The following is a 55772-nucleotide window of genomic DNA, read 5'->3' as shown; positions in this document are numbered from 1 at the left end:
CAGAACGAAGGCCCAGGCGCCGGTGACCGCCGACAGTGAGGCCAAGGTGAACCTGGCCGCCACCTGCCCGCGCCGCCGCCACAGCTGCGTCACCGCGACCGCCGCGACACCGGCGACGCCGGGCGCCAGCGCCACCGTGTAATACGGGTGGATGATCCCGCTCATGGAGCTGAACACCAGGCCGGTGCCGAGCACCCAACCGCCCCACAGGATCATCGCCGCCCGCAGCCGGTCGGTGCGCGGTGCGCGGCCACTCAGCCATAGCCCGGCGACCAAGCCGATCAGCGCGACCGGAAGCAGCCAGGACACCTCGGTCGCCATGGAGCCGCTGAACAGCCGGGCCGGTCCGGTCTCGCCGCCGAACGCGCCGCCCATGCCGCCGCCACCGCCTGGACCGCCGGAGCCCCCTCCGCCGGGATTGCCGCTGCCGCCCAGCAACCGGCCCATTCCGTTGTAGCCGAGGGCCAGTTCCCACAGGCTGTTGTCGGTCGACCCGCCGATGTACGGGCGCGACTGCGCGGGCCACAGTTCGACCAGCAGCACATACCAGCCGCCCGAGACCACCACGGCCGCGCACGCGGTGATCAATTTGCCGATGCGAGAGAAGAATCCGCCCGCCCCCGCGACCAGGAACACCAGTCCCAGTGCGGGCAGGACCAGGAATGCCTGCATCATCTTGGTCAGGAACGCGAAACCGATGGCGGCACCGGCCAGCGTGAGCCACCCGGTGCTCGCCGAACGCCAGCGCGGGTCGTGCGCGTCGATCGCCCGCACCGTGCAGTAGGCCGCCGCGATCAGCAGCAGTGTCAGCAGCGCGTCCGGGTTGTCGAAGCGGAACATCAACGCCGCGACCGGAGTCGCCGCCAACGCCGCACCCGCCAGCAGGCCCGCGCCTGGCCCGCTCCACCGCCGCACCGCGGCGTACAGCAGGGCCACCGAACCGACGCCCATCAACGCCTGCGGCGCCAGCAGCGACCACGAGCTGAAACCGAACAGCCGCCCCGACAGCCCCATCACCCACAGCGCCGCGGGCGGCTTGTCCACCGTGATCGCGTTGCCCGCGTCGTGCGAGCCGAACAGCAGCGCCTTCCAGCTCTGCGTACCCGCCTGCGCCGCGGCGGCGTAGTACTCGTTGGCCCACCCGGATACCGTCAGATTCCACAGATACAGCACCGCGGTGGCGGCGAGCAGCGCGAACAACGCCGGGCGCGCCCACCGCGGTCGGGTCGCGGGCCCGAAGAACACGCGTTCCGCCCGGGACCGTGCGGCCGGGGCGCGATGGGCGCCGACAGGTCTCTCGTCGGCCGCAACGCCCGGCGGGACGCTCGTGATCGACGCCATGATCGTGCCTTCCTCTCGTCTGAACCTCTGCACGAAAGGCTAGGAAGGCAGCCTGCCCGCAAGCTGGGGCAAACCTGGGAGTGCGCTGTGGGGCCGAGCGGCCCTCGTCACCCGCTCGGCCGGGTCACACGGTGCTGACCACCTCCTCGTACTCCAGCCGCGGCGAACGCGGGAACCATGCGTTCGGGCCGGGTTTGCCGATATTGACCACGACCAGGCCGGTGTGTTCGCCGCCGGGGAAGAAGTCCTCGTCCAGGCCCGCACCGTCGAAGCCGTTCATCGGGCCCGCCGCCAGTCCGGCCGCACGGACGCCGAGGATGAAGTAGCCGATCTGGATCAGCGCATTGAAGCGCGCGGACTCGGCACGGTGGTCGGCGTCGGCGAAGTAATCCTTGGCCTGCGGCGCGTGCGGGAACACCTTGGGCAGGTGCTCGTGGAAATTCAGGTCGGCGGCCAGGATCGCCGACAGCGGCGCGGCCGCCGTCTTCGGCTTGTTGTTGTCGATCATGTGGGTGACCAGCCGGGCCCTGGCCTCGGGGGTGCGCACCAGAACGATCCGCAGCGGTTGCTGGTTCATCGACGTCGGTCCGTATTTGACCAGCTCGTAGATCTCGCGGATCTGCTCGTCGGTGACCGGCTCGTCGGTGAAGGTGTTCGCCGTGCGGGCCTGCAGGAACAACAGGTCCTTGGCGTCGGCGGCGAGCGTGAGCAGGGCCGGCTGAACGGAGTTCACAGGGTTTCTCCTCGAAGGGTGGTCGGATCAGTCGTGGACGACACGCCGCGACCGGGTCAGCAGCGCGCCGTCGACGCGGACGAGCACGTCGTGCACGACGCAGCTCGGCGCGATCTCCGGCTTGCTGTTCGGGCGGATCTTCACCACCAGGCAGTAGGCGGTGGACACGATGGTCCCGTCGTCCTGCGGCTGCAGATTGATCATGTTGAACCAATGCCTGCGCTGCATCGGGTCGGTCTCGAAGCGCTTGTGGAATTCGACCAGGTCGGCGACGATCCCCGCCCTGGTCCGGGCGGCGGTATGCCCGGCGTGTGCTCGAATTCCGCGTCCTCGGTGAAGGTCGCGGCATAGCCGGGGATGTCGCGGTTGTCCAGCCGCTGCATCTGCTCGGCGTAGAACTGCTGGACCTCGGCGTACAACTCGGTGCGGCTGGCGACGGTGGTCATGGTGGCTCCTGTGGTCGCGGCGGGGCTCGGCTGCACGCCAGCGTGGTCCACGCCGCTAGAGCCTCGGTTGAGCCGAAGCCCGCGCGCGGTTGACCGGATCTATAGGACGCGGGTCGACCCTGGTGGTCGAGAAGCCCGGCGAGTTCGGAAGTTCGACCGATGGAGGAGTCATGGCGGAAAATCGGCGCGTCGCGCTGGTCACCGGAGCGACCAGCGGAATGGGTCTGGAGATCACCAAAAGCCTGGCGGCCCAGGGCATTGCGGTGTTCCTCTGCGCTCGGGATCAGCAGCGGGTGACCGACACGGTGAAGAGCATGCAGGACGACGGTCTCGAGGTGGACGGCACCGTCTGCGACGTCGCCGACGCCGCGCAGGTCCGCGAGTACGTCGACGCGGGGGTGCGGCGCTACGGCCCGATCGACATCCTGATCAACAACGCGGGCCGCAGCGGCGGCGGTGTCACCGCGCAGGTGCCCGACGAACTGTGGTTCGACGTGATCAACACGAACCTCAACAGCGTCTTCCTGATGACGAAGGCGGTGCTGAACGCGGGCGGCATGCTCGAACGCGGCAGCGGCCGCATCGTCAACATCGCATCCACCGGCGGCAAGCAGGGCGTGGTGCACGGCGCTCCGTACTCCGCGTCCAAGCACGGCGTGGTCGGGTTCACCAAGGCGCTCGGCCTCGAATTGGCCAAGACCGGCATCACCGTGAACGCCGTGTGCCCGGGATTCGTGGAGACGCCGATGGCCGAGCGGGTGCGTGAGGTGTACTCGGGGCTGTGGGGCGTGGACACCGACGAGGTGCACGCCAGAGTCAGCGCGCGGGTGCCCATCGGCCGCTACGTGCAGCCGTTCGAGGTGGCGGCGATGGTCGACTATCTGATCGGTCCCGGGGCGGGGGCCGTCACCGCGCAGGCGCTGAACGTCTGCGGCGGCCTGGGCAATTACTGACAAGGAGTGAGGGCAATGACCGCAGTGGAGGAGAACGTCCCCACCACCGGACACGAGGACTATCTGCGGGTGCTGGAGGCCATCCAGGCCGGCGCGTTGCAGTTGCTCGCGGGTTTTCCGCAGCAGCCGAGCGCGCTGCGCTTCCAGGTGGGGGAGGTGACCGTCGAGGCGGAGTGGCCGACCGCGGGCCCGGCCGCGCCCGCCCCGCTCGCGGTGGCTGAGGTGGAACCCGCCGCGGCGCCGGCGGCGCTCGGCGCGGTCGTGCGCGCCCCCAGCGTCGGCGTGTTCTATCGATGCCCTGAGCCGGGTGCGGATCCGTTCGTCGAGATCGGCGACCGGGTCAGCGCCGGGCAGCAGGTCGGCATCGTGGAGGCGATGAAGTTGATGATCCCGGTGACGGCGCAGGCAGGCGTGATCACCGGGATCCTCAAGGAAGACGGCGAACCGGTTCAATTCGACGAGCCCTTGTTCTCGTATTCACCGGAATGACGATGTGTTCCGGGCGGGCGGCTGCGGCGCCAGGTGAGCACGCGGCGTTGTGTCCGCCCGCCCACCTGTGCGGCGCCGATCAGCGTCAGCACGTCTCCGTTCAGCGACATCTGCCGCACCTGCTCGGTCTGCGCCCACGCCGGGTTGGAGCACACGCTGATCGCGTGCACCACCTCCGTGCCGGTGCGCCGCCAGGTGCCCGCGTACCCCATGAACGGGGTGGCTCCCGGCGCGGCGTCCGTGCGCATCATGCTCACCGACATGTAGCCGTGCGCGCCGTAGATCAGCAGGCCGCGCGGTGCGTCGCCGAGTGGCCCCTCGCTGGTGACGTCCTGCTCGTCGATGTCGTAGTAGGACAGCAGTTCCCAGGTGCCGATGAGATCGGTTGCGTTCATGACACCGACGATGGCGGCCGCCGCTCTAATCACGCTGTAGCCGGTCGGCCCGCGAAGCGGTGACTGATCCGCACCAGCTGCCAGACGATGTGCAGCTCCTCGCGATCGCGCGGCCCGTACACCATGACCAGGGTCCTGGGCAGATATCCCTGCCGGGCCATCGGATGCGGCTCCGCCCACCCCTGCCGAATCGCTTGCACCACCACGTCTTTCGGCAGGCACATGTGCAGGCTGCCGTCTCCGTGCCCGTGCAGGTGGGCGAATTCGGTGCCCGCGAGGTAGGCCTCGCCGGGCCCTTGGGCGATCGTCGGCCGCAGGTGCAGTGCCCTGGTGTCGGGCAGGGAGACTCCGCTGCGTCCGGGCAGAACGCCGTCGAGCGTGGTCATCCGCGACCACAGCTGCTCCTGCAGCTCGGGCGGCGCGATCTGGTCGAGCTGCTGGTGCGGATTGTGTGCACGGGTACGCGGGCGGTCGCCGGAGCGCCGCGGCAGATCCAGGCGGCCGTCCACTGTTGTCGTCGTCATGACTGTGCTCCCTTCGGATTTCGCATGTGCGCGACCCTTGGAACCACAGTACTTTCCAAAGTATAGTAGTAACCAAGAGGAAAGTGACTTACCAGGAGGACGTATGACCGGTGCGCCCGGAACGGCCGTCGATCCTTGTCCGATCACGCCGGTCATCGACCTGGTCTTCGGCCGCTGGTCCACCCAGGTGCTGTGGGTGCTCACCCATGACGGCAAGCTGCGCTTCACCGAACTGCAACAGCGCATCCCCGGGTTGACTCCCAAGGTCCTCACCCAGCGCCTGCGTCAGCTCGAACGCGACGGCCTGGTCGCGCGCACCTACCACCCCGAGGTGCCGCCGCGCGTCGAATACGAGGCCACCCCGCTGGCCAGAACGCTCACCCCGGTGTTCGGCAGCATCGTGGCCTGGTCTTCCCGGCACCTCGGCGAGGTCCTCGCGGCGCGCGCCGCCTTCGACGCCGGTGAGCGTCCGAGCTGATCCGCGGCCCCGGCCCCGTCCGCCGAAGTTGTTGCGGCTCGGGTTTTTCCGAGTACGACGATGTGCTTCGATGGAACCGTGCCCGTGCCGGATGCGTCCAAGTCTGTGATGACTTCGACGTGGAGGGGAGCCGCAGTGGTGATGATCAGTCCGTTACTCGCCCCGACCGCGAGGGGTGGCGATCAGCCGGACCGGGGAGCAGGGGGTGCTGCCTGAATGGGTGGGGCCGCCGACAGAGTGACGCCGACACCGCGGCGCGCCGGGCCACGAAACTGCAACTCCACCGCGCGACGGTAGAGATACGCGATGCCATGCTCCAGCTACGCCCGTACTGCCGAGAGGTGGACCCGACCGAGCTGGCGGAATTCGCGGCCGTCCACGACGTACCCGATCGCGAGCGGGATACGGCCGAGTTCGCACTGCAACTGGCCCGTGCGGCTGCGGACAGGTCGAACGGTGCCGCACCGACCGGCGAGATCGTCCGCATGCGGGCGCCTTCCTCGTCTGCCACCCTGGACGACGAGGTGGCCGAGCTTCTCGAACTGGCCGAATGGTGGCCGCGAGCACGGCGATTCGCCGCCGGTCGACAGGGCCGCGCAGGCGCCGGAGCCGATTCCGAGTCGAATCGATGAGCAGGGGAGATACATGACCGACGCACCGTCCACCACGATGGCGACGGAGCCCGCGGCGTTGCCGCATCCGCGTTTCCGGCTGCCGATCCTCGGTGACGTCCTGACCACCGACTTCGCCAAGCCCTGCCAACGGCTGGCCGAGCAGGCGCGGGAACTCGGTCCCGTTTTCGAACAGAAACTCTTCGGGTTCCCGGCCGTCATCGTCACCGGGACCGAGGCGGTGGAGGAGGTCAACAACGAGGCGCTGTGGGAGAAGCACATCGGCCACTCGCTGATGAAGCTACGGCCGCTTGCCGGAGACGGCTTGTTCACCGCTTTCAACCGGGAACCGAACTGGGAGAAGGCGCACAACATCCTCATGCCCGCGTTCACCCGGGCCGCGATGGCCGACTATCACGCCACGATCACCGGCACGGTGCGCGAGTTGACCGACTTCTGGGCGGCGCGTGCCTCCGGATCGTGGATCGACGTTCCGGCGCACGCAAATACGCTGACCTTCGAGATCGTCTCGCGGGCCGGGTTCTCGCACTCGTTCAGCTCGATGTCCGATCCCCGGGGCAACCCGTTCGTCGAAGCCATGGTCCGCGAACTCACCTATGCCAACCGCCGTACCGATGTGCTTCCTCTGTTCGAGAAGATCTTCCGCCGTGGCCGGGCACGTCAGCATCGCGCGGACCTGGCGCACGCGCACGCCGTCGTCGACGGCATCGTCGAAAACCGCCGGGCCCGATCCGGCTCCGGGCGCGGCGACATCCTCGATCTGATGCTCGCCACCGGCGACCACGAAGCCGGTGACGCTCTTGACCCCACCAACATCCGCAACCAGATCCTGACCTTCCTGGTCGCCGGTAGCGAAACATCGGCGAACGTCATTTCCTTCGCCTTGCACTACTTGTCGATCCGGCCCGACATCGCCGACAGCGTTCGAGCCGAACTCGACGAGCGATGGCCTGCCGGTGTGGTCCCCGACATCGCATTCGACGATGTGGCGCGGCTGCGCCGCCTGCGGCGGGTGGTGGACGAGACGCTGCGGCTGTGGCCCACCGGTCCCGGCTATTTCCGCCGCGCGCGCCGGGACACGACCCTGTGCGACGGCAGATATCAGTTCAAGGAGAAGGACTGGGTGCTGGTGCTGCTGCTCGCGGCCCATCGGGATCCGGCGTGGGGACCGGACGCGGACGAGTTCGATCCCGATCGGTTTCTGCCGGAGAATCTTCGCAAGCTACCGCCGCGCGTCTACAAGCCCTTCGGCACCGGTCCCCGCGCCTGCATCGGGCGGCAGTTCGCCCAGCACGAGATCATGGTGGCGCTGGCCGCCATCCTGCATCGGTTCGAGTTGGAACCCGACCCGGACTATCGGCTCGATGTCCGGGAGACCCTGACACTCAAACCGGCGGGCCTGCGGCTGCGACTGCACCCCCGCTCGAGTTCGTGACCGCCCGCGGTCATCGGGCGGATGCCGGGCGCGGCGCCACCGTGAGCAGGTACCCGGCCAGTTCGCGGGGCATCGTGATCATGCAGTCGTGCCCGGTGGGGAGTACGTGGAGCCGGTCGGCAGGTAGATCGGCCGGCGGCAGGGTGCGCGGCATGGCGGCGCGCATCGCTTTGAAGTCGTCGCCGCCTTCGCTGCAATAGACGTGCCGCACCGGAATCGACGCCAGCGCAGCGGGATTCGTCAGTTTCATCGGCTGCTGGAAGGTCTTCAGCGATTGCGGCGTCTGCATGGAGGCCAGCCAAGTGAGATCGGGTTCCTCCGTGACGCCGTACAGGCCGCCGTCGCCGGTCGGTTCGGTTTGCGGCGGCACCAGCCAGCCGTCGCCGGTGGCGGCCGCCGCGGCGGCGAACGCGTCCACCATGCCCGGCATGATGTCGGCCACCGCCTCGCCGTCGCGGGGCACGAAGGTGTCGATGTAGACGAGTTCGGCGATGCGGTTCGGCACGGCGTCGGCGAGCGCGGTGACGACGATGCCGCCGTAGCTGTGCCCCACCAGGACGATGTCGGTCAGATCCTCGGCGGTGACCAGGTCGATCAGATCCTGGACGTGGGTGTCGAGCCCGACGTCCGCGGTGAGCAGGTCCGCGCGGTCGCCGAGACCGACCAGCGAGGGGGCCAGGACGCGGTGGCCCGAGTCCTCGAGCAGCGGGGCCACCCGCTGCCAGGCCCACCCGCCGTGGAAGGCGCCGTGAATGAGCAGGTAGGTCGACACGATCAGTTCTCCCTGAGTTTCGTGAGGGTCGTGACGGTTCCGGTCGCGGGCGGCACCGGCTCCGGCCGGATGCCGAGGCCGATCACCCGGGCCACCAGCCGGGGCAGGCGCGGGAAACGGCGTAGCAAGCGGACCAGCAGCGGTTTGTCGGTCCCCGGCCGTCCCGCGCTGGGGTAGAGGTCGGCCAGCATGTGCAACTGCGCGAATTGCACCACGCGCATGGGGAATTCGCGGCGGCGCTGAATGGCGCGCAGCTGAGCCGTGGACGCGGTCGCGCCCGCGGCGAGGATCGGCGCCAGCAGCCGGGCGGTCGCGATGGCGTCCTGCACCGCCAGATTGATGCCCACCCCGCCCGCCGGGGACATCGCGTGCGCCGCGTCCCCGATCGCCAGCAGCCCGGGGCGGTACCAGCGGCGCAGCCGATCCACCCGGACGTCGAGCGGTTTGACGTCGTCCCAGTCCAGGATCTCCGCGTCCAGACGCGGCGCGAGCACCGGATAGATGGCGGCCAGTTCCGCACGGAACCGCGCCAGCCCCGCCGCCCGGATCGTCGCGAAGCCGCCCTTCGGGATCATGTACGCGACCTGCAGATAGTCGCCGCGATCGATGCAGACGATGAAGAATCCCTTCCCGCTGCGCACGGTGGGCAGACGCTCGCCCTCCGGTTTGCCGACGCGGAACCAGAGCACGTCCATGGGCGCCGCGCTGGCGGCGACCTCGAGCAGCCCCGAGCGGCGCACGATCGAATGCCGCCCGTCGGCCGCGATCACCAGGTCGGCGGTGACTTCCAGCGGACCACCGGCCGTCCGGGCGCGTACGCCCGCCACCGCGCCGTCACGCTGGATCAGCTCGGTGACCTCCGCTTCCTGCACCAGCCGGAAGCCGGGGTAGCGGCGGCCCGCTTCGGCGAGGAAATTCAGCACGTCCCACTGCGGCATGAACGCCACGAACGGGAACGGGCCAGGCAGCGCGCTGAAATCGGCGAACACCACCGGACCGGTGGCGGTCGCCATCGGCAGCTGGGGCAGTTCGACGTGCGGCAGCGCGAGGAACTCCTCGGCCAAGCCGAGTTCGCGCATCGCGAGCAGGGTCGAGGTGTGGACGGTGTCGCCCCGGAAATCCCGCAGGAAGTCCGGATGCTTCTCCAGCACGAGCACCTCCACGCCGGAACGTGCCAGCAGCAGGCCGGTCATCAGTCCGGCGGGGCCGCCGCCGATCACGCAGACCCGCACGGATTCGGTGTTCACGCCAGGCATGCCGGCACCTGCCCGCCGTTGTAGAGCACCATTTCGTCGAAGATCGCCAGCACGTCCAGCGGTTCGCCGAGTTCGCCGCCGGACAGTTCCGCGTCCGCCCGATACAGGTTGCCGACCAACCGCTCCTGATCGACCAGGTCGGCGAACTCACCGTGGTCGGCCTCCAGCGCGATCGCCAGCGGAGTCAGCCCGAGTGCGCGTCCCTCCGCCGCCAGGTCCTGCACCCAGCGCAGGTAGCGCAGCGTCTGGTCGAAGATCTCCGGCCCGGTCACCGGGCCGTGCCCGGCGACGACCGTCTCCGCCCCCAGCTCGGCCAGCCGCCGCACTGCGGTGATCGCACCGCTGACCGACCCCATCAGGCAGAACGGCGCCGCGCCCGCCATCACCAGGTCCCCGGCGAACAGCACGCGCTCCTCGGGCAGCCACGCCACCACATCGTTGGTGGTGTGCGCGGCGGTGCCGAAGTGGATGAGCTCCACCCGGCGCTCGCCCTGGTGCAAGGTCAGGCGATAGCTGAACGTGATGCTCGGCAGCGTGACCCGCACATCGCCCCATTCGACATCCGGCCACAGCTTCGTCAGCGCCAGGCCGGTCTCGATCATCTCCGGCCGGATCCGGTCGTGGCCGACGACGATGGCGGCCGGGCCGAACAGATGGTTGCCGAAGTTGTGGTCGCCGTGATGATGGGTGTTCACGATGGTGCGGGCCGGGCCGGTACCCAGCCCGTCGACGAACTCGACGAGCGCTCGGGTACGGCCCTCCGTCGCGAGCGTGTCGATCACCACCGCGCCGTCCGGCCCGGTCAGCACACCGGCGTTGCTGACGCACCAGCCGCCGCGGCTGTGCGTGTAGGCGTAGACGCCGTCGGCGATCTCCTGCACGCGCGGCGTCGCGGTCGTCTCGGTGGCGGTCATGTCGGCGACTTCGTCGTCGCGGCATACCGTTCCGCGCACCGCAGCGTGTTGCGGCTGTTATCGGACAGCGCCTCGGTGAGGTAGGCGCGGGCGTCGGCGAGATCGGTGTTCGCGCCGAGGATCTCGCGCGCGGCCGGAGGGTTGATCGCGACGGTGTGCCGTGCGGTCACCACCGCGCCATCCGGTCCGTCGGCGAACTCCCATGCGCCGCTGTGGCCGAACAGTATCGCGGGCGGCACCAGCTGCTTGTAATCGATCCGTTCGCCGGGAACGCACACTCGGATCGACTTGGTGGTGTGCGGGATACCACCTGCCGTCACCGTGTCCATCTCCATCAGCTGCACGCCGTCGGCGTCCTCGGTGAGCTCGATGCGGCCGACGTGCGGGACCTGCTCGGGCCAGCGTTCGCTGTGGTAGACGAAGTCGTAGACCTCGGAGGCCGAGCAGTCCAGCCGCACGGTGTCCTCGAAGGTGTGGACCACCTCGTCCACCGGGTGGCCGAGTTCGGCGATGCGAGCCAGCGCCGCGAGCTCGGACACGCTGTTGCGATCCACCGCCGCGTCGACCTGCGCGGCATCGGCCCCGTCCGCCACCGTGTAGTGGTGATCCAGGGTGACCTTCGTCGTGCCGGGCCCGACCTCGTGGAACGACCAGCCGCCGCCCATCGAGGCGAACGGCGCCTGGCTGCGTTCCTGCTCGAAGGCGATGCGGCGCTGCTCGGCGTCCAGCACCCGCCGCGACGTCCAGTTCCGCACCGCGCCGCCGACGGTCGCCCACAGCCGGAAGCGCTCCTCGTCCGGCCCGCGGTGCAGATGCCGCACCAGCACGCTCGGCTCGAAGATCACCGGCCACCTGGTGACGTCGGCGACCAGCCCGTAGACGACATCCGGGGCGGCCTGCACCACCCTGGTGTGGGACATCACTCGGTCGCTCATGCTCTGTCCTTTCCGGCACGAGCGGGGCCCTGCGTGGTCACGCTGCGCTGCCTCCTCCGGGCCTGACCGCTCATGCCGCACCTTGCAATTGGGCGTTCACGATGTCGACCAGCTCTTGCGGCGTCTTGACCTCGATGAGCTGGTCCTCGGGGATCATCACGCCGAAGTCGCGCTGGATCCGCGCCGCGGTCTCGATGAGGGCGAGCGAGTCGTAACCCAGCTCCTCGAATTCCACGGCGGCGATGTCGCCGCCGAGTTCGGCGAGGTCCTCGCCGCCCGCGCAGTCCACCAGAATGCGGCGTAGTTCGGTGATGGTCATGGTCATGATTCGCTCCTCGGCAGATCTCGGTCGGACACGGCGCGCACGACGACCGCGGAGTTGAAACCCCAGCGTCCGCGTGCCAGGACGAGCGCGCCGCCGACGGTGGCGGTGCGCGGGGCGCCGAGGACCAGGTCGATCCGGTAGTCCTCGGCGAGCGTGCGGGTGTGGGCGGTCGGCGGGATCACCGAGTCGCGCATGGCCAGCAGCGCGGTGACGACATCGATCGGGCCCGCGCCGGAGAACAGGCGTCCGGTCAGCGGTTTCGACGCGGTGACCGGAACGCCGCAGGGCCCGAATATCGCCTCGATGGCGGCGGCCTCGTCGCGGTCACGCTCGGGGATGCCGAGGGCGTCGGCGAACACCACATCGATGTCACCCGGCGTCATCCCGGCGTCGGCCAGCGCGAGCTCGGCGGCGCGGCGCAGGCCCGGCGGACGGCCGGAACCGGGCGGCGGGTCGAAGGTCGAGGCGTAGCCGGCGATCTGGCCGTGCACCTTGGGCACGCCGCGGGCCCGCGCGGCGGTGGCGTCCTCGACGACCAGCATCGCGCCGCCCTCACCGGGCACGTAGCCCGCGGCACGGACGTCGAAGGGCAGATAGGCGTGCTCGGGATCGGTCGCGGTGCTCACCGCTCCGCTGGACAGGTGCGAGGCCCACCCCCACGGATCCAGCGCCGAGTCGACGCCGCCGGTCACCACCAGCGGCGTCCCGCGCCGCACGGTCCGTCGCGCGTGGCCGATCGCGTCCAGCCCGCCCGCCTGCTCGGCGACCAAGGCGCTGCTCGGCCCGCGCATACCGTGCCGGATGGAGATCTGGCCGGTGTTGACCGCGTAGAACCACGCGAACGACTCGTACACGCTGACGTGCTCGGAGCCGAGCGACCACAGCTTGTTGAACTCCCGATGGGTGAATTCGAAGCCGCCGGAGGCATTTCCGGTGACCACGCCCATGTCGTAGTCGGTCATCGTCGCGGTGTCGACCTTGGCGTCGTCCAGCGCCCACTGCGCGGCGACCAGCGCCATCCTGGTCGAGACGTCGGTCTGCGGCAGCAGCCTGCTGGGCAGGTGCTCACCGGCGTCGAAATCGGCCACCTGTCCGGCCAGGCGCGCCGACGAGCCGCTGGTGTCGAACCGGGTGAGCGGTGCGATGCCGCCGCGCCCGGCCAGCACGGCGTCCCAGAAGCGCTCTACGCCCATACCGTTCGGCGCGAGCACCCCCATTCCGGTCACGAGGATCATGCCGCCACCGCCTCCGCCTTGCGCAGCACCATCGCGCTCTGGAAGCCGCCGAACCCGCTGCCCACGGTGAGCACGGTGTCCATCCGGTGGTCGCGCGCGACCAGCGGCACGTAGTCCAGATCGCATTCGGGGTCCGGTTCGTGCAGGTTCGCCGTCGGCGGCACCACCTGGTATTCCAGCGCCAGCAGCGAGGCGGCGATCTCCACCGAACCGATCGCGCCGAGCGAGTGCCCCACCATGGACTTGATCGAACTCATCGGCGTGGCGTAGGCGTGCGCACCGAGACTGCGCTTGACCGCGGCGGTTTCGTGCCGGTCGTTCTGCCTGGTGCCGGAGCCGTGGGCGTTGATGTAGTGCACGCCGGTCGGGTCGATCCTGGATTCGTCGAGCGCGACCCGGATCGCCTCGGCCATCTCCCGGCCGTCGGCCTTGAGGCCCGTCATGTGGTAGGCGTTGCACCTGGTGGCGTACCCGGAGATCTCGGCGTAGATGTGCGCACCGCGCTTGCGCGCGCTCTCGTATTCCTCCAGCACGAACATGGCGGCGCCCTCGGCGAGCACGAATCCGTTACGCGAGTTGTCGAACGGCCGCGAGGCCACCTCGGCCTCGTCGTTGCGCGGGGTGGTCGCCTTGATCGCGTCGAAGCAGGCGACCACGATCGGTGTGATGGGCGTGTCCGACGCGCCCGCCAGCATGACGTCGGCGGAGCCCTCGCGGATGAGCTGCACCGCGTGGCCCACCGAATCCAGTCCCGAGGTGCAGCCGTTGGAGACCATCGCCACCGGTCCCTCCGCGCCGACGGCCCAGGCCACTTCCGCGGGCATCACGCTGGGAATCATGTAGTCGAACATGTGCGGGGAGAGGTACGTCTCGTCGACCAGCCAGTTCTTCCCGGAGTCCGACAGCACCAGGTACTCCCGCTCCAGGCTGGTGGCCGCGGCGACCGCACTGCCGAGGCTCACGCCGAGCCGGTGCGGGTCGACCGCCGCGAGGTCGAGCCCGCTGTCGGCCACCGCCTCCCGCGCGCAGACCACGGCGAACTGCACGGCCCGGTCCATGCGCCGGATCTCGCGCGGTGACAGGCCTTCTCGCGCCGGATCGAAGTCCGCTTCGCCGGCCACCTGGGACCGGTACGGCGAGGCGTCGAAGAACGAGATCCGGCGCGTCGCGGTGCGGCCTTCGGACAGCAGCTTCCAGAACTCGTCCTTGCCCGACCCGCCGGGCGCGCGGACGCCGAGCCCGGTGACGACGACGCGGCGGCTCATCGCGGACCACCGGATGCATTGGTGTTCATGGCGTTCTCCCTTCGATGGTGCGATCGAGCATCGGGGACGGCCCTCGAACCTCGCTCGAGCGAGCGAGTCGAGTTGTTCTCGAGCGGGAGGGCGCAGGCTGTCGCTGTGATCGCCGGTCGGCGCCGCCCGGTTCGATCACCCGTTCCCGAGCACAGGAGACACGCGTGATGAAGTCAGCACACGGCCAGGACGGCGCCGCGGACTGGGTGCTCTGCCCGGCATGCCTGATCCCGCTGTACGGCAAGCGGTTCGCCCGCGACCTCGGCGTCTGCGGCGAATGCGGAAGGCACACTCCGATCACAGCGCAGCAGCGCATCGGGCAGCTCGCCGACGAGGGGCGCTTCGAGCCGCTGCCGATCGCCGCCACCGACGAAGACCCGCTGACCTTCACCGACACCAAGCCCTACCCGGACCGGCTGACCGCCGCGCGCGCCCGCACCGGCCTGCACGACGCGGTGCTGTGCGCGCTGGCCACGATCGAGGGCATGCCAGTGGTGATCGCCGCCATGGACTTCCGTTTTCTGGGCGGCAGCCTGGGCACCGCGGTCGGCGAGATGATCACCGCGGCCGCCGAAACCGCGCTGGCACGGCGTCTTCCGCTGATCATCGTCACCGCGTCGGGCGGAGCCAGGATGCAGGAGGGCCCGCTGTCGCTGATGCAAATGGCCAAGACCAGCGCGGCGCTGGAGCAACTGGACCGGGCGGGCATCCTCACCGTCACCTTGATCACCGATCCCACCTACGGCGGCGTCGCGGCTTCCTTCGCCACCCTTTCCGACGTGCTGATCGCCGAACCGGGCGCGCGCCTCGGGTTCGCCGGGCGGCGCGTGATCGAGCAGACCATCCGCCAGGAACTTCCGCCGAAGTTCCAGACCGCCGAATTCCTGCTGGACCGGGGACTCATCGACATGATCGTGCCGCGCGCGGGCCTGCGCCAAGCGCTCGGCGCACTGCTGCGGGCCGCGGGGCCGGTCGATCCCGCCGAGACCTTCGTCCCCGCGGACGCGGGTGCGATCACCGATCCGGCCCGCATTCCCGAGACCGATCCCTGGACGCAAGTGCGCCGGGCCCGGTCCCCGCAGCGGCCGACCGCGCTGGACTACTTCGCACTCGCCTTCGACGAGTTCCGCGAGCTGCGCGGCGACCGGATCTCCGGCGATTGCGCCGCGGTGGTCGGCGGAACGGCCTGGCTCGGCGGGCGGCCGGTCATGGTGATCGGCCACCAGAAGGGACACGATCCCAAGGAGTTGATGGAACGCAACTTCGGCATGCCGACCCCGGCCGGCTATCGCAAAGCGGCTCGGCTGATGCGGCTGGCCGAGAAGCTGGGGCTGCCCGTCGTCACCTTGATCGACACGCCCGGCGCGTATCCCGGCGCGACCGCCGAGGAGCAGGGGCAGGCGATCGTCATCGCGGAGAACATCCGGTTGATGTCCGCGCTGCGGGTGCCGGTGATCAGCGTGGTGATCGGCGAGGGCGGCAGCGGCGGGGCCCTGGCGCTCGGCGTCGCGAACCGGGTGCTGATGTTCGCCAACGGCACGTATTCGGTGATCAGCCCGGAGGGCTGCGCGGCGATCGTGTGGAACGATCCAGCCGCCGCGCCCGCGGCCGCGGCCGCGCTGGCGCTGACCGCCCGGGACCTGCTGCGTCTCGGTGTGGTCGACGCGGTGCTGCCCGAGCCGGGCGACGACGTGGGCGCGTCCCCCGTCGCCGCGGCCGAACAGCTGCACCGCGCACTGGCCGCGACCCTCGGCGAACTCGCCGGTCGCAGCGGTGCGGAGCTGGCCGACGAGCGCCGCGCCCGGTTCCGGCGCTTCGGCGCCCGGCAGCCGGTCCTGGTCCGGTCGGTCGCGTAGGAGTGGCGACATGTTCGAGAAGGTCCTGATCGCCAACCGCGGTGAGATCGCGCTGCGCGTCGCGCGCACCTGCCGCGAACTCGGCGTGCGCACCGTGGCGGTGCACTCGGTCGCCGACGCCGAGTCGGCGGTGGTGCGTTTCGCCGACGAGGCGGTGCAGATCGGCCCGTCCGCGGCCAAGCGCAGCTATCTGAACGCCGCGGCGATCCTCGCCGCCGCCGAGCTCACCGGCGCGGACGCGATCCATCCCGGATACGGATTCCTTTCCGAGTCACCGGATTTCGCCGACGCCTGCCGAGCGGCGGGCATTACGCTGATCGGGCCGCCCGCCGATGTGATGGCCCAGCTCGGCGACAAGCAGTCGGCGCGCACGCTGATGGCGAAGGCGGGACTGCCGCTACTGCCGGGCAGCCTCGATCCACTCGAGCTCGACGAGGCGCACGCGCTCGCGGATTCGATCGGCTACCCGGTGATCGTCAAAGCCGCCGCGGGCGGCGGCGGACGCGGCATGCAGGTGGTGCACGAGAGCGCGGCCTTCCCGCGCGCCTATCAGGAGACCAGGGCGACAGCGCGAATGCTGTTCGGCGACAGCCGGGTATACCTCGAGAAGTACCTCGCCGCGGCCAGGCACGTGGAGATCCAGGTCTTGTGCGACGGCTACGGAAACGGCGTGCACCTGGGTGAACGCGACTGCTCGGTGCAGCGCAGGCATCAGAAATTGATCGAGGAATCCCCGGCGCCGCTGCTGCCGGACGGTCTGGCCGAGCGAATGGGCGCCTCCGCCGTGCACGGTGTGCTGGAGGCCGGGTATACCGGCGCGGGAACGGTCGAATTCCTGGTGGATCGGGACGGCAATTACTATTTCATGGAAGTGAACTGCCGTATTCAGGTGGAACATCCGGTCACCGAGATGGTGACGGGTATAGATCTCATCGCCGAACAGATCAGAGTCGCGGCCGGGCAAACGCTCGGCATAGCGCAGGACGATATCGTTTTGCGTGGTGCGGCGATCGAATGCCGGATCAATGCCGAAGACCCTGCCGCCCAATTCGCGCCCGCCCCGGGAATCCTGGCGGAATTCATCCCGCCCGGCGGTCCCTTCGTCCGTGTCGACACGCATGCGTACGCCGGTTATTCGATACCTCCGCACTATGATTCGCTGCTGGCCAAACTGGTGGTGTGGGCGCCGGACCGCGACCGGGCGCTGGCCCGGATGCGGCGCGCGCTGGCGGAGTTCCGGATCTCCGGCGCCCGCGTCGCGACCACCCGGGATTTCCTGTACGAGGTGCTGGACCATCCGGCCATGCGCGCCGCCACGCACACCACCGGGTTGGTGGACGAACTGCTCGGGCGAGGATGAGCGCGCCGCGACGACGCCCGGCCCCGCATCGATCGCGGCCGGGCGTCGTCGCGGCGTCGTCAGGCGGTTTCGGCGGCGGCGCGGGACTCGGGGGAGTACCAGCCGATCAGGTAACCGGCATGGCGGCTGTTGAGCATCGCGCTCACCGAGTCGTCGGAGGCGGCCAGGATGTCCCGGTGCAGCTTCTGCAGCTTCTGACAGGGGTCGAGCCCCAACTCCTCCTGCATGGACCTGCTGAACTGCTGATAGGAGGCCAAGGCGCGGGCGCGCTGTCCCGACCGGCACAGGGCGAACATGTAGTACGCCTGGAGCCGCTCGTGCAGCGGATGCTGCATGGTCAGCCGGGCCAGGTCCGGGCAGACCTCGCGATGCCTGCCCAGGCGCAATTCCGCCTCGACGCGCAACTCGATGTTGGTCAGCCGCAGGTGGTCCAGATGCGAGATCTCGGCGGCGAGCGGGATGCCGCCCTCCACATCCACCAGCGCCGGACCGCTCCACAGCGCTTCCGCGGCGCTGAACAGGTCCACCGCGCGCTGGTCGTCGCCGGTCTTGGCGGCGCATCGGGCGGCCTCCGACATGGACTGATAGTCGCGCAGGTCGAACACGCAGTCCTGCACGTCGAAGGAATAGCCCTTGCTGCGCGTGCGCAGAAAGCGTTCGGCCACCTCCGCCTGCCCCACCCCCAACTGTTCCGCCATCTTCTTACGAATTCCGAGCACATATGTTTGCACGACCGTCACCGCGCTGCGCGGCGGATCATCGTTCCACAGTTCTTCGATCAGGGCCGTCACCGGGACTACGGTGTCGTGCCGAACCAAGAGTAATGCCAGCAACTGCCGCTGCTTCTGCGCAGTCGGCGTCGCGTTGCGATTGTTCAGGGCGAGTGTCAACGGACCTAGCACGCGAGCGCATACTGGATACTTCACTGGGAGCTCTCCTACGGGCGAATTTCCCCCCGACCGACGTGAGAATTCTCGATTCCCACCGCGTTGTAGGCTCCGTCCACAGTAGCGAGAAAGCCGTATCGGCACCATGAATCCTGAGTAATATCGGAGTTAATTCCCCGCGCAGTCTACGCGAATTGTCCTCGGCGACAAGGAGATTCGCCCGTTATTCGCTCAGTCGGTCAGGCGCGGCGAATTCGTAGGATGTTGTCTTTTCGCGTGCCAGGCTGACCCTCCGGGCCCGGGTGCTCGCGCTCGACCACCTCGTCCACTTCCACCTGCCATTCGGCCGGGTCCAGCGCGAGACCGGCACGCACCTCGGCCGTGGTCGGAAAATGCAGGTCGGCGGGTGGTTCCAGCACCCAGGACGGCCATTGCGCGTGCCCGACGATCAGCAGCAGCCCGCCCGGCGCCACCGCCGCGGCGGCGCGGCCCAGGATTCGGGTCCTCTCGCCATCCCGTGCCGCCGGTGAGTGCAGATACTGCGCCGTGACGAGGTCGAAACTCCCAGCGGGGAAGGTGTGGTCCAGATCGTGCCGCTGCCAATCGATTTCGCCGTCGAGGCGCTGTCGGGCAGCGTTGGTCCTGGCGCGGGCCAGCGCGGTCTCCGACACGTCGACGGCCGTGACCCGCCAGCCGCGCTCGGCCAGCCAGATCGCGTCGGCGCCCTCGGCGCAGCCCAGATCCAGCGCGGTGCCCGGAGGCAGGGCTTCGGCCTCGCGCACCAGCAGGAAGTTCGGCCGTCCCGACCAGATCTGCTCGCGCTCCTGGTAGAAGGCCTCCCAGTACTCGACTGTCGTCGGCGTCGTCCGGTCGGCGTGGTGATGGTGTGTCGCACTCATGCGTCCCACCATCCGTCGGCCCGACCGGAACGGCAAATATTGTTGCCGGATCGGCAACCGGTCACCGCCGGTTGCCCGCGGCCGGGAGCCCCGGCCGCGACCGCGCGGAGGTCAGCAGTCGTCGAGCGGGTCGCGCAGGATCATGCCCTCGGCCGCACGCAGACGCGTGGTCATGGTGGTCAGCAGGTCGATGGAATCCTCGGACAGGCCGATGGCCGTGTGCAGCAGCCTGCGCAACCGCGGGCCGGCGAGCCGGTCGGCAAGGGTGTTGTCGTGGTCGGTCGGTTCGGCGTCGAGCTGTCGGTCGAGATTCACGGGCAGGTACTCACAATCGGTCATCGGGCCCCCAGGAAACCATGCGGATGCGACGCTTGTGCCCGAAACGACGCGTGGGCACGGGCGGGATCGTTCCGGGGCGCAGCGTACATCGCACACGGTCGGTCGTTGAACCGGGTCGAAATGGGTGCATGTGGTCTCCGTGCCGCAGTGGGGTCGGCTCGTCCGTGCCGTGGCCGTGCCCGCCGCGGTGCCGAGATCGTGCCCATTGTCCCACTCGCCCTGAGCAATTCGGCGAATCGACCCCCATGTGCGCAGGTTGCGGACGTGCTGCGGCACGCGAAGGCGCACGTCGTGCCCGGCACCGGATCTCGCCCGTTCCCAGTTCTGGTAAATCAGCCCTCGGACGCGCACCCGCCGGAAAATCGAATGTTCGGCCCGTTCGCACATGACACGATGGGTGGCGGCCGAAGCAGGTACCGACCGACGAAGGGCCGGCAATGGGGAATCTCGACGACCGGGTGGCGGTGGTCACCGGCGGAGCCCGCGGGCAGGGACGCGCGCACGCCTTGGCGCTGGCGAACGCTGGCGCGGACATCGTGGTGTGCGATATCGCCGCCCCGCTGCCCGGCCTGCCCTACCCGTTGAGCACTCCCGGTGACCTGGCCGAGACCGCCGCGCTGGTCGAGCGCACCGGCCGCCGCTGTGTCGCCGTCCAGGCCGACGTGCGCAGCCTGGAGCAGATGCGGGCGGTGGCCGAGCGCGCGCTCGCGGAGTTCGACCGCATCGACATCCTCGTCGCCAACGCGGGCATCGCGTCCCACTCGCCCGTCGCCGAGATGGACGAGCAGTTGTGGCGCGACATGATCGACACCAACCTGACGGGCGTGTTCCACAGCTTCCGCGCGGTCGTCCCGCACATGATCGAGCGGCGCTGGGGGCGTGTGGTGGCCACCTCCTCCATCGTGGCGAAGATGGGCGCGCGCAACGCGGCGCACTACGCCGCGAGCAAATGGGGCGTGCTCGGCTTGGTGAAGTCGCTGTCGCTGGAGGTGGCGGAGTACGGCATCACGGTGAACGCGCTGCTGCCCTCGGGCGTGGACACCGACATGATCCAGAACCCCGCGACCTGGCGGCTGATGGTGCCGGACAAGGAGAACCCCACCAGGGAGGACTGGATGGCGATCATCGAATCCGGGCCGCCCAACGGCGATTTGATCCAGCCCGCCGAAGTGGCCGAGGCCATGCTGCTGCTGGTCTCCGAGTCCGGCCGCCACTTCAACGGGGAAGCCGTCACCATTTCCTGCGGCGGGAGCGCGAGCACCTCTTAGGCTCCCGGTCGGAAAGCGCGTTGCGCGAATGGCGCTCGTCGGCCTCGCGCTCGGTTGAACCGCCTGACCGCGCGCGGGCGGACCGGTAGCGCGCCGAACGCGTCATTCGGCGCGCTACCGGTCCGAGCGTCAGTGGCGACGCGAGTCGATCGCCTCGCGGGCCGCGTGCGCGGTCTGGGCTCCTCGCTCGCGGGCCAGGTGCGCCGCGTGCACACTGCGCTCCTTGGCGGCGTCGGCCAGCTCCGGTCCGCGTTCTTTCGCGATCTCGGCCCATTCGCTGCCGCGCTGCTTCGCCAGATCCGCGAGGTGAACGCCCTGCTCCTTGGCGATCTCAGCCCATTCGGCGCCGCGTTCTTTGGCGATCTCGGCCCACTCCGCTCCGCGTTCTTTCGCGATTTCCGCCCAGTCGGCTCCGCGTTCTTTGGCGATCTCCGCCCAGTCCGCGCCGCGTTCTTTGGCGATCTCGGCCCATTCGGCACCATGCTCTTTGGCGGTCTCGGCCCACTCCTGCCCGTGCGTCTTGGCGGTCTCGGCCCAGTCGCTACCGTGTTCCTTGGCCGAATCCGCCCACCCGGGCCGGTGCCGCTGGGCCGACTCGGCGAGTCCCGCCCCCTTGCTCGCGGCCACCGTGCCGAGCGCCCGCGCCTTGTCCGCGGCCTCGTGCGCGGTTTTGCGCAGTGCCGCGCCGGTGGGGGTGTCCGAGGCCGCGCCGAACGGCAGCGCCGCGGTCACCGCGGCGGCGGCGTCGCGCGCGGCTCGGCGGCCGCGCCAGCCCAGCGAGGGCTTGCCCTCGGTGTCGGCGGCGGCGATCATCAGTCCGCCGAGCAGCCCGAGATCCTTGAGGAACGTGGTCCGCTTCGCCGACTTGCGGGCGGGATCCTGCTCGTTCCAGAAGTCCTGCTCGGTGACGGCGGCGGGCACGACGGTCGCGGCGAGCACCAGAGCGGCCAGTCGCGGCGCCTTGCCGAGTGCCAGCAGGACGCCGCCGCCCACCTGAGCGAAGGCATTGATCTGCACGACGGTCGATGGATTCGATGGCAACTTCGCGGCGATCTCTTCGGGGAGCTGTCGGTGCCCCCGCTCCAGCAGTGCGTTCGCGGACTTCACCCGTTCGTCCGGGTGCCGCAGCGTATCGACCCCGTCGACCACGAACGCGGTGGCCAGTAGCGGCCGGGCGAGTCGGCGCAACAACATGACAGAACCCCTTCCCTAGATGGCGTCACGATTCGGATTCCCGCACGCCGAGTGGCCAAACAAGCCGGTCCGCCCGCGTGTGAAGGCCGACTCATCCGGGTAACAGCTACTCGAGAGAGATCGATCCAGGGGGTGAAGGCGCCGCCGCACCGCTCGTTCTCCCACCCTGCTCCGCCGGAAGGTATCTGCTGTGATCACCCGTACGGTCACAACGGCTTTCGATGCCGTCGTCGCCGAGTTGCCCGCCGCGCCGAAATGCACGTTCCGCTTCGATTCCGTGCCCTGCCGTCATCGCGCGGAATGGTTCATCCGTAAACGGTCCTGCTGCCACCAGGCCGGTGTGGACTTCCTGTGCGAGACCTGCCATACCCGCATCCACTGGATGCTGGACATGGGCGTGGTATTCGAGTGCGCCGGTTGCGGGGTGCATTCGGCCAGTTTCGCCGAACTGTTCCCGACCGCGGCTCCGCTCTGAGCGCGGCTCAGCCGCCCGCTTGCCTTCGCACGGGCGCGTGGGCGAGGAATCGGGTGATGATCGAAGTGACCCGCTCCGGGGCCTCCACCATCGGAAGATGACCGCAGTCCGGTAGTTCCACCGCCGTATGCGGGCGCAATCTGCGGTTCAGTCGCCCACCCGCCTTCGCGGACAGGATGCGGTTGCGCCGTCCCCAGATCGTGCAGATCGGCGGGAAACCGGCGGGCGGGTCGAAGGTGTCCAACGCGCGGTAGGACGGGAAATCCTGCACCAAGCCGTGCAGGGCTTGCAGCCTGCCCCGATCGGTCCAGTGCGCCCGCACGCGCGGCTCGTGCTGTTTGCGTCGGTCCCGGCCGCGGGGGCCGAGCTGATTGCCGACGATCAGCGAGACCGCCGGGTTCGGCAGGCTGATCCGGCGGGCCAGCGGCGCCAGCGGCAGTCGCGCGTCCAGCCAGGCCAGACCCGCCGACTGCCCCGAACTGACGGTGTCCAAGGTGAGCGGATTCATCAGCACGAGCGCGCGCACCCGGTCCGGATGCCCCATGGCGTAGCGCAGCGAGGTGGCGCTGCCGAGACAGTTGCCGATCAGCACCACATCGGTGCGCTGGTGGGCGTCCAGGAACGCCGTGAGCATGTCGACGTAATCGGTGAGGCGGTAGCCGGTCGCGGGCTGGTCGGACTGCCCGTAGCCGGGCAGATCGAGCGCGAAGACCTCGTGCTCGTCCCGCAGCGCCGCGACCTGGTCGTCCCAGATGTGGCGCTGCGTGCCCGCGTTGTGCAGGAACACGACCGCAGGCCCGCTGCCCGTGCGGTCGAAGACCACCGACCTGCCCCGATGTTCGAAAACGTCCACGTCGACTCCCTGCGAACCACCGGCGAGCGAACCGCCGGGTAGCAGCGATTTTACGTGGGCGAACCCGGCCGAGCGGGTGGTTGGACTATCCGGCGGCGGTCGACGCCCGGAGGAACCGGCCGGTCCGCCGGGCGCCGAGCGCCGGCGCGGGCGCCCCGTCGCCGAATACCGGTACGCCGCCGACGAAGACCGCGGTGACGGTCTGGTCGTTGCGGTTCACCATGCGCGACAGATTGTCGAAGGGGGCGATCGGGGACTCGTTGTAGGTGTCGAGCGAATCGTCCAGCCGAGCTGGATCGAGCACGACGACATCGGCTCGGTCGCCCACCCGCAGGTGCCCGGCGTCCAAGCCGTACCAGTCCGCGAGTTCGCCCGTGAGCCGGTGCACCGCCTGTTCGACGGAAAGGAACGGCCGACCCGCGTTCGCGGCGTCGCGCACGCGGCGCAGGAAACGGAGCCCGAAGTTGTAGAACGCCATGTTGCGTAGATGCGCCCCCGCGTCGGAGAAGCCCAATTGCACGCCGGGGTCGGCGGCGAGCCGATCGAGCACTTCGGGTCGATGGTTGGAGATCGTCGTGCGCCAGCGCACCTTGGCGCCGTGCTCCACCACGAGGTCGAGGAACGCGTCCACCGGATGCGTGCCGCCGCGCTCCGCGCCCACCTCGCCGAAGGTCTTGCCGATCACGCTCGCGTCCGGGCATTCCACGATCTGCGCATCGAAGAAATCCCGGTGCCACACGCGCGGACCGAATTTCTTGTCGTAGTCCTTGCGGAAGCGGCGCCGGTACTGCTCGTCGCGCAGCAGTTCCCGGCGCTTGTCCACCTGGTCGGCGAGGTGCAGCGCTTCGGCGCCGGAACCGAACTCCTCGAACACCACCAGGTCGATGCCGTCGGCGTAGACCTCGAACGGCACCGGAAGGTGCTGCCAGCGGAAATCGCCGCCCAGCGTGTTCATCACGCGCGCGATCAGCGGGAAGAGATACGCGATACCGGGGATGGCCTTGAGATCGGCGGCGGAGAGCAGGCTGACCTTCAGCGGCCTGCGGAACAGGCCGATGCTGCCGGCCGCCATCGCGACCAGGCTCTGCGGCCGGGACACGTCGGGTCCGCCCTGTAGCGCCCGTCCGCGCCGGCGCAGAATCGCGTTGAGCCTGCGCCGTTCCCGGGTGGTCGCGTAGGTGGACGGCAGGGTGCGCGACCGGCACACCGCACCGTCGAGCTTGTCGAAAAGCAGCTGCTGGGAGGACATGCCGACGAACCCGGCGTCCAGCGCCTCGGTCAGCTTCGCCGCCATCCCCGCCAGTTCGGCGGCATCGGGCCGGACGTCCTTGCGGGTCGCGCGGTCCAGACCCAATTCGGCGGCCCGGATGTCCGAATGCCCGATGAACGCGGCGACATTCGGGCCCAACGGCAGCTCCTCCAGAGCGGCCGCGTATTCGTGCGCCGAGCGCCAGGTCTTGTGCTCGCCGACCGCGGCGAGGACGTGCTTGCGCGGAATCGCCTCGACCCGTGCGAACAGATCGCCCGCGTCGGAGGCGTCGACGTGGACGGTCGACAGCGAGCACGAGCCCAGCAGGACCGTGGTGATGCCGTGCCGCACCGACTCGGTCAGCGCCGGATGCTGGAGCACCTCCACGTCGTAGTGGGTGTGGATGTCGAGCATCCCCGGGATCACCCATTTCCCGGTGGCGTCCACGATGTTCGGACAGTCGGGGTCGTCGATCGGGTCGGCCGAGACGGTCGCGACGCGCCCGTCGCGGATGCCGAGGTGCCGGATCGCCGACGGCGCGCCGGTGCCGTCGAACCACTGGCCGTTCGCGATGATGGTGTCGTACATGGTTCACACCTCGAGATCGGCGCGTACGACCTTGCCGGTCGCGTTGCGCGGGAGTGCGGCGGTGGTGAGCCGCCAGCGGGCGGGCACCTTGTAGTAGGCGAGCCGCTCGGCGGTGAACGCGCGCAACTCGTCTTCGCTTGTCGCCGTGTCGCTTTCGACCACGACCAAGGCGGCGACCTGCTGTCCCAGGTCGGCGTCGGGCACCCCGAGCACCGCGCATTCGCGCACCGCGGGATGCTCCTCGAGACATTGCTCGATCTCCGTGGGATAGACGTTCTCCCCGCCGCGCAGGATGAGATCCGAACGGCGCCCGGACAATCGCAGCCTGCCGTCCTCCAGCACCCCGATATCGCCGGTGCGCAGCCAGCGGTCGGAGGTGAGCGCCGCGGCGGTCGCGGCGTCGTCCTGCCAGTAGCCCAGCATCACATAGGGGCTGCGCACCCAGATCTCACCCTCGGCGCCGTCGGGGACGGGGTTGCCCGCGCTGTCGCGGATCTCCAGCGTGACTCCGACGACCGGCCGGCCCACGGTGTCCGGGTGCGCGGCCAGCTCGGCGGGGCTCGCCAGTGTCGCGGCGGTGCTGCACTCGGTCATCCCGTAGCTGGTCACCAGCGCGTTACGAGCGACGGGCAGCTGCTCGCGCAGCTTCTCCTGCAGCGCGGCCGAGGACGGCGCCGAGTTCAGCGAGAACGCGGCCAGCGAGGACAGGTCGTAGGCGGACAGGTCGAGTTCGAGCATCCTGGTGGCCATGGTCGGCATGGCGCCCCAGTTGGTGACCTTTTCCGCCTCGATCAGCCGCAACACCCGATCGGCGTCGAACGATCCCTGATGGATCACCGCCGCGTCGCCGGTGACCAAACGGGGAACCACCAAATTGTGCAGGCTGGCGATGTGGAACAGTGGCGAGGTGAGCAGGAAGCGCCGTCCGCTGGGCAGTTCGGCCACCCCGGTGAGCGCGGCGGCCAGCGCGTCGTTGAAGACGTGGTAGTCGGTGACCGCGACCAGGTTCCGGTGCGAGTGCACCGCGCCCTTGGGGCGTCCGCTGGTGCCGCTGGTGTACAGGATCACCGCGGGATCGTCTTCGTCGATCTCGGTGTAGGGCAGGTCGTCGGTGCGGTATTCGGCCAGAAGCGCGGGTACGTCGTGCTCCATGGTGAGCACCGGCACCCGGATGTCCAGCTCCGCCACCAGCGCCGCGCGCTTCGCGTCGACGACGAGCACGGCGGGGCTGGTGTGCTCGACGCCGTAGGAGATCTCGCGCGGCGCCCACCACGCGTTGTAGCCCACCGCGATCGCGCCGAGCGCTTGAGCCGCCCAGAAGGTGAGCACCCACTCGGGCGTGTTCGCCGCGAGAATGCCCACGCGGTCGCCCTTTCCGACGCCGAAGCGGTCGCGCAGGGCCGTGGCCAGTGCCGCGACCGCGGCTGCGTGCTCGGTGAACGACATCCTGCGGTCCGCGGTGACCAGGTAGTCCCGGTCGCCGTGCGCGGCGGCCGCGGCGAGCACTTCGCGCAGCGAGGACCTGCGCTGGCGCATCACCGGCAGCGGTGCGCCGAGCACGTCCTCGACCACCATCTCGAATCGACCGCCGGGTCCGGTGAGCTTGCTCGCGGCCTGTGCCACGAACGCCTGCGGGTCGATGGCCTTTGTCATATCGGATACTTCCTCGTCACTGCGCAGGGATGATTCGTCACGGCTCGGGGATCAGCACCGCGCGGCCGGTGACCAGCCCGCGCTCCAGCCGGTCGAGGGCCGCGCGCGCTTCGGCCAGCGGGTAGCGCTCCACCTCGGCGCGCAGCTTGCCCGCCGAGGCCAACGCCACGGAGTCGATCAGGTCGGATCTGGTGCCGCCGTAGGATTTCCGGACCGTGGCTCCCCACGGCCAGCCCGCGCCGGTGGCGGGCGCCGCCGTGATCTCCGGCGCGCCGCCGCCGAGGCCGACCATCCGGTACGCACCGTTGGGCGCCACCGATTCCACCGCCAGACGCGCGGTCGCGTCGACGCCGACGAAGTCGAACACCGCGTCCGCGCCGCGGCCTCCGGTCCGGTCGAGGATCTCGCTCGCGGTGTCGTCGCGGGCCAGAAGTCCTTCCGCCGCACCGCACCGCGCGGCGAGTTCGAGCTTGTCGGCGCTCACGTCCACGGCCAGCACCGTCGCCGCCGTGGTCGCGGTGAGGATCTGCACCGCGAGGTGGCCGAGTCCGCCGATCCCGACGACCACCGCCACCGACCCCGGCCCCAGCCGCTCACGAGCGCCGCGGATGGCGTGATAGCTCGACAGCGCGGCGTCGGCCAGCGGCGCGGCCTCAGCGAAATCGAGGTCGCCGATCGGCACGAACGAACTCGCGGGCACCCGGATGTAGTCGGCCATCCCGCCGTCCGGTCCGAGACCTGGGCACGGCGGCATGGCGGTGCGGCCCGCGGCTCGGCAGACGTTCTCGTTGCCGCCGACACACTCCCGGCATACCCCACACGACCAGCACAGATAGACGATGCCGCGCTCACCGGCTCTGCGGCCGTCGACCCCGTCGCCGACGGCCTCGATGGTGCCCGCGATCTCGTGGCCGAGGGTCAACGGCTCCTCGCGCATCCGGAAGGGGATGTGCAGTACATGCAGATCCGAATGGCAGATGCCCGCCGCGCCCACGCGCAGCAGCAGATCGGTGGGACCGATCCGCGGGATCGGTACCTCGCGCAGTTCCAGCACACCGGGCTCGGTGAGCCGCACTGCCCGCATCATCCGCGCACCGCCGCGAACGTCGCGCGCAGATAGGCGTCGCCACGGTCGGAGCCGATCAGCCCCGGCGCCATCCGGTTCATGGCGTAGGCGAACGTGGTGCGGTGCTCGAGGTCGTTGACCACCATCGCGCCTCCGTACCCGGCCCACCAGCACACCCGGCCATCGGGCACTTCCGGGGCCGTCTGCCGCTGCGGCAGACCGTAGCCGATGCCGAACCGCAGCGGCACCAGAAGGGCGAGATCCACACCGTCGGATTGCTGCTGGAAGATCAGATCGATCGTGCGCTCCGACAGCAGCCGCCGTCCGGCCAGTTCGCCGCCGCAGGACACCAGCGATTGCACTCGCGCCACCGAGCGGGCGTTGCCGTGCCCGTTCACCGCGCCGATCTCGGCTTGCCGCCACCCCGCACTCGCGGTCTCGGCGATGTCCAGCAGTGGGCTGGTGAGCGTCTTGACCAGCACGCTGTCCTGGTCGAGCGCGGCCATGTCGAATTCCGGCATCGCGGGCGGGATCAAGGTCGCGATCCGCCCGTGGTGCTCGGGCGCGGTGCCGATGTGGAAGTCCGCGCCCAGCGGCCCGGCCAGCTCCTCGGCGAAGAACTCGCCCAGCGAGCGTCCGGTGACGCGGCGGATCACCGCGCCGATCAGGTGGCCGTAGGCCAGCGCGTGATAGCCCGACGCCGTGCCCGGCTCCCACCACGGCGGCTGGCCGGCGAGGCGGGCGGCGGAGGCTTCCACGTCGTAGATGTCGGCGAGCTCGATCGGCGGCTGCCACCCGGAGACGCCGGAGGTGTGCGCGAGCAGATGACGAATCTCGATGTCGCCCTTGCCGTTCGCCGCGAACTCCGGCCAGTACCTGGCCACCTTCGCGTGCACGTCCAGTTCACCGCGCTCGACCAGCAGCAGAGCGCTGAGCGCGGTCATGGTCTTCGTGATGGAGAAGACGTTGACCAAGGTGTCCTCGGTCCACGGCGTGGTGCGCTCCGGGTCGCGGTATCCGCCCCAGAGGTCGACGACCGTTTCGCCGTCCACCGTGACGCAGATCGACGCGCCCAGTTCGTCGCCCGAGGCGAGCCGGGTCTCCAGTTCCGTGCGGACCCGCGCGAATCGTTCCGCGCAGAATCCCGAGGTGGCGGTGCCCGTGGTAGTGGTCATCGTCGCCTCACACGTGTTCGGGGGTGCGACCGGGCACCGGCAGCGCGTTCCCCGCGGCGGCCGCGCGTTTCGCGCCGCGCGCCAGTTCCCGCTGCATATCCCGCACGTACGGTTCGAATTCGATCTGGATGGTGTGCCGGGGCGAGTCGTAGTAGCGGCCCGACCTGGCCGATTCCGCGGACCGCATCGCCGCTCGCATCTCCTTTTCCGACGGCAGGTGGTAGCGGCCGGTCAGGTAGGCGGCGACCAGCTTGCTCTGCTGTTCGGCGAAGTTCACCAGCGTGGGCAGCGGCTGGGCCAGACCGAGGAAGAACAGATTGTCGATGCCGGGCTTCACCATCTGCTTGAACAGCGGGAAGCGATTGTCGCTGTCGGGCAGCAGTTCCGGGTCGGAGAAGAACGGGAAGGAGATCCGGTAACCGGTGGCGCACACGATCACGTCCACTTCCTCCGCGCTGCCGTCGGCGAAACGCACGCGCGAGCCCTCCAGCGCGGTGATCGCGGGCTTGAACGTGATATCGCCGCAGCCGGCGCGGTGCAGGAACTCCTCGCTGGCCGAGGGGTGCGCCTCGAACGGCAGGTGGTCGGGCTCGGGCAGGCCGTAGTCCTCCATGTTGCCGCGAAATTTGCGCACGAAACGCTGCTTGAGTTTCAAGCCGAGCTTCGGCGGCATCCACCGTGGCATCGAGCGCTTGTCGCCGACCTTGCCGTTGACGTACTTCGGCAGCACCCAGACCCCGCGCCGGGCGGAGACATAGAGCTTCGCGGCGATGAACCGCTGCGACAGTTCGGAGGCGATGTCCAGGCCCGAGTTGCCCATGCCGACCACCACCACGCGTTTGCCGCGCATGTCGACCGGATCGAACGGGTCGTTGTAGGCGTGGCTGTGCAGCAGCGTGCCGTCGAATTCACCCGGATAGTCCGGCAGGCGCGGGTCCCAGTGGTGCCCGTTGCAGACGATGAGCGCGTCGTAATCCTTGGTGCTCCCGTCGCTCGTGGTGAGCAGCCAGCGGCCGTCCGCGCCGCGCTCGGCGGCGGTCACCGCGGTGTCGAACACGATCCGGTCGCGGATGCCGAAATGGTCGACGTAGTCGCGGAAATACTGGAACAGCTGCGAATGGTGGGGGAAGTCCGGCCACTCGTCGGGCGCGGGATAGTCCTCGAAGGCCAAGCGGAACTTGGACGTGTCGATGTGCAGGCTCTGGTAGCAGGCCGACATGCCGTTGGGGTTCTTGAAGTACCAGTTGCCCCCGACTTCGTCGGACGCCTCGTAGCAGTCGAACGGGATGCCGTGGTCGTTCAGGCGTTTGGCGGCGGTGATCCCGGAGGGGCCCGCCCCGATCACGCAGACGCGGGGGAGTGCGGTTGACGTCATTCACTGTCCTCGTGCTGGAAGCCGTCGTCGGTGAGGGCCGATCTGTCCGGCGCGGATCGTGCGCCGGAGTGGCGTAGGCAACAAATTAACACTCGATAGACACGGTGTCTAGTGAATGACGCGATGTCTATCAAGCCGGTTCGCGCGTAGACTCGGTCGGCGGCACTCGCACGTCAGACCCTCTTTTCACAGATACGAGGTACCGGTTCACCATGCGTACGAACGCGACCCCGAACCTGCGGGACGAGCAGAAGCAGCAGACCAGGGCCCGGCTGCTGGAGGGCGCCAAGGAGCTGTTCGCCACCCGGGGCTACGCGGCCGTGCGGGTGGACGACATCGTCGCCGCCGTCGGCTGTAGCCGCGCGACGTTCTACCTGCATTTCGCGGGGAAACAGGAAATACTCCGCGCGATCGCCGAGCAGGGCACCGTGCCCACCGCGCTGCACTTCTATCAGGACCTCGACCGGGTGCTGGAAACCGGTTCGCGCGCCGAGTTCGCCGGCTGGGTGGCCCGCGCCATCGAGTGGTTCCACGAATACAAGGAACTGTTGCCCGCCTGGGACGAGGCGACCGCGCTGGAACCGGAGTTTCGCGAGATCGCCCGCAGCGGCATCCTCGCGTTGCCCAACGCGATGACCGCCTACCTCGCCGGGTGGCCTGCCGACCGGCGCGACGAGGCGCGCTTGCGCGTGGAATTGCTCGTCGCGCAATTGGAACGGTTCTTCACCCGATGGGCGATGCAGGGCACCATCGACGTCTCGGCGGAGCAAGCCGTCGAAGTGCTCACCGACATCTGGTTTCCCGCGCTGCGCGCGCCGACCGCGGCGAGCTGACCGAGCCGTCGCCGTCCGTCCCTCCGGGCGGTCGAATCCGCGGGTCCGGGTGGACCGCCGCGCGTCGGGGCAGGATCGCCGATATGGCAGATCGATTCGCCGGAAGCGGATGATTTCGCGCGCGGAGGCGGAGCGGTTGCCGAGGGCCTGTGGAGTATCCACATAGATTGCCTGATGTTCGCTGAATGTTCGAATCCGGCGACCGGCCGCCCCGATTCGACGGTGGCCCGCGAATCTGTCGGCGTCGTACGGCATCATCTGTGCACGCAGCCAACCACGAGATCGCTCGGAGTTACCCATGCCGTCCCCACGAACCAAGCCGCAGCCCCTGTCGGACAGCGAGATTCAACAGATCGCCGCGGACATCGCCGGAGGCAGCCCGCCCATGGTGTGGTTCACCGCCGCCGCGGTCGGCGTTCCGGAGGGGCGCTCGGGCAAGGTGATCGCACTCGGCGACCCTGCCGACGGTGACTTCCTCCAGGTCCGGCCGACCGGATCGAAGGATGTACTGTCCTTCTCTCCCACCGAGGTGACCTTGACCAAGCCGCCGCGAGGGGCGGCGGGCGCCACCGCCCAGCAGAAGTCGACAACAAGGAAGGAATTTCCTGTGACGCAGTCGTCGACCACGACGAGCACCACGACCGAGCCCGCGCAGCCGAGCGCACCCGCGCCGTCGGCCACCGCGAAGCCCGCGGCGGCCGGGGAAGCGAACCGAGCCGACAGCGCGGCCAAACAGGCAGCGGCGCCCAAACCCGCCAAAGCGGCAGCCGCCCGCGGCAAGGCCAAGGCGCCCGAGGTCACCGTGACGCTCACCGGCACCGCCGACGGCGAGTGGTCGATCGACGTGGTCAGTGGGAAGAAGCGCACCCTGCGCGGCCTTCCGGTGGCCGGTTCCGCGGTGGCGCAGGCGGCGAAGATCCTGCATCCGGAGGTCGCCGAAGTGGTCGCGGGGGTCCTGGAGGCGTTGCGCGGGGTGCAGGAGGCCAAGGTGCAGCAGTTGCAGGCCGAACTCGAGGAGGCCAGGCGCCTGCTGAACGAGCTGAGCGACTGAGTCAGACCGCGGGACTGGCGGATCGGACCGCGGTACGCCAGATCCGGCGCTCGGTGTCGGGGGGCGTGCGCCGCACGTCATCGTGGAACGCGTAGCCGAGCGAGTACTGCTTCGCGTGATACATGGCCGCGTCCGCGTCCCGGATCAGGTTGTGCACGTCGGTGTCCGAGCTGCGCGGCCCGACGCACGCCACGCCGACACTCGCGGTGATCGGTATCTCCCCCGCACTCAACCCGAACGGCCGGACGAACGCGCCCAGCAGCCGCTCGGCCAGTACCGAGGCCTCCGGCCGGGCGAGCCGGGCGAGCACGACGAACTCGTCGCCGCCATAGCGGGTCACCACGTCCTCGCGGGGCACCACCCGCCGGATCCGGTCCGCCGCTGTCGCGAGGAGTTCGTCGCCGACGGCGTGCCCATAGCTGTCGTTGACCCGCTTGAAGCCGTCGAGATCGATGAACAGCAGCGAGATCGGTTGCTCGCCCGACTGTTCGCCGCGCTGCCGCAGCGCGCGCAGCAGTGCGGCCCGGTTCAGCAGTCCGGTCAGTATGTCGTGGTCGGCCTGGTACTGCGCGCGCCGCTCGCTGCGGGCGCTGCGCACGATCGCGCGCTCACTGCGCACCAGCATGCCGATCAGCAGCAGCGCGAACAGCGACGACACCACCACGCGATCGAGCGGGCGCAGGCTCGACCCGACCACCGGCACCAGCGAGGCCACGATCAGCGCGATCGCGATCAAGCTGGCGCGCTGCCTGGAATGGTGCGGGTGGATGCGCCGCGGCATGCCGAGCGTGGTCATGGTCGGGTGCAGCGCGGCGAATCCCACGGTGGCGTAGGCGGCGAGCAGGGGAGCCAGGAGCACTTCGCGCCCCAGCGCGGTCGCGCCCGCGGTCTCCAGGCTGTAGCCGAGGTCGCCGAGCAGCACCGCGACGAGTGCGGCGTGCAGCAGCCACAGCGAGGTCTCCGCGCGCGTGGAGGTCGCCATCGAGTGCGCCACCAAGGTGAGCAGCAGTGCGTCGAGCACCGGGTAGGTCGCCGCCACCAGCGCGTCCAGCCCCGTCGTGGTGGATTGCAGGATCGGGGAGATGAGGAAGGTCCAGGAGGCGAGCAGCGCGCCGAGCCCGATCAGGGCCGAGTCCAGGAGCAGGTCGTAGTTGCCGTGCATTTGGCGCGGCCACAACCAGATGAGCGCGGCGAGCCCGACGCCGAGGTAACCGAGCAGGGTGAACGCGTCGTCGAGCGGGTGCATCGCGTGGTCGCCGATGTCGCGCAGGGTGGTGCCGGTGGCGAACAGCACCGCCGAGCCGGACAGCAGGTACCACGGCAACGGGTGCGAGGGCCGGTGTGTGGCCACACCGACGGCGATCATGGCGAGGGTCTCGCCGACGATGATCGCCATCGTCACGAACGCGACCACTTGCGAGTCCAGCGCGAGGTGGACCGCGATCGCGGCCCCGCTTCCCCCCAGAAGCACCGCGTACCAGCCCGATCCGATGCTGCGCCGACAGCTGGTCTGTGGCTGTCGCGTGGGTGTCATCAGCCCCCCTTGGTCGCTCCATCCCCGGTGAACCGGGCCGCGTAATAGATCTGGGAATCCTCCACCGCGACTTCGACGTTCGCCTGTTCGTCGAGCACCGCCCGGATGCTGTCGGCGAACGAGAACCGAGTGTTGTTGTACGAGCAGATGTCCCAACCGACCGCGGCGCGCTCGGCAACCAATATCTGGACAACTGATTTGATCATGGCATGGAACGCCGCCCCTTGGCGGGCACTTGGCGCAACAAGGGTGAAACCCGCGTAGTAGATCGCGCGGATCCACCATCTCCGCCCGGAACTCCTCGGGCTGCAGCACCTGCCGCGCGATGGCTTTCGCGCGCAGCGGGCCGAACGCTTCCTCGTGACCATGTTCGGGCGGCGTGTCTCGTACCCTGGCACCGACCGGGACAGCGAGGAGCGAGTGTGCGGACATGGGTGGCGCCGGGGCGGGTCAACATCATCGGTGAGCACACCGACTACAACGACGGCTACGTCCTGCCGATCGCGTTGCCGCTGGTGGTGCGGTGCACCGCGGCGGGACGCGCCGACGGGATGGTGCGGGTCGGCTCGCGGCAGCGGCCCGGCGAGCCGGTGCTCGTCGCGGTGTCCGGCCTCGCCGGAGAGCGGGCGCGGGTGCCGGGATGGGCCCGCTATCCGCTCGGCGTGATCGCCGAGTTCACCCGGCGTGGGCACCGGATTCCCGGCGTCGATCTGGAGCTCGACGGCGCGGTCCCGATCGGCGCCGGGCTGTCGTCCTCGGCGGCGCTGTCCTGCGCGGTGGCCGTCGCGCTGCGCGATCTGTTCGCGCCCGGCCTGACCGACCGCACGCTGATCGACGTGGCCCGCGCCGCCGAGAACGACTACGTCGGCGCGCCGACCGGATTGCTCGACCAGTCGGCCGCGATGCTGTGCACCGCCGGGCACGCGCTGTTGCTGGACGTGCGGGCTTTCGCCGCCGACACCGCCGCGCCGCGGGGGACCGGTCACGAGCAGATCCCCTTCGACCTGGGCGCTTTCGGCCTCGACTTGCTGGTGATCGATACCGGCCAGCCGCACGATCTGGCCGACGGCCGCTACGCCGAGCGCCGCGCGCAATGCGTGGCGGCGGCCGAGGCGCTCGGCGTGGCGACGTTGCGGGACGTGGCGTCCGCGGCGGACACCACCCGGATCGCCGACGACGTGCTGCGCCGCCGCGCCAGACACGTGGTGACGGAGAACGCCAGGGTGCTGGCGGTTGCCAAAAAATTGCGCGTAGGCGAGGACCCCCGGAACATCGGCCCGATCCTGACCGCGGGCCACGCCTCGCTGCGGGACGACTTCGAGGTATCCGTTCCGGCCATCGACGCGGCGGTCGACACCGCCTTGGCCGCCGGGGCGTACGGCGCGCGGATGGTCGGCGGCGGGTTCGGCGGCAGCGTCGTCGCGCTCGTCGACCGCGACCGCACGGCGGCGGTGACGGAGTCGGTGCGGCAGCGCTTCGCCGACGCAGGGCTGCCCGATCCGCGCACGTTCGCGGTTTTCCCCGCCGCCGGAGCGCACCGGATCGTTTGAGCGAATTTGTGCGCGATTGTGCCACGCCGGTAGGGCATGATCGCGCACAGTGGTCTCTGCCGACACCATTCGGCGGGTGACGAGGAGGTCGCACGCGCCGGGCAGCACCAGCACGGCGCGGCTCTCGCACGACGAACGACCTCGCTCGCCGCCCCGGTTTCACCGCCAGGAGGAACGCTGTGCCGCTCGTCGATCCGTCCGTTCTCGCTGCCGTGCCCGGCCTGCACCCGGCCGCATCGCCACCGCACCCGGTAGCCGCCGAGACCCTCCGACTGGACGCGCAGCCCGTCGATTACGCGCTGGTGGCACTGTATTTCGTGTTCGTGCTCGGCATCGGCCTGCTGGCCAGACAGCGGGTGTCCTCCAGCATCGACTTCTTCCTGTCCGGGCGCTCGCTGCCCGCCTGGGTGACCGGCCTGGCGTTCATCTCCGCCAACCTCGGCGCGGTCGAGATCATGGGCATGTCCGCCAACGGCGCGGAATACGGGTTCCCGACCTTCCACTATTTCTGGATCGGGGCGGTGCCCGCCATGCTGTTCCTCGGCGTGGTGATGATGCCGTTCTACTACGGCTCCAAGGTCCGCAGCGTGCCGGAGTTCATGCGCCGCCGGTTCGGCACCGGAGCCCATCTGGTGAACGCGCTGAGCTTCGCCATCGCGCAGATCCTCATCGCCGGGGTCAACCTGTATCTGCTCGGGTCCATCGTGAACGTGCTGCTGGGCTGGCCGCTGTGGGTCTCGGTGATCGTGGCCGCGGTGATCGTGCTGTCCTACATCACCCTCGGCGGACTGTCGGCCGCGATCTACAACGAAGTGCTCCAGTTCTTCGTCATCGTGGCCGCGCTGCTGCCGCTCACCCTGGTCGGGTTGCACCGGGTCGGAGGATGGGACGGGCTGCGCGAGAAGGTGACCGCCTCGCCCGGCGGCGCGGCGCAGCTGGAGTCGTGGCCCGGCAACGCGCTCAGCGGATTCTCCAACGATTTCCTGTCGATCCTCGGCATCGTGTTCGGTCTCGGATTCGTGCTGTCCTTCGGATACTGGACCACGAACTTCGTCGAGGTACAGCGCGCGATGGCCACGCACTCCATCTCTGCGGCGCGGCGCACCCCGATCATCGGCGCCTACCCGAAGATGTTCATCCCGTTGATCGTCGTCATCCCCGGCATGATCAGCGCGGTGCTGGTGCCGCAGATGGCGGAGTACAAGGCTGCGGTGACCGCGAATCCGGACTTCGAGAGCGACACCACCTACAACCAGGCGCTGCTGTATCTGATGAAGGACGTGCTGCCCAACGGCCTGCTCGGGGTGGGGCTGGCCGGTCTGCTCGCGGCGTTCATGGCGGGCATGGCGGCCAACGTCTCCGCGTTCAACACGGTGTTCAGCTACGACCTGTGGCAGCAGTACGTGCGGCGCGACCGACCGGACGGCTACTACCTCACCGTGGGCAGGCTGGCCACCATCGGCGCGACCGTGGCCGCGATCTTCACCGCGTTCATCGCCTCCGGGTTCAGCAACATGATGGACTACCTGCAGACCTTGTTCAGCTTCTTCAACGCGCCGCTGTTCGCCACGTTCATCCTCGGCATGTTCTGGAAACGGATGACGCCCACCGCGGGCTGGATGGGGCTGGTCTGCGGAACCGCTTCCGCGATCGTCGTTTTCATCCTGCACGAGACGAAGGTCTTCGAACTGTCCGGCCAGGGAGCGAGCTTCGTCGCGGCCGGTGCCGCGTTCGTGGTCGACATCGTCGTCAGCGTCGCGGTCACCCAGGTGACCCAGCCGAAACCGGCGGCGGAACTGATCGGGCTGGTGTACTCGGAGACGCCGAAGGAAGTGCGCACCGATCCGGAAGCGGGCACGCTGCCCTGGTACCAGCGCCCGGTCCTGCTGGCGGGCATCGCGCTCGTGCTCGTCATCCTGCTCAACATCTTCGTCGGATAAGGAACCGCCGCAATGCTTTTCGACATCCGTACCATCGTCGGCGGTTTGCTCGGCTGCTACGCGATCGTTCTCGTCGTCACGGGCCTGGTGCACGACACCGCCGCCGAGCAGGCCAAGACCGGCGGGGTGAACGTGAACCTGTGGGCCGGGCTCGGCATGGGCGTGGTGGCGCTGGCCTTCGTGGCCTGGGCGCTGCTGCGCCCGGTCCAGGTGCCGCCGGAAACGCACCCGGCCGAGCCCTCCGACGAGGAGCCCGGCTCCGTCTGACACGAACGGCGCCCCCTGGGAGATCCCAGGGGGCGCCGGTTGTCGCACGGGTCAGACGCCCGGGGTACCGGTTCCGCCGGGCCACGTGCCCGTTCCACCGGTGCCGGTTCCGCCGGTACCCGGGGTACCGGTTCCGCCGGCGCCCGGCATGCCGGTCCCACCGACGCCTGGTGTGCCGGTGCCTGGTGTGCCGGTCGTGCCGACGCCCGGCGTGCTGGTCCGGCCCGCACCTGGGCTGGGAGCCGTGCCGCGCTCCGCGGCGGTGCTCCCGGCATCCGGGCGCGGGATGTCACCGCGCCACGCGCCGGTCTCGCTGCCCTGGTGCTCGATGAAGTGCTTGAAGCGCTCCAGGTCACCGTTCACCCGGTGCTTCAGCACACCGAGCTTGTCGGCGACGTTCTCCACGAACCCTTCGGGGTCGACGTCCATCTGCGCGGTCACCCTGGTGTGGGTGTCGTCGAGCCGATGGAAGGTGACGACGCCCGCGTGCTTGGGCCCGCTGTCGGATTTCCAGGCGACGCGTTCGTCGGGATGCTGCTCGGTGATGGTCGCGTCGAACTCCCGCGTCGACGGGCCGACATGGACACGCCAGTGCATATGCCGGTCATCGATCTGCTGTACCGCTTCGACACCCTCCATGAACTGCGGAAACGACTCGAACTGCGTCCACTGGTTGTAGGCGGTGCGAACCGGAACCTCGACGTCCACCGTGGCGGCCATTGTGCTCACTTGCTACCCCTTTCCTCGCCTGCCCGCGTATTTCACGGGTCGGCGTCTCTCGGTTGACAAGCGCTCCCTTAGGGGCGACTCGGGACATTGGTCGCTTACCCGGGTGCCCGGGGAGCAAACAGGCGGCGGTCCCGCTTCCGGTGCTGCGAAGCGTCCGTCGATACGCCGACGCTCGATCATTCAGCAGGGTTTTCGCGTACCCGGCCCCGGTTACGAGGACCACCCGAAACGTGCGAGGACATGCAGGAGCGCGGAGCGAGATCCTTGCTGCTGCGGCAATCACGTTTCGTCATGGCGACCGCACGAGACCATCGACTGAAGGAGGGTGCGAGATGAAGAAGGTCGAGATTTTCGAGATGCCCACCCGCAGCGAGATGCGCGAGACCGAGACGCTGAAGAAGCGCATAAAGGCTTCCAACGGCCGGGGCGACGCGTACGGCGCGTACCAGCTCGCCTGCCTGATGGCCGCCACCGAGGCGGAGGAGGACGGCAGCGACGACGAGTCATGCCTCAGCCAATTCGAAGACGCGCTGCCGAACTGGTTGAGCCGCCTCGGGTTGAGACTGGACGTCCACGCCTATGGCGTATGCCACATGTCGGACAACGCGGGCGTCGATCATGGCGACGCGTCGTCGATCTATTGGACGTTGTCGGGGTTCCGGGACCGCTCCCGAATCTACGAGGCCATCGCCTTCCCTTCCGGCACCCCCGCGCCCTCCGGGTCGATGATGGAGCAGTACGACGATTGGTCGCAGAATGCCGCCGCGGTAGCGGAAGAGGAGTCCAGCGACTCCGCGCGCCTCTCCACTTTCGTCGACTCGATGACCGAATACCTGAATTCCTCCGGCAAGAAGTTCCCCGGAACCTCCTTCGGCTACTTCAACAGCACCGGCGCCGAAATCTACACCCCCAGCATGGAAGAGACCGGAATGCTCTGGAGCGTGGCCCCTCTCGGCTCCTTCGACGGCCACACGTACGAATGCGTCACCGCGCTGCCCAAGTGATTCGCGACGGCGCATGGCTGCGAGGTGGCCGCCCAGCATGTGCCGTTGATCCCGCAAGAAGACAATGGGTGGGGTGCAGACGGATTCGTTGATGGCGAGAGCTCGTTCGCTGTGGGAGGGATTGGCTGCGGTGCCGGTTCTCTTGCCGCAATGGCGGGCCCGGACGCGAGAGTCCAGACGGGTCGCCGCTTTGTTCAGAACAGGCTCAGCGGCAGCAGTTGGGGTCGAGGACGAAGCACAATGCCGCCAGGGCGTCCCGGCGAGCCCGGTGGAAGGTGTTCATGCCGCGCCGTTCGGATTCCACGAGACCGGCCTTGCGCAATTGGCCGAGGTGATGGCTGACCGTCGACTCCGACAGTCCGACCGCCGCGGCGAGGTCGCCGCCGTTCTCCTCGTCGGAAGTGCTGGTCAGCAGCAGTGACAGCAGCTTGACCCGTGCCGGGTCGGCGATCGCTTTCAATCGCAGCGCCACCGCCAGCGCGGCGTCGTCGTCGATCGGCCCGGCCGCGACCGGCGTGCAGCAGACCGGGGCGGACATGTCGATCACGGGCAGCGTCTTGGGCATGCGATCGACTCTACCTACTTTATTGACATATGTCGAAAAGGTGGCAGACTCGGCATCGAACCGGTTCTTCGATATATGTCACACAAGTGGAGGTAGTCATGTCCCGTATCCAGCTCGCCCTCAATGTCGACGACATCGACCAGGCCGTGCGGTTCTACTCGACCCTGTTCAAGACCGAGCCCGCCAAGCGCAAGCCCGGCTACGCCAACTTCGCCGTCGCCGATCCACCGCTGAAACTCGTGCTGATCGAGAACCCCGGCCACGGCGGCGGCGTCAACCACCTCGGCGTCGAGGTCGAAACGTCCGACCAGGTGCACGCCGAGATCGCCCGCCTGTCGGAAGCCGGGTTGTTCACCGAAGAGCAGATCGCCACGACCTGTTGCTTCGCCACGCAGGACAAGGTCTGGGTCAGCGCCCCGGACGCCGAGCGCTGGGAGGTCTACACCGTGCTGGCCGACAGTGAAACCTTCGGTACCGCACCTGAACTCACCGGTGCGGCCACGCCTTCCGACGCCGAGGCGGTCCAGGCCTGCTGCGGCACGGCCGAGGAAGCCGCCGCCGAGGGCGCGTGCTGCGGCTCGGCCGCCAAGAAGGAGGCGATCGACTCGGGCGCCACCTGCTGCCACTGACTCAGGGCGGCGTTCACCAGGTGTTTGCTTGCCTATGGATTCGATGTGCATCAATATCGATCCGTGTCGAAACAGGAGCTTCCGCTCGTCGGGGTGACCTCGCCATCGTGTGAGGTCACCCCGATGATCCGTCAACCGCTGACCGCCGACGCCGCCACCGAGTTGGCCTGCGTCTTCAAAGCGCTGTCGGACCCGGTCCGGCTGCGGCTGCTGTCGGTGGTCGCCGGCCATGCCGGGCGGGAGGCGTGCGTCTGCGACCTCTCGGAAGGCTTCGACGTCAGCCAGCCGACCATTTCCCATCACCTGAAGGTGTTGCGCGAAGCCGGACTGCTCAGCAGCGAGCGGCGCGGGTCGTGGGTGTACTACCGCATCGAACCCGCCGCACTGCGGCAGTTGTCCCGCCTGCTCGACATCACCGTGCCGGAAGCGGCGCGATGACCGGCCTGGCGCGGCGGCTACTGGCCGAATTCCTCGGCACCGCCCTACTCGTCGCCGTCGTCGTCGGCTCCGGCATCGCCGCCCAGCAACTGTCGCCGGATGACATCGGCGTGCAGCTACTGGAGAACTCCACCGCCACCGTTCTCGGACTCGCGGTGCTGATCCTGGTGTTCGGACCGGTGTCCGGCGCGCACTTCAATCCCGTTGTCTCCGCGGCGGACTGGTTACTAGGACGACGCCACGGCACCGGCCTTCCCGGCCGAGACCTCCCCGGCTACCTCGCCGCCCAAACGACCGGAGCCGTCGTCGGCGCGATCCTCGCCAACATCATGTTCGATCGATCCGCGATGCAGATCTCCACCCACCATCGCGTCACCACCGGTCATGTGATCTCGGAAGTCGTCGCCACGGCCGGACTGATCGCCGTCGTCTTCGGCCTGGCCCGCAGCGGGCGAGCGGCCCTGTCGGCGGCAGCGGTCGGCGCCTACATCGGAGCGGCGTACTGGTTCACCAGTTCCACCTCGTTCGCCAACCCCGCCGTCACCCTCGGCCGCGTCTTCTCCGACACCTTCGCCGGAATCGCCCCCGCGTCCGTGCCCGGCTACCTCGGCGCCCAACTCCTCGGCGCACTCATCGGCCTGGCCCTCGTCGCCATCCTCTACCCGGCCACCGCAGCCGTCGCCGCCGACAACGCCGTCATCCCTCGCGACACCATCGACACGCACTGAAAGGCCGCGATGCCAGCCACACCGAGCGTCCTGTTCGTCTGCGTCCACAACGCCGGACGTTCCCAAATGGCCGCCGCCCTGCTCGCCCACCTGGCTCAGGACGAAATCGAGGTCCGCTCCGCGGGCTCGGCCCCCGCCGACGAGATCAACCCTGTGGTCGCCGAAGTCATGACCGAGATCGGCATAGACATCACCGACCGAAAGCCGAAGATCCTGACGCCCGAAGCCGTCGAAGCCTCCGACGTCGTCATCACGATGGGCTGCGGCGACGCATGCCCCTACTACCCCGGAAAACGCTATCTCGATTGGAAGCTCGACGACCCCGCGGGACAAGACCGCGACACCGTCCGCGCGATCCGCGCCGAGATCGAACGCCACGTCCGCGGCCTGCTCACCGAAATGGGCCTCCGGATAACGGATGAAGCGGAGCCCGGCATCGAGGGAGTCGATCTCGATGCCGGGCCGGAAATCACTTCAGCGGAGCGGGCATGGGCGAGTTGATCGTGGAGAAGTACATGATGGCCGCGCCGATGGCGACGGGGGCCGTCACCAGGATCTGGCCCGCGACCGTGCCGAGGGCGCCGACGGCGACGATGCCGCCGAGGCAGCCGACGGCGGCGGCCGGGATGAAGGGGCCGAACATGCCGACGATGGTGGCGGCGGCGACGGTCGCGCCCGCGATGCCGCCGAGCACGCAGCCCACCGCCGCGCCGCCGATGCCGCCGACCAGGGTGCCGATGGTGGCGCCCATGGAGATGGTGCTGGTCATCCGGGACCAGGCCGCCTGCTCACGGTCGTATTCCGTCTTCCACGGAGCCTTGTCCTCGAAGGGCAGGGCGACCGGCTTGTAGACCGCGTGCGCCATGTCGAACTGCGGGGTCAGTGTCGCGGTGCGGTCCGAAATCTCGGCGGCGATGGGGAATTCGAACTCGTCGACCAGGAAGGTCAAGGGCGTGCCCGCGACGACGGTGCCGTCGGCGGCCTTGATCTTCAGCACCTGGTCCTCGACCACCAGCGAGCCGGAATCGATGCTGATGATGCTGGCGGTCTCGGTGGCGTGGGCGGTGAAACCGACGGCCTCGGCACCCTCGGTGGACGTGGCCTCGACGGACGCGCTGTCCACCGGAGCGGCCTCGGGAGCGGCGGAACTCGTGCCCGCGGCGATGCTGACCGCGGCGGTCGTGAACGCGGCGGCGAGGGCCAGTTTCGTGATCTGCATGGAAAGTCCTTGGTTTCGAAGGCATGGCGAAGCGACGGCCATACCTGTGTCATTCGGTAGGTCGTGGGAGGAACGGGCTTCGCCCGTGGATGTGGGGTTAAGCGGCGGCGCGCATCCGTCCGGCCAGGCCGATCACCACGTCGATCGCGAGGAAGACGAGCAGGCTCAACCCGACCAGCGGGACGAACCAGCCGACCACCAGTGCGGCGGCCACCAGCGGCACGACCAGCCACAGCGACGACTTGCGCAGCGCGCCGCGACGCGGAGCCCGGCCCAGCGCGAACCGGCTCGCATCACGGGTCGGGCGTCTGCGCCACCACATCAGGTAGCCGCGCACGATCACGGTGATCAGGCCGATCATCGCCGCCAGCAGCAACAACTGGTTGAGCAGCCCGAACATGAGGCCCATGTGGAACTGGATGCCCCAGTTGGTGAGCTTGGCCATCAGCGGCCAGTCGGCGTAGGACAGACGATCGGTAATCGCACCGGTCGCGCCGTCGACGGCCACGGAGTCGACGGTGTAGGTGCCCGGCATCCGGCGTTCCTTGACCGCGAACGCTTTGCCCGGCGCGGCCGGGACGGCGATCTCGGCCGCCTGCGTGATGCCTTCGGCACGGGCGGTCGCGTAGACCCGATCCAGCTGGGCGATCCGATCGGCCGGATCTGCGGGCGCGTGCTCCGCGTGACCGCCGCCGTGGTGGTCGGAGCCCGAATCGTGGCCCGAGGCAACGGTTCCGGGCAATGCGGTGCTGACCGCCGGTGTGGTCCAGCTGAGCTGCTCACGCAATGCGGTGATGTTCTCGCCCGCGTACGTCGACCAGGTCATGCCGGTCGCCGACAGCAGCAGCACCAGCGGGAGCACCCACATCCCGACCGCACCGTGCCAGTTCATGGTGCGGCCTCGCGCGCGCTGCGACCGATCGGCCGCCAGCAGCCAGCCCCAGCCGTTGCGGGCCCGCCGGCTACGCACCCGCCGCACCCAGATGACCAGCCCGGCCAGCGCGACGATCCACAGCCAGGACGCGGCGAGCTCGCTGTAGAGCCGGCCCGGTTCGCCCAGGTGCAGGTCACGGTGCAACCGATCGATCCAGGTGCGCATCGGCAGCGCACCCGAACTGCCGTACACGACGGCATCGCCCACCGGCTGCGCGGTGTAGGGGTTCACGAACACCGCCCGCCGCTCGGACTCGCCCAGCGACGGGTCGTTGAACAGCACCCTGGTGGTGTCCTCGGCACCCGCCGCCGGGGCGACGGCGACCAGCTGGAGGTCCGGCCGGGTGGCTACGGCCGCACCGACCTGCTCCGACAGCGGTTTCGGCGTTCCGGTCTCGGTGGCCGTCAGCAGGTCGCGCGACATGACCGACTCGAGCGTCGGCGATATCGCGTAGAGGGCGCCGGTGACGGCGGCGATGAGGATGAACGGCCCGACGAACACACCCGCGTAGAAGTGCAGTCGCATGGCCAGCGCGTACAGGCTGTTACGCGCGGTGGTCCGGCGTGGGCCGGACGGATCCGACGGCTCCGATAAGTCGGCGTCGGAAATGGTTTCTGTTGTACTCACGATCGTTTCGTTTCTGACGGCGGAACCCGGGTGAGCGCAACCCACTTCTGGCCGTAGGCACGCGACCGCCGCGGCGACAAGTCCTTCGCGGACAGCCGTCGCGCGATCGCCGGGAGACGCGCTTGTTCGACGAAGCGCGGTCTCACCTCCGCACGGAAAGAAGGTGTGCGACCACGGATTCGGCGTCGCGGCGGCACGCTCAGGAGCGGGCACGAGAGTGCGCGGCGACGCTGCGCTGCACGATGAAAGATGACGGTGAGCGATACCCACGTCACACGTGCACCGGGTATGGAATGAATTCAGAGAACGACCGCCAGCGGCGGAGCGCGGGTGCGCAGCGCCTCGGCGGCGAACACCCGCAGAACGACCCGGTCGCGATGGACCGTCCGCGCAGGAGCGCGGTCCGCGACGACGGGCGGGGTATGCCGCGGCGGCAGCACGCGGCGCAGCACCGCGGTGCCGATCCGGTACGCGGCTTCCGCGCCCCGGATGACGACGGCCGCCGCGAGCGCCGCGCACAGGTGCGCGGCGAGCATGGCGGGAGTCAGCTGGGCATCACCGTGATGCAGGTGTCCGGAGTTGATCCCCATGGTGAAGTGCCCGAGCAGCTGCCCGGCGACCAGCGCCGCGACCAGCCCGGACGACGTCTCGCGCAGCGGGGCCAGGCCCGCAACCAACGCGCCGATCACGGCGGACGCGGCGGCGAGCAGGGCCAGCGCGGTGGTGTCCGGCAGCATGCCGCCGGAAGCCCAGCCGTGCGCCGCGACGGCGATGGCCCCCGAGATCGCACCGGCCGAGCCACCGCGCACCCGCGCGACGGCGCCGCGACGACCCGCGGCGGACCGGTCGAACTCGTAACTCACCCGCTGATGATAGCCGACCGATTGCACGCGTCCGACCGCATCGAAAACCGCTGCCACATGCAGCTTCCAACTGGAAATACTTCGGTCTTCCCGGCATGCGGCAGCCGTACCGCAGGGAAGACCGTGGACGCGCGCGGCTCAGCCCGCGTCGACCTCCATCTCGATCAGCGGCTTGCGCAGCAGTTTGCCGGTCGCGTTGCGGGGGAGCTCGTCGAGGAAGACCACCTCGCGCGGGACCTTGTAGCGGGCGAGATTCGCCTTGACGTAGTCCTTGATCTCCTGCGGGTCGCGCTTGCAATCGGGACCGGGAACGACGAAGGCGCGCAGCCGTTTGCCGAACTCACGGTCGTCCACCCCGACCACCGCGGCTTCGAAGATGTCGTCGCGACCCGCGATGAGGTTCTCCACCTCGAGCGGGAAGACGTTCTCGCCGCCGGAGACGATCATGTCGTCGTCACGGCCATCGATGTAGAGCAGGCCGTCGGCGTCGAAGTGACCGACGTCGCCGCTGGACATCATGCCGTCGACCATCTCCTTGGTGCGGCCGTCGGTGTAGCCGGTGAAGGCGAAGCCGTTGTCCACGAAGATGGTTCCGGTCACGTTCGGCTCGGTGATCGGCTTGCGCTCGGCGTCCAGCAGCACGATCCGGATGCCGACCGGAGGCTTGCCCGCGGTGGTGGGCGCCTTGCGCAGGTCCTCGGGCGTCGCGACGGTCATTACGGCGCACTCGGTGGAGCCGTAGAGGTTGTAGAGGCTGTCGTTGAAGTGGTCCAGCGTGCGGGTCACCACGTCCGGCGCGATGGCCGAGCCCGCCGCGAAGATCACCTTGATGCTGCTGACGTCGTACTTCGCCAGCACGTCGGCGTCCAGGTCGAGGATGCGTTGCAGCATGGTCGGGACCACGACCAGCGAATCCGCCTTGTACTTCTCGATATTCGCCAGGGTCTGCTCGGGATCGAAGCGGCGCTGCTGGAAGACCACCCGATTGCCGAGTGCGAGACCGAGGGTGAACTGGGACAGGCCGGTGCCGTGGAAGATCGGCGCCGCCATGATCATGGTGCCGTCGGCGGGCAGCGGCACCCGGTCGATGAACTGGGCCGAGGCGAAGGGGCTGACCCGGTCGCGCGGGGCGCCCTTCGGCGTGCCGGTGGTGCCGCTGGTCAGGATGACGATGCCGCCGGGTTTGGCCGGGGTGGGCAGCGCCGCGCCGGACTGTCCGCTGATCAGCGAATCGACCGTCGGGATCGCGGGATCGGCGTTGTCCTTCTCGTCCACCCAGGTGAGGATGCGCGGGATCGCGGCGGGGATGGCGCTCATCAGGTCGATGAACTCGCTGTCGTGCAGCACCGCCTTGACGTTCTCGCGCTCGGCCACGTCGGCGAACTGCGGCTTGGCGAAACCGGTGTTCATCAGCACGCCGCGCACGCCGAGCTTGCCGGTGGCCAACAGACTCAGCACCATGCCGCGGTGGTCGCGCGCCAGGATGGCCACGACGTCACCGGGATTGATGCCTTTGCTCTGCAACCCGCGGGCCAGGGCGTTGGACTGCTCGTTGAGCCGGCCGAAGGTCAGCTCCCCGCGTTCGTCGACGATCGCCACGGAGTGCGGCCTGGTCTGCGCGGCGTGCATGACGACGCCCGCGAACGGGCCGAACTTCAAGATATTGAACGCCGACCGCGCCGCATGGTCGGGGCGCAGCGGATTGAACAGCCGCCGCTTGACCATCACGTTCACGCCGAGGGCCAGATCGCCTGCTTTGCGGGCGGCGCCACCCAACGCGGGTAGGGAAAGAGACATCGACGACAACCTTCCGGCGGTGTCACCCGGTGATCCTCCGGGTGGTGCGGACCGCATTTTCGATACCCAGTGCTGGTGCTAACACTAGCAAGCTTGTGTAACCGGTTGTGTCACGTATCTCAGCGGATCGCTACCCGCTGGTAACGGGCCGGGCGCGGTGGCCCGGCCCGCTGCTCGTCAGGCCTTGACCTCGTACTCCACCAGCACGCGGCGCAGCAGCTTGCCGGTCGCGTTGCGCGGCAGGTCGTCGAGGAAGACCACCTCGCGCGGCACCTTGTACCGCGCCAGGTTGTTCTTCACGTACGCCTTGATCTCCTCGCCGTCCGGCGAGGAGCCCGGCTCGGGAACGACGAAGGCGCGCAGGCGCTTGCCGAATTCCGCGTCGTCCACGCCGACCACGGCGACGTCGAAGATGTCGGGTCGTTCCAGCAGCAGGTTCTCCACCTCCTGCGGGAAGACGTTCTCGCCGCCGGACACGATCATGTCGTCGTCGCGACCGTCCACCATGAGCAGGCCGTTCTCGTCGAAGTGGCCGACGTCGCCGCTGGACATGTAGCCGTCGATGATCTGCTTGTGCCTGCCGTCGGTGTAGCCCTCGAACGGCGCGCCGCTGCGGATGAAGATGCGCCCGGTGGTGTTGACGGCGGTGACCCGCTGATCGTTGTCGTCGTAGAGCCGCACCTCGCAGGTGATCGGCGCGCGCCCGACGGTGCCGGGCGCGAGCGCGAGATCCTCGGGGTTGGCCACGGTCGCGACGGCGCATTCGGTGGAGCCGTAGAGGTTGTAGAGCACCGGGCCGAACGCCTCGGTGGCCTTGATCGTCAATTCCGGCGACAGCGCCGAACCGGCCAGCACGATCGCCTTCAGCGAGGACGTGTCGTACTTCGCCCGGATCGCCGGATCGAGCTCGACCATCCGGTGCAGCATCGTGGGCACCGCCACCAGCATGTCGGCCTTGTGCTCGGCGACCAAGGCGAGCGTCGCCTCGGCGTCGAACCGGCGGCGCACCACGACCTTGTTGGCCAGCGCCGCGCCGACCAGCCAGGTGGCCAGGCCGGTGCTGTGGAAGATCGGCGAGACGATCACCTGGGTGCCGTGCTGCGGGAACGGAATGCGGTCGACCATCTGCGCCGTGGACAGCGGAGTGACCTTGGTGCGCGGGGCGCCCTTCGGCAGGCCGGTGGTGCCGCTGGTCAAGATGATGAAGCCGCCGGGCTTGCTCGGCGCGGGCAGCGGCTCGGTGGAGTTGGCGGCGACCAGGTCGTCGATCGTCTGCGCGCCCTCGGGCAGGGTGGCGCCCTCGTCGACCCAGGTGATGTAGCGCGGCAGGTCGGCGGGCAGCGCGTCGAGCAGGCCGAGGAACTCGCTGTCGTGCAGCACCGCCTTGACCTTCTCGCGAGCGCACACCTCGGCGAACTGCGGCTTGGCGAACCCGGTGTTCATCAACGCGACCCGCACGCCGAGCTTGCCCGCCGCGGCCATGGCGATGATCAGTCCGCGGTGGTCGCGCGCGAGCAGGCCGATGACCTGGCCTTCGGTGATGCCCGCCGCCCGCAGGCCGCGCGCGACGGCCGTCGACCGGTCGTCCAGTTCGCGGTAGGTCAGGGCGCCCGCCTCGTCCACGATGCCCGGGGCGTCCGGCGCCACGCGCGCGGAATGCCGGATCAACGTCGCCTGAGGGCCGAGGATCCGCGATTCCCTCATCGTCCGCAGCGTCTCCAGCGGCTTCCGGGGATCGGTGACACCCCGGCTGCGCAGCACACCCAGCGCCTTCACGGCCTCCAGCGTGTGGGCCAAATTCATGTCGAACAACCTCCACAAAACCCTCGCGTCGGTCCTCGACCTAGCGAACCGGTACGGCGTGTTGACTTGCCACCGTAGCAGTGCGGAGTGTGACAGGTCACAGTTGAAACGGACAAATCTCTCTCGGATCGGTGACGTCCACCGCAGGTGGGAGCGGTCGGCAGCCCGATTTCGGTCTTTTCGCCCGCTGTTACCTGCCGGTAGCGCTACCCTCGCAACGTCTCGAGACCGCTCGAAGGGAGACGCGGCCAATGTCCGATCCGAAGGACCGTGCACCGTTCATCGACATCCCCGGCGATCTGCCCGGCATCCGGGGCCTGTTCGCTTTCAAGCCCGAAACCGGCACGGCTCTGAGCGAATTCGCGCAGACCCTGTTGCGCGGGTCGTCCCCGCTCACGCCGGGGGAGCGCGAAACCATCGCCGCGTACGTGTCGTCGCGCAACCAGACCTATTTCTGCACCCAGTCGCACGCGGCGACCGCGGCGGCGCTGGTTGACGGCGGTCGCGAGCTGATCGACGCGGTCATCGAGGACGCGGATTCCGCCGCGATCGATCCGAAACTGCGTGCGCTGCTGCGCATCGCGGACAAGGTGCGCCGGTCGGGACTCGAGGTCACCTCGGAGGACGTCGAGAACGCGCGCGCCGCGGGCGCCAAGGACGAGGACATCCACGACGCGGTGCTCGTCGCTTCGGCGTTCTGCATGTTCAATCGCTATGTGGACGGCCTGGCGACGGTCGCGCCCCGGGAGCGGGCGACCTACGAGCAGATCGGTGGGATGCTCGCCACCGCGGGATACGTGGCCGCCGGAGTGCCGCCGGAATCAGCGGCGAGCGCTGGCCAAGGCGACCAGTAGCGGCACCACCCTGGCGGCGGGCACCTCGAATCGCCCACGCCCCGCGGTGTGCAGCCAGCCGACCGCGGCCAGTTGCCGCAGGTGCTGATAGATCTGCCCGGAGTCGCCGACCCCGTCCACTCCGGCCAGTTCGGCCGCGGTCCGCCGCCCGCCCATGATCTCGCGCAGCAGGCGCAGCCGGACCGGACTGCCCAGCGCGGCAAGGCATTCCGCCGTCTCGGCCCAGTCGTCCTCGATGAGGTCGCCGGTGGTGAACCGGGCCTGCCACTCGCGCTGCTGATCGTTGGGCAGGCGGACCGACCCGGCGAAGACAACGCCGCCGTTGGGCTCGTCGGCCGCCGCGAACTCGTCCTGCAGACGAGCCACCGCCCACTGCTCGGCGCCCGGCGGGAGGTCGTCGGGCCGAATTCTCTCTTCCAGCGCGCTGAGCCGCCGTTCCAGCTCGGCGACTCTGTCTTCCAGACTCACGAACCCAAAAGCTACGGAAGTACGTACTTCCCGACAAACCGAAGATCCCGGCTCCCGTGGCGGCGGGAGCCGGGATCTTCGCACTCAGTTGTAGACGGCGCCGAACGACGGAACCGAGATCGTGCCCAACCGGTAGGCGTACCCGTCCGGGTTCGCGTCGCTGACGGGCACCGACCAGCGGTGCCACAGCGATCCGTACACCGCGGCGACCACCGGGCCCGCGCCGGTGTCCAGGGCGCGGGTGCGAATGGTGGTGTCCACCGGAACGTCGTTGTGTTCGTAGAGCAGTTCGGTACCGCTGCGCCCGTTGGCCAGGTTGATCCACAGTGCCTCGAGCTTCGCGCCGCCCTGGTTCGGCGAGATGGTGCCGGGTCCGCCGAAGAACCCGATGCGGAATCCGTCCATCCCGAGGGCGATTCCCGATCCGTACACGCCCGGACCCTCACCGCGGCCGATATCCGACTGCGCCGGGAACTGGAACGGCTGCGCGGGCAAGGCCACCGCCCCGGAGTCGGTGAGCCGCCCGGAGGCGATCAGGCGGTCGATCGCCTGCTCCGCCGCCGGATTCCCGGCCGCGGCGACACGCAATTGCTGCGCGGCGACGGCCCAGTCCACCGTGGTCGGCTGCGCGGCGGCGTGCCCGGCGAACGGCGTCACCAACACCGCGGCGGCGGCGAAAGCGGTGGCGAGGCGACGCGTGAAACTCAATCGTTGCATAACCAGTCCTCCTGAGAAGTTCTCTGGTACAGCTCGAGTGAAAGACGTCCGCTGATTCGTAGATCCAGCGGCTCAGGGCGATAGGCTGCCTGGTCGGTCCTCGCCCTGTCCAGGGTGAGCGCCGAATGGCGTGATCGTGTCGTTGGCTCATCGACGCAGTGACGTGCTTGTCAACAGCAGTGCGCGCAACGATTCGAGGCCACGATAGAGCACCGCCGGGCGGGCGGACCGGCCGCGTTCGATGTTCGCTACCGCCCGGGATCGGTTTCGGCACAGTCCTGAAAAAAACCGATCCGTCCGGTCTTGACGCGGGTAGTGTGGAGTTCTCGAGGTGAACGCCGAATTCGCGGCGGCGACCGCGTTCGCGGTCCGTCACCAGTCGGGCGCCATCGGTCGCCAGTGAGCGGAGAACCCCAGAATGCATCGAAGTAACCGGCCGTCACCTGATCTTTTCAGCCACCGGACCAAGCCAGCCGAGATGAGCACGCCTGAGCCCGGGGTAGTTCGTCCGCCCGTATTCAGCGACGTCGTCAACGCGACGCCCGCGGCGACGGACCACACGACACGGGTCGACGCCGATGGGTGAGTGATGGATCCCGCCGCCCGGGCATGGGATCTCGGTTACGCCGCCGGTTGGCGGCTGATACGCGCTTTGCCGGAACCCGTGGCGGTCCGCCTCTTCGACGCGGTAGCCGACCGCGCGGCCCGAAACGGCGGACCGAACCAATTGCGCCGCAACCTGGCTCGGGTACTGGCCACCGCACCGGAAGAGGTGCCGCAGACGCTGATCCGTGCGAGTCTGCGTTCCTACGCGCGGTACTGGCGCGAGGCCTTCCGGTTGCCCTCGATGGACCCGGTGCGACTGGCCGACACCATCGAATCCTCGGCCACCGGCCTCGAACACATCCGGCGGGCGGTCGAACGCGGCACCGGCGCCGTACTCGCCCTGCCGCACAGCGGCAACTGGGACTTGGCGGGAGTGTGGGTGGTGCAGCGGGTGGGCACACCCACTGTCGTCGCGGAGCGGCTCCGGCCGGAATCGCTGTTCCAGCGCTTCGTCCGCTTCCGTGAGCACTTGGGATTCGAGATCATCCCGCTCAGCGGTGCTGCGACGCCACCGTTCTCGCAGCTGCTCGGCCGGATTCGGCAGGGACGGATCGTCGGTCTGCTGGGTGAACGCGACCTGTCCGGCACCGGCATACCGGTCACCTTCTTCGGTGAACCGGCCCGGCTGCCGAGCGGTCCGGCACGGCTGGCGGTCGAAACCGGAGCACCGCTGCTTCCGGTGCACTGCTGGTACACCTGCGACGGCTGGGGGTTCCACGTCGACGCACCTATCGACACCAGCGATGGAGTTAAGGCAACCACCCAGTCGCTGGCCGACCGATTCGCCGCCAATATCGCCGCGCACCCTGCCGACTGGCACATGCTCCAGCCCCTGTGGACGGCCGATCTCACCGCTGCGCAGCTCGCTCGCTCGATCCAGAACGCACCGCACTGAACCTCTTCCCATGCGCGCGATGGCCACGCCTCACTCGCCGGGCAGCCCCCAGGCGAATCCGGCAGCGATGATGAAACAACTGACGATCGAGATCAGGACAATGCTCCACATGTGCGCGAAGGCTACGGAACATTCGGCCCGAAATCCATAGCCCAGCATCGCCGAATGTGCTTCCGGACACGTCATCTGTTGCTGCCGGCGGCCCGCAGAACGAAAAATCCGGTGCGAGTCCGATAGCTCGATGCTCGCTTGCTAGCAAAGAGCTGCTAGCTCGGATTTTGGAGCGGTGCCGCTAGCTGTTCTCCAGGATCGAGAGATACAAGCGTGTGGCGACGGCTTCGGCGTCCTCGGTCATGGGGTCTGAGTAGGTCCGCGCCCCTGGAAGGGTGGCGGCGTAGGACCGGGCGGCAGTCGCAAGGACGGACATCAGGCCGGATGAACGCTGGATGGGCGACTTCACTGCCCAGGCGAGGTGCTTCACTCCTGACGGAAGCTGTTCTTCACACGCCAAGCGTAGGGCGAGTTTGTCAACGGTCATGCCGTCACGCATTCCGAAAAGGGCTGGGGGCGCGAATCGTTCGGCGATCTGCCACCATCGAACCGTTTGGAATACGTGAACTAGCCGATCGGCGTACTCATCCAGCAGCGCTGGATAGAAGTGCGGGACGAGCCGGTCATCTCTGAAGTTGGCGGCTGACTCCCTGCGAATGATCCGGTCGAGCTCGTCCGTGGCGTCGAGTGAGGCCACTGGATGGGTGAGTCGCTTGCCGCCACCGAAGATTGCATCCGCGCCGCTGCCGTTCAAGATCGGGCCGAGTTCTGTGATCTTGTCGATGCTTCTACGAGCGGCGAGTATCGGGATGCCTGCGGTTACCTCCCAGAGTTCCGACGTGCCGAGTCGCCGCATAGTGTCGCGAGACAGTTGGCCGACTTCCTGTGGTGTCAGACGGATGGGGTCATGCCTCAGCCCGAGGGCTGCGGTTGCGGCCGCTGCGTTCTGTTCGTCTGATTGACCTTCGGTCACGATCGTGACCGCGATAGGTTTCGCGCCGAGTGCGACCGCTACGGCTGCGACGTAGATCGAATCGACGCCGCCGCTCAGCAGTACGACTGGCGTTCCTCCGAACTTGTCGAGAACGGCAGTGATCCGCGACCGAGATTCCTCAGCAATGAGGTGAGCGGCCTCGTGTGGATCGGTGAGTGTTCGCAAGTCGGGTCGGGGGCGTCCGATGTCTTCGAGCAGGTCGGTGACGAACTGGAGCGGTTCGGAGGTCTGCGGGGCCAAGGGGGTTGTGTCGGTCATGTCCACCGTTCCAGTTTCCTGATGAACACAGCCGTGCCAGGGAGGAGCCGAGCATGCCCGTCAGGCCGTGGATTAGGCGGCCCGAATCTGGGAGCTTCCAGGCGATGACGGCTTACAGGCGGCCTGAGCGAGCGGTGGACCGATGAGCCGAACGTCGGACACGAAAAAACCGGTGCGAGTCGATGAGTGGACTCGCACCGGTTCTCTGTTGTCTACCAGCTCATTTCAGCTCGGCGCTGGTCTTGCCGAGGATGCGGCGGGCGACGATGAGCTGCTGGATCTGCTGGGTGCCTTCGAAGATATCGAGGATCTTCGAGTCGCGGCCCCACTTCTCCAGCAGAGTGCGCTGCGAGTAACCGATGGCGCCGGCCAGTTCGACCGCCTTCAAGGTGACGTCGGTGCCGGTGCGGCCCGCCTTCGCCTTGGACATGGAGGCCTCGAGCGAGTTCGGCTTCTTGTTGTCGGCCATCCATGCGGCGCGCAGGGCGAGCAGGTAGGCGGACTCGTAATCGGCTTCCATCCGCAGGAATTCGGCGGCGGCGGCGTGCTGGTTGTTGGCGGGAGTGTCATAGGAGATCTCCACGCCCGCCGCGGTCAGGATCGAGCGCAGCTCTTCGAGCGCGGCGCGGGCCACGCCGATCGCCATCGCGGCGACGAGCGGACGGGTGTTGTCGAAGGTCTGCATGACCCCGGCGAAACCCTTCTCCACGTTGACTTCCGGGCTGCCGAGGATGTTGTCCTTCGGAATCCGGCAGTCCTGCAAAAGCAGCACGGCGGTGTCGGACGCCTTGATGCCGAGCTTGTGCTCGAGCCGCGCCACCGAAAGGCCGGGAGCGTCGCGCGGCACGACGAACGACTTGATCGCCGCGCGGCCGAGGCTCTTGTCCACCGTCGCCCACACCACGATGTGGGTGGAGCGCTGGCCCGCGGTGACGAAGATCTTCTCGCCGTTGAGCACCCACTCGTCGCCGTCGAGCACGGCGGTGGTGGACACGGCGGCGGAGTCGGAGCCGAAGGACGGCTCGGTGATCGCCATCGAGGCCCACACCTTGCCGAAACGCTTGAGCTGCTCGTCGGTGGCGACGGCGGCGATAGCGGCGTTGCCAAGGCCCTGGTAGGGGATCGACAGCATGAGGCCGACATCGCCCCACGAGGTCTCCAGCGCGTTCAACAACGCGGACATGTTGCCGCCGTTGGTGTTTCCGAGCAGCTCGGTGGCGTGGCGGTCGGTGTCGCCGTCATCGGAGCGGCCACCGGCGGCGCCGCCGATCTTCTGGGTGCCGGAGTCGGCCAGGCCCTCGACCATGGCGGCCATGGTGTCCAGCTCGACCGGGTAGTCGTGCTCGGCGAGGTCGTACTTGCGCGAGATCGGGCGGAAGATCTCCTGCGCGACCTGATGCGCCTGGTTCGCGCTGGCCCGCAGCTTCTTGGGGAGTTCGAGGTTGATCATGAGTGGGGTCTCCTGGAAAACGGAACGGGCCGGTCAGATGAGCACGACACCTTCGGCGACGCCGATGGCCCGCAGATCGCGGTACCAGCGCTCGACCGGGTGTTCCTTGGTGAAGCCGTGGCCGCCGAGCAGCTGCACGCCGTCGAGGCCGATCTGCATGCCCTTGTCGGTGGCGAGCTTTCGGGCCAGCGCCGCCTCGCGGCCGAAGGACAGGCCCTGCTCCGCGCGGGAAGCGCCGCGGAGGGTGACCAGCCGTAGTCCGTCGAGCTCGATCGCGATGTTGGCGACCATGAAGGCCACCGCCTGGCGGTGCGAGATCGGCTCGCCGAACGCTTCACGCTCGTTGACGTACGGGATCACGTAGTCCAGCACGGCCCGGCTGGTGCCCGCGGCGAGCGAAGCCCAGCCGAGACGGGCCAGGCGCACGGCGTCGGCGTACTCCTCGGCGCGGGTCGCGGCGTCGCCGTCGCCCAGGATGGCGTCCGCGCCGACCGCGACGTTGTCCAGGATCAACCTGCCCAGGCCCGCGGCGCGCAGACCCATGCTCGGATCGGCCTCCACCACCAGGCCGGG

The 55772-nt window shown here is 68.9% G+C and carries 54 protein-coding genes and 3 pseudogenes (1 of these 57 running past the window's edge); 21 read left to right on the top strand and 36 right to left on the bottom strand.

Annotated features, from left to right (window positions below):
• From ON21_RS21340 to ON21_RS41035, 3 genes and pseudogenes are all read right to left on the bottom strand, one after another.
• Positions 1 to 1341, bottom strand: partial view of a glycosyltransferase family 39 protein gene (locus ON21_RS21340; RefSeq protein ID WP_039800153.1) — the 5' portion only. Its footprint begins 795 nt before the window's first position; 1341 of the gene's 2136 nt are visible here — the first part of the coding sequence; its start codon is at positions 1339 to 1341; the stop codon falls past the left edge of the window.
• A 124-nt stretch (positions 1342 to 1465) separates the two neighbouring features.
• The gene (locus ON21_RS21335; RefSeq protein WP_039800151.1) at positions 1466 to 2074 is read right to left on the bottom strand and encodes a malonic semialdehyde reductase; all 609 of its coding nucleotides are present in this window, start codon (positions 2072 to 2074) and stop codon (positions 1466 to 1468) included.
• A 27-nt stretch (positions 2075 to 2101) separates the two neighbouring features.
• Positions 2102 to 2457: pseudogene (locus ON21_RS41035) on the bottom strand (nuclear transport factor 2 family protein).
• 233 nt (positions 2458 to 2690) lie between these two features.
• Between ON21_RS41035 and ON21_RS21325 the strand changes: the two are divergent.
• A complete protein-coding gene (locus tag ON21_RS21325) occupies positions 2691 to 3473 on the top strand; it encodes an SDR family NAD(P)-dependent oxidoreductase (protein WP_039800185.1) in 783 nt (260 codons plus the stop codon).
• Positions 3474 to 3488: 15 nt separating this feature from the next.
• A complete protein-coding gene (locus tag ON21_RS21320; RefSeq protein ID WP_051021171.1) occupies positions 3489 to 3962 on the top strand; it encodes an acetyl-CoA carboxylase biotin carboxyl carrier protein in 474 nt (157 codons plus the stop codon).
• Here the strand turns inward: ON21_RS21320 and ON21_RS21315 are convergent.
• Both ON21_RS21315 and ON21_RS21310 read right to left on the bottom strand, forming a co-directional pair.
• The gene (locus tag ON21_RS21315) at positions 3923 to 4357 is read right to left on the bottom strand and encodes a lipocalin-like domain-containing protein (RefSeq protein ID WP_051021170.1); all 435 of its coding nucleotides are present in this window, start codon (positions 4355 to 4357) and stop codon (positions 3923 to 3925) included. The genes ON21_RS21320 and ON21_RS21315 overlap by 40 nt on opposite strands.
• Before the next feature lie 29 nt (positions 4358 to 4386).
• Entirely contained in the window at positions 4387 to 4881 is a 495-nt protein-coding gene (locus ON21_RS21310; protein ID WP_051021169.1) for a luciferase domain-containing protein, read from the bottom strand.
• Between the two features lie 103 nt (positions 4882 to 4984).
• On the opposite strand from ON21_RS21310, the gene ON21_RS21305 reads away from it, so the two are divergent.
• From ON21_RS21305 to ON21_RS21295, 3 genes are all read left to right on the top strand, one after another.
• Positions 4985 to 5359, top strand: coding sequence for a winged helix-turn-helix transcriptional regulator (locus ON21_RS21305; RefSeq protein WP_039800149.1), 375 nt, complete (start codon positions 4985 to 4987; stop codon positions 5357 to 5359).
• 62 nt (positions 5360 to 5421) lie between these two features.
• Positions 5422 to 5991 (top strand): DUF6545 domain-containing protein, encoded by a 570-nt coding sequence (locus tag ON21_RS40900; protein WP_308417991.1) that lies wholly within the window; start codon positions 5422 to 5424, stop codon positions 5989 to 5991.
• Positions 5992 to 6004: 13 nt separating this feature from the next.
• On the top strand, positions 6005 to 7426 hold the full coding sequence (locus ON21_RS21295) for a cytochrome P450 (RefSeq protein ID WP_083880784.1): 1422 nt from the start codon (positions 6005 to 6007) through the stop codon (positions 7424 to 7426).
• A 10-nt stretch (positions 7427 to 7436) separates the two neighbouring features.
• On the opposite strand, the gene ON21_RS21290 is transcribed toward ON21_RS21295, so the two are convergent.
• The 7 genes from ON21_RS21290 to ON21_RS21260 form a co-directional block, all read right to left on the bottom strand.
• On the bottom strand, positions 7437 to 8198 hold the full coding sequence (locus tag ON21_RS21290; protein WP_039800147.1) for an alpha/beta hydrolase: 762 nt from the start codon (positions 8196 to 8198) through the stop codon (positions 7437 to 7439).
• A 2-nt stretch (positions 8199 to 8200) separates the two neighbouring features.
• Positions 8201 to 9454: an FAD-dependent oxidoreductase gene (locus tag ON21_RS21285; RefSeq protein WP_051021168.1), complete on the bottom strand. Its 1254-nt coding sequence runs from the start codon at positions 9452 to 9454 to the stop codon at positions 8201 to 8203.
• Complete coding sequence (locus tag ON21_RS21280) at positions 9442 to 10368, bottom strand: MBL fold metallo-hydrolase (RefSeq protein ID WP_039800178.1); 927 nt, start codon at positions 10366 to 10368, stop codon at positions 9442 to 9444. Before ON21_RS21280 ends, ON21_RS21285 begins: the two co-directional genes overlap by 13 nt.
• On the bottom strand, positions 10365 to 11303 hold the full coding sequence (locus tag ON21_RS21275) for an aromatase/cyclase (protein WP_039800146.1): 939 nt from the start codon (positions 11301 to 11303) through the stop codon (positions 10365 to 10367). Before ON21_RS21275 ends, ON21_RS21280 begins: the two co-directional genes overlap by 4 nt.
• Before the next feature lie 70 nt (positions 11304 to 11373).
• Positions 11374 to 11628 carry an acyl carrier protein gene (locus tag ON21_RS21270; protein ID WP_218004123.1) on the bottom strand — a complete coding sequence of 85 codons (255 nt, stop codon included), beginning with the start codon at positions 11626 to 11628 and terminating at the stop codon, positions 11374 to 11376.
• Positions 11625 to 12863 carry a ketosynthase chain-length factor gene (locus ON21_RS21265; protein WP_039800144.1) on the bottom strand — a complete coding sequence of 413 codons (1239 nt, stop codon included), beginning with the start codon at positions 12861 to 12863 and terminating at the stop codon, positions 11625 to 11627. Before ON21_RS21265 ends, ON21_RS21270 begins: the two co-directional genes overlap by 4 nt.
• Positions 12860 to 14128, bottom strand: a complete 1269-nt coding sequence (locus ON21_RS21260; RefSeq protein ID WP_039800143.1) for a beta-ketoacyl-[acyl-carrier-protein] synthase family protein — start codon at positions 14126 to 14128, stop codon at positions 12860 to 12862. Before ON21_RS21260 ends, ON21_RS21265 begins: the two co-directional genes overlap by 4 nt.
• Before the next feature lie 197 nt (positions 14129 to 14325).
• Between ON21_RS21260 and ON21_RS21255 the strand changes: the two genes are divergently transcribed.
• Together ON21_RS21255 and ON21_RS21250 are read left to right on the top strand one after the other, a co-directional pair.
• Positions 14326 to 16014: an acetyl-CoA carboxylase carboxyl transferase subunit gene (locus ON21_RS21255; protein WP_039800142.1), complete on the top strand. Its 1689-nt coding sequence runs from the start codon at positions 14326 to 14328 to the stop codon at positions 16012 to 16014.
• Positions 16015 to 16024: 10 nt separating this feature from the next.
• Positions 16025 to 17374, top strand: coding sequence for an acetyl-CoA carboxylase biotin carboxylase subunit (locus ON21_RS21250; protein ID WP_039800140.1), 1350 nt, complete (start codon positions 16025 to 16027; stop codon positions 17372 to 17374).
• Between the two features lie 59 nt (positions 17375 to 17433).
• On the opposite strand, the gene ON21_RS21245 is transcribed toward ON21_RS21250, so the two are convergent.
• The 3 genes from ON21_RS21245 to ON21_RS21235 all read right to left on the bottom strand — a co-directional run bounded on the left by ON21_RS21245 (position 17434) and on the right by ON21_RS21235 (position 19499).
• Positions 17434 to 18276, bottom strand: coding sequence for an AfsR/SARP family transcriptional regulator (locus ON21_RS21245; RefSeq protein WP_169332716.1), 843 nt, complete (start codon positions 18274 to 18276; stop codon positions 17434 to 17436).
• A gap of 224 nt (positions 18277 to 18500) precedes the next feature.
• Positions 18501 to 19160 (bottom strand): class I SAM-dependent methyltransferase, encoded by a 660-nt coding sequence (locus ON21_RS21240; protein ID WP_039800139.1) that lies wholly within the window; start codon positions 19158 to 19160, stop codon positions 18501 to 18503.
• A gap of 111 nt (positions 19161 to 19271) precedes the next feature.
• On the bottom strand, positions 19272 to 19499 hold the full coding sequence (locus ON21_RS21235; protein ID WP_039800138.1) for a hypothetical protein: 228 nt from the start codon (positions 19497 to 19499) through the stop codon (positions 19272 to 19274).
• A gap of 437 nt (positions 19500 to 19936) precedes the next feature.
• Between ON21_RS21235 and ON21_RS21230 the strand changes: the two genes are divergently transcribed.
• Positions 19937 to 20767: a mycofactocin-coupled SDR family oxidoreductase gene (locus tag ON21_RS21230; protein WP_039800137.1), complete on the top strand. Its 831-nt coding sequence runs from the start codon at positions 19937 to 19939 to the stop codon at positions 20765 to 20767.
• 129 nt (positions 20768 to 20896) lie between these two features.
• On the opposite strand, the gene ON21_RS21225 is transcribed toward ON21_RS21230, so the two are convergent.
• Positions 20897 to 21961 carry a DoxX family protein gene (locus tag ON21_RS21225; protein ID WP_039800136.1) on the bottom strand — a complete coding sequence of 355 codons (1065 nt, stop codon included), beginning with the start codon at positions 21959 to 21961 and terminating at the stop codon, positions 20897 to 20899.
• A 190-nt stretch (positions 21962 to 22151) separates the two neighbouring features.
• On the opposite strand from ON21_RS21225, the gene ON21_RS21220 reads away from it, so the two are divergent.
• Positions 22152 to 22436 carry a hypothetical protein gene (locus tag ON21_RS21220; protein WP_039800134.1) on the top strand — a complete coding sequence of 95 codons (285 nt, stop codon included), beginning with the start codon at positions 22152 to 22154 and terminating at the stop codon, positions 22434 to 22436.
• 7 nt (positions 22437 to 22443) lie between these two features.
• Here the strand turns inward: ON21_RS21220 and ON21_RS21215 are convergent, their stop codons facing one another.
• The 6 genes from ON21_RS21215 to ON21_RS21190 all read right to left on the bottom strand — a co-directional run bounded on the left by ON21_RS21215 (position 22444) and on the right by ON21_RS21190 (position 30395).
• Positions 22444 to 23289: an alpha/beta fold hydrolase gene (locus ON21_RS21215; RefSeq protein ID WP_039800133.1), complete on the bottom strand. Its 846-nt coding sequence runs from the start codon at positions 23287 to 23289 to the stop codon at positions 22444 to 22446.
• Positions 23290 to 23374: 85 nt separating this feature from the next.
• On the bottom strand, positions 23375 to 25126 hold the full coding sequence (locus ON21_RS21210) for an N-acyl-D-amino-acid deacylase family protein (RefSeq protein ID WP_039800132.1): 1752 nt from the start codon (positions 25124 to 25126) through the stop codon (positions 23375 to 23377).
• 3 nt (positions 25127 to 25129) lie between these two features.
• Positions 25130 to 26779: a steroid-24-oyl-CoA synthetase gene (casG, locus tag ON21_RS21205; protein WP_039800131.1), complete on the bottom strand. Its 1650-nt coding sequence runs from the start codon at positions 26777 to 26779 to the stop codon at positions 25130 to 25132.
• 37 nt (positions 26780 to 26816) lie between these two features.
• Complete coding sequence (locus tag ON21_RS21200; protein WP_039800174.1) at positions 26817 to 27863, bottom strand: NAD(P)-dependent alcohol dehydrogenase; 1047 nt, start codon at positions 27861 to 27863, stop codon at positions 26817 to 26819.
• Positions 27863 to 29020 (bottom strand): EstA family serine hydrolase, encoded by a 1158-nt coding sequence (locus tag ON21_RS21195; RefSeq protein ID WP_039800130.1) that lies wholly within the window; start codon positions 29018 to 29020, stop codon positions 27863 to 27865. Before ON21_RS21195 ends, ON21_RS21200 begins: the two co-directional genes overlap by 1 nt.
• 7 nt (positions 29021 to 29027) lie before the next feature.
• Positions 29028 to 30395 (bottom strand): flavin-containing monooxygenase, encoded by a 1368-nt coding sequence (locus tag ON21_RS21190; protein WP_039800129.1) that lies wholly within the window; start codon positions 30393 to 30395, stop codon positions 29028 to 29030.
• 212 nt (positions 30396 to 30607) lie between these two features.
• Here ON21_RS21190 and ON21_RS21185 point away from each other — a divergent pair, with 212 nt between their 5' ends.
• Both ON21_RS21185 and ON21_RS21180 read left to right on the top strand, forming a co-directional pair.
• A complete protein-coding gene (locus ON21_RS21185) occupies positions 30608 to 31228 on the top strand; it encodes a TetR/AcrR family transcriptional regulator (RefSeq protein WP_039800127.1) in 621 nt (206 codons plus the stop codon).
• 298 nt (positions 31229 to 31526) lie between these two features.
• Complete coding sequence (locus ON21_RS21180) at positions 31527 to 32279, top strand: DUF6319 family protein (protein ID WP_039800125.1); 753 nt, start codon at positions 31527 to 31529, stop codon at positions 32277 to 32279.
• A gap of 1 nt (position 32280) precedes the next feature.
• Here the strand turns inward: ON21_RS21180 and ON21_RS21175 are convergent, their stop codons facing one another.
• Both ON21_RS21175 and ON21_RS38565 read right to left on the bottom strand, forming a co-directional pair.
• On the bottom strand, positions 32281 to 33813 hold the full coding sequence (locus tag ON21_RS21175; RefSeq protein ID WP_083880781.1) for a GGDEF domain-containing protein: 1533 nt from the start codon (positions 33811 to 33813) through the stop codon (positions 32281 to 32283).
• Entirely contained in the window at positions 33813 to 34019 is a 207-nt protein-coding gene (locus tag ON21_RS38565; protein ID WP_157170905.1) for a polysaccharide deacetylase family protein, read from the bottom strand. The genes ON21_RS21175 and ON21_RS38565 overlap by 1 nt, the downstream gene beginning before the upstream one ends.
• Positions 34020 to 34235: 216 nt before the next feature.
• On the opposite strand from ON21_RS38565, the gene galK reads away from it, so the two are divergent.
• The 3 genes from galK to ON21_RS21155 all read left to right on the top strand — a co-directional run bounded on the left by galK (position 34236) and on the right by ON21_RS21155 (position 37570).
• Entirely contained in the window at positions 34236 to 35363 is a 1128-nt protein-coding gene (gene galK, locus ON21_RS21165; RefSeq protein ID WP_083880780.1) for a galactokinase, read from the top strand.
• 221 nt (positions 35364 to 35584) lie between these two features.
• The gene (locus ON21_RS21160; protein ID WP_051021174.1) at positions 35585 to 37303 is read left to right on the top strand and encodes a sodium:solute symporter family protein; all 1719 of its coding nucleotides are present in this window, start codon (positions 35585 to 35587) and stop codon (positions 37301 to 37303) included.
• A 12-nt stretch (positions 37304 to 37315) separates the two neighbouring features.
• Positions 37316 to 37570 carry a hypothetical protein gene (locus tag ON21_RS21155; protein ID WP_039800123.1) on the top strand — a complete coding sequence of 85 codons (255 nt, stop codon included), beginning with the start codon at positions 37316 to 37318 and terminating at the stop codon, positions 37568 to 37570.
• 273 nt (positions 37571 to 37843) lie between these two features.
• Here the strand turns inward: ON21_RS21155 and ON21_RS21150 are convergent.
• Positions 37844 to 38299: pseudogene (locus ON21_RS21150) on the bottom strand (SRPBCC family protein); the annotation flags it as partial.
• A 332-nt stretch (positions 38300 to 38631) separates the two neighbouring features.
• Here ON21_RS21150 and ON21_RS21145 point away from each other — a divergent pair.
• Positions 38632 to 39303, top strand: a complete 672-nt coding sequence (locus tag ON21_RS21145) for a hypothetical protein (protein WP_039800121.1) — start codon at positions 38632 to 38634, stop codon at positions 39301 to 39303.
• A 205-nt stretch (positions 39304 to 39508) separates the two neighbouring features.
• Here ON21_RS21145 and ON21_RS21140 read toward each other — a convergent pair whose 3' ends face one another.
• On the bottom strand, positions 39509 to 39868 hold the full coding sequence (locus ON21_RS21140) for an Rv2640c family ArsR-like transcriptional regulator (protein WP_039800120.1): 360 nt from the start codon (positions 39866 to 39868) through the stop codon (positions 39509 to 39511).
• Positions 39869 to 39966: 98 nt separating this feature from the next.
• Here ON21_RS21140 and ON21_RS21135 point away from each other — a divergent pair, with 98 nt between their 5' ends.
• From ON21_RS21135 to ON21_RS21120, 4 genes and pseudogenes are all read left to right on the top strand, one after another.
• Positions 39967 to 40497, top strand: a complete 531-nt coding sequence (locus ON21_RS21135) for an ArsI/CadI family heavy metal resistance metalloenzyme (protein WP_039800118.1) — start codon at positions 39967 to 39969, stop codon at positions 40495 to 40497.
• A 63-nt stretch (positions 40498 to 40560) separates the two neighbouring features.
• A complete protein-coding gene (locus tag ON21_RS21130; protein WP_039800117.1) occupies positions 40561 to 40935 on the top strand; it encodes an ArsR/SmtB family transcription factor in 375 nt (124 codons plus the stop codon).
• Entirely contained in the window at positions 40932 to 41663 is a 732-nt protein-coding gene (locus tag ON21_RS21125; protein WP_039800116.1) for an aquaporin, read from the top strand. Before ON21_RS21130 ends, ON21_RS21125 begins: the two co-directional genes overlap by 4 nt.
• A 9-nt stretch (positions 41664 to 41672) precedes the next feature.
• Positions 41673 to 42065, top strand: a pseudogene (locus tag ON21_RS21120) (arsenate reductase ArsC); the annotation flags it as partial.
• A gap of 67 nt (positions 42066 to 42132) precedes the next feature.
• Here ON21_RS21120 and ON21_RS21115 read toward each other — a convergent pair.
• The 5 genes from ON21_RS21115 to ON21_RS21095 all read right to left on the bottom strand — a co-directional run bounded on the left by ON21_RS21115 (position 42133) and on the right by ON21_RS21095 (position 48906).
• On the bottom strand, positions 42133 to 42882 hold the full coding sequence (locus ON21_RS21115) for a DUF8020 domain-containing protein (RefSeq protein WP_039800115.1): 750 nt from the start codon (positions 42880 to 42882) through the stop codon (positions 42133 to 42135).
• A gap of 97 nt (positions 42883 to 42979) precedes the next feature.
• Positions 42980 to 44443 (bottom strand): PepSY-associated TM helix domain-containing protein, encoded by a 1464-nt coding sequence (locus ON21_RS21110; RefSeq protein ID WP_051021165.1) that lies wholly within the window; start codon positions 44441 to 44443, stop codon positions 42980 to 42982.
• A gap of 299 nt (positions 44444 to 44742) precedes the next feature.
• Positions 44743 to 45306, bottom strand: coding sequence for a hypothetical protein (locus tag ON21_RS21105; RefSeq protein WP_169332715.1), 564 nt, complete (start codon positions 45304 to 45306; stop codon positions 44743 to 44745).
• Positions 45307 to 45444: 138 nt separating this feature from the next.
• A complete protein-coding gene (locus ON21_RS21100) occupies positions 45445 to 47103 on the bottom strand; it encodes an acyl-CoA synthetase (RefSeq protein ID WP_039800113.1) in 1659 nt (552 codons plus the stop codon).
• Positions 47104 to 47280: 177 nt separating this feature from the next.
• The gene (locus ON21_RS21095) at positions 47281 to 48906 is read right to left on the bottom strand and encodes an acyl-CoA synthetase (protein ID WP_039800112.1); all 1626 of its coding nucleotides are present in this window, start codon (positions 48904 to 48906) and stop codon (positions 47281 to 47283) included.
• Positions 48907 to 49157: 251 nt separating this feature from the next.
• On the opposite strand from ON21_RS21095, the gene ON21_RS21090 reads away from it, so the two are divergent.
• The gene (locus tag ON21_RS21090; protein ID WP_051021164.1) at positions 49158 to 49760 is read left to right on the top strand and encodes a carboxymuconolactone decarboxylase family protein; all 603 of its coding nucleotides are present in this window, start codon (positions 49158 to 49160) and stop codon (positions 49758 to 49760) included.
• Here the strand turns inward: ON21_RS21090 and ON21_RS21085 are convergent.
• Positions 49728 to 50228: an ArsR/SmtB family transcription factor gene (locus tag ON21_RS21085; protein WP_039800111.1), complete on the bottom strand. Its 501-nt coding sequence runs from the start codon at positions 50226 to 50228 to the stop codon at positions 49728 to 49730. The genes ON21_RS21090 and ON21_RS21085 overlap by 33 nt on opposite strands.
• Before the next feature lie 84 nt (positions 50229 to 50312).
• Entirely contained in the window at positions 50313 to 50945 is a 633-nt protein-coding gene (locus tag ON21_RS21080; protein ID WP_039800110.1) for a hypothetical protein, read from the bottom strand.
• Between the two features lie 589 nt (positions 50946 to 51534).
• Between ON21_RS21080 and ON21_RS21075 the strand changes: the two genes are divergently transcribed.
• The gene (locus tag ON21_RS21075) at positions 51535 to 52446 is read left to right on the top strand and encodes a phosphatidylinositol mannoside acyltransferase (protein ID WP_039800108.1); all 912 of its coding nucleotides are present in this window, start codon (positions 51535 to 51537) and stop codon (positions 52444 to 52446) included.
• A 292-nt stretch (positions 52447 to 52738) separates the two neighbouring features.
• Here the strand turns inward: ON21_RS21075 and ON21_RS21070 are convergent, their stop codons facing one another.
• The 3 genes from ON21_RS21070 to ON21_RS21060 form a co-directional block, all read right to left on the bottom strand.
• Positions 52739 to 53749, bottom strand: coding sequence for an asparagine synthase-related protein (locus ON21_RS21070; protein ID WP_039800104.1), 1011 nt, complete (start codon positions 53747 to 53749; stop codon positions 52739 to 52741).
• Between the two features lie 220 nt (positions 53750 to 53969).
• A complete protein-coding gene (locus tag ON21_RS21065) occupies positions 53970 to 55199 on the bottom strand; it encodes an acyl-CoA dehydrogenase family protein (RefSeq protein WP_039800103.1) in 1230 nt (409 codons plus the stop codon).
• Between the two features lie 33 nt (positions 55200 to 55232).
• A partial coding sequence (locus ON21_RS21060; protein WP_039800101.1) for an acyl-CoA dehydrogenase family protein occupies positions 55233 to 55772 on the bottom strand: 540 nt, incomplete at its 5' end.

The organism is Nocardia araoensis NBRC 100135, from assembly GCF_000308435.1.
In the GTDB taxonomy this organism is placed as follows: Bacteria; Actinomycetota; Actinomycetes; order Mycobacteriales; family Mycobacteriaceae; genus Nocardia; species Nocardia araoensis.
Note: the sequence above shows the minus strand (reverse complement) of the source record. Positions and strands in the feature narration are given on the sequence as shown.

What these genes read in the sequence shown, in the direction of transcription:
- ON21_RS21310 (WP_051021169.1), bottom strand. Translation starts at nt 4,881, where the DNA reads ATGACGACGACAACAGTGGACGGCCGCCTGGATCTGCCGCGGCGCTCC.
- ON21_RS21065 (WP_039800103.1), bottom strand. Translation starts at nt 55,199, where the DNA reads ATGATCAACCTCGAACTCCCCAAGAAGCTGCGGGCCAGCGCGAACCAG.
- ON21_RS21305 (WP_039800149.1), top strand. Translation starts at nt 4,985, where the DNA reads ATGACCGGTGCGCCCGGAACGGCCGTCGATCCTTGTCCGATCACGCCG.
- ON21_RS21185 (WP_039800127.1), top strand. Translation starts at nt 30,608, where the DNA reads ATGCGTACGAACGCGACCCCGAACCTGCGGGACGAGCAGAAGCAGCAG.
- ON21_RS21125 (WP_039800116.1), top strand. Translation starts at nt 40,932, where the DNA reads ATGACCGGCCTGGCGCGGCGGCTACTGGCCGAATTCCTCGGCACCGCC.
- ON21_RS21315 (WP_051021170.1), bottom strand. Translation starts at nt 4,357, where the DNA reads ATGAACGCAACCGATCTCATCGGCACCTGGGAACTGCTGTCCTACTAC.
- casG (WP_039800131.1), bottom strand. Translation starts at nt 26,779, where the DNA reads ATGACAAAGGCCATCGACCCGCAGGCGTTCGTGGCACAGGCCGCGAGC.
- ON21_RS21100 (WP_039800113.1), bottom strand. Translation starts at nt 47,103, where the DNA reads ATGTCTCTTTCCCTACCCGCGTTGGGTGGCGCCGCCCGCAAAGCAGGC.
- ON21_RS38565 (WP_157170905.1), bottom strand. Translation starts at nt 34,019, where the DNA reads ATGATCAAATCAGTTGTCCAGATATTGGTTGCCGAGCGCGCCGCGGTC.
- ON21_RS21225 (WP_039800136.1), bottom strand. Translation starts at nt 21,961, where the DNA reads ATGTTGTTGCGCCGACTCGCCCGGCCGCTACTGGCCACCGCGTTCGTG.
- ON21_RS21195 (WP_039800130.1), bottom strand. Translation starts at nt 29,020, where the DNA reads ATGACCACTACCACGGGCACCGCCACCTCGGGATTCTGCGCGGAACGA.
- ON21_RS21115 (WP_039800115.1), bottom strand. Translation starts at nt 42,882, where the DNA reads ATGCAGATCACGAAACTGGCCCTCGCCGCCGCGTTCACGACCGCCGCG.
- ON21_RS21190 (WP_039800129.1), bottom strand. Translation starts at nt 30,395, where the DNA reads ATGACGTCAACCGCACTCCCCCGCGTCTGCGTGATCGGGGCGGGCCCC.
- ON21_RS21260 (WP_039800143.1), bottom strand. Translation starts at nt 14,128, where the DNA reads ATGAGCCGCCGCGTCGTCGTCACCGGGCTCGGCGTCCGCGCGCCCGGC.
- ON21_RS21280 (WP_039800178.1), bottom strand. Translation starts at nt 10,368, where the DNA reads ATGACCGCCACCGAGACGACCGCGACGCCGCGCGTGCAGGAGATCGCC.
- ON21_RS21095 (WP_039800112.1), bottom strand. Translation starts at nt 48,906, where the DNA reads ATGAATTTGGCCCACACGCTGGAGGCCGTGAAGGCGCTGGGTGTGCTG.
- ON21_RS21175 (WP_083880781.1), bottom strand. Translation starts at nt 33,813, where the DNA reads ATGACACCCACGCGACAGCCACAGACCAGCTGTCGGCGCAGCATCGGA.
- ON21_RS21230 (WP_039800137.1), top strand. Translation starts at nt 19,937, where the DNA reads ATGGGGAATCTCGACGACCGGGTGGCGGTGGTCACCGGCGGAGCCCGC.
- ON21_RS21145 (WP_039800121.1), top strand. Translation starts at nt 38,632, where the DNA reads ATGAAGAAGGTCGAGATTTTCGAGATGCCCACCCGCAGCGAGATGCGC.
- ON21_RS21265 (WP_039800144.1), bottom strand. Translation starts at nt 12,863, where the DNA reads ATGATCCTCGTGACCGGAATGGGGGTGCTCGCGCCGAACGGTATGGGC.
- ON21_RS21250 (WP_039800140.1), top strand. Translation starts at nt 16,025, where the DNA reads ATGTTCGAGAAGGTCCTGATCGCCAACCGCGGTGAGATCGCGCTGCGC.
- ON21_RS21070 (WP_039800104.1), bottom strand. Translation starts at nt 53,749, where the DNA reads ATGACCGACACAACCCCCTTGGCCCCGCAGACCTCCGAACCGCTCCAG.
- ON21_RS21295 (WP_083880784.1), top strand. Translation starts at nt 6,005, where the DNA reads ATGACCGACGCACCGTCCACCACGATGGCGACGGAGCCCGCGGCGTTG.
- ON21_RS21255 (WP_039800142.1), top strand. Translation starts at nt 14,326, where the DNA reads ATGAAGTCAGCACACGGCCAGGACGGCGCCGCGGACTGGGTGCTCTGC.
- ON21_RS21200 (WP_039800174.1), bottom strand. Translation starts at nt 27,863, where the DNA reads ATGCGGGCAGTGCGGCTCACCGAGCCCGGTGTGCTGGAACTGCGCGAG.
- ON21_RS21210 (WP_039800132.1), bottom strand. Translation starts at nt 25,126, where the DNA reads ATGTACGACACCATCATCGCGAACGGCCAGTGGTTCGACGGCACCGGC.
- ON21_RS21080 (WP_039800110.1), bottom strand. Translation starts at nt 50,945, where the DNA reads ATGCAACGATTGAGTTTCACGCGTCGCCTCGCCACCGCTTTCGCCGCC.
- ON21_RS21135 (WP_039800118.1), top strand. Translation starts at nt 39,967, where the DNA reads ATGTCCCGTATCCAGCTCGCCCTCAATGTCGACGACATCGACCAGGCC.
- ON21_RS21325 (WP_039800185.1), top strand. Translation starts at nt 2,691, where the DNA reads ATGGCGGAAAATCGGCGCGTCGCGCTGGTCACCGGAGCGACCAGCGGA.
- ON21_RS21270 (WP_218004123.1), bottom strand. Translation starts at nt 11,628, where the DNA reads ATGACCATGACCATCACCGAACTACGCCGCATTCTGGTGGACTGCGCG.
- ON21_RS21155 (WP_039800123.1), top strand. Translation starts at nt 37,316, where the DNA reads ATGCTTTTCGACATCCGTACCATCGTCGGCGGTTTGCTCGGCTGCTAC.
- ON21_RS21090 (WP_051021164.1), top strand. Translation starts at nt 49,158, where the DNA reads ATGTCCGATCCGAAGGACCGTGCACCGTTCATCGACATCCCCGGCGAT.
- ON21_RS21075 (WP_039800108.1), top strand. Translation starts at nt 51,535, where the DNA reads ATGGATCCCGCCGCCCGGGCATGGGATCTCGGTTACGCCGCCGGTTGG.
- ON21_RS21240 (WP_039800139.1), bottom strand. Translation starts at nt 19,160, where the DNA reads ATGAGTGCGACACACCATCACCACGCCGACCGGACGACGCCGACGACA.
- ON21_RS21320 (WP_051021171.1), top strand. Translation starts at nt 3,489, where the DNA reads ATGACCGCAGTGGAGGAGAACGTCCCCACCACCGGACACGAGGACTAT.
- ON21_RS21235 (WP_039800138.1), bottom strand. Translation starts at nt 19,499, where the DNA reads ATGACCGATTGTGAGTACCTGCCCGTGAATCTCGACCGACAGCTCGAC.
- ON21_RS21285 (WP_051021168.1), bottom strand. Translation starts at nt 9,454, where the DNA reads ATGCCTGGCGTGAACACCGAATCCGTGCGGGTCTGCGTGATCGGCGGC.
- ON21_RS21275 (WP_039800146.1), bottom strand. Translation starts at nt 11,303, where the DNA reads ATGAGCGACCGAGTGATGTCCCACACCAGGGTGGTGCAGGCCGCCCCG.
- ON21_RS21180 (WP_039800125.1), top strand. Translation starts at nt 31,527, where the DNA reads ATGCCGTCCCCACGAACCAAGCCGCAGCCCCTGTCGGACAGCGAGATT.
- ON21_RS21140 (WP_039800120.1), bottom strand. Translation starts at nt 39,868, where the DNA reads ATGCCCAAGACGCTGCCCGTGATCGACATGTCCGCCCCGGTCTGCTGC.